Origin of the sequence: Halomonas lysinitropha (assembly GCF_902500215.1) — a bacterium.
Classification (GTDB): Bacteria; Pseudomonadota; Gammaproteobacteria; order Pseudomonadales; family Halomonadaceae; genus Halomonas; species Halomonas lysinitropha.
The window spans coordinates 178,108-234,358 of sequence record NZ_CABVOU010000046.1; the positions used below are offsets into that span (position 1 = coordinate 178,108).

Annotated in this window: 52 protein-coding genes and 1 pseudogene (2 of these 53 running past the window's edge); 28 read left to right on the forward strand and 25 right to left on the reverse strand. The window is 64.4% G+C overall.

All coding sequences use genetic code 11. The annotated features are described in order from the left end of the window. The 3 genes in view from pheS to ihfA are tightly spaced (at most 50 nt apart) and all read left to right on the forward strand, a layout consistent with a single transcriptional unit that may run on beyond the window. Positions 1-77 carry the 3' portion of a phenylalanine--tRNA ligase subunit alpha gene (gene pheS / locus HALO32_RS16745; RefSeq protein ID WP_151445028.1) on the forward strand. The gene continues 943 nt to the left of window position 1, outside the view, so only the last 77 of its 1,020 coding nucleotides appear in the window; its start codon lies beyond the left edge, outside the window; it ends in the stop codon at positions 75-77. 40 nt (positions 78-117) lie between these two features. Continuing rightward, a complete protein-coding gene (pheT, locus tag HALO32_RS16750; protein ID WP_151445029.1) occupies positions 118-2,496 on the forward strand; it encodes a phenylalanine--tRNA ligase subunit beta in 2,379 nt (792 codons plus the stop codon). A gap of 50 nt (positions 2,497-2,546) precedes the next feature. Further along, positions 2,547-2,849, forward strand: coding sequence for an integration host factor subunit alpha (gene ihfA, locus HALO32_RS16755; protein ID WP_151445030.1), 303 nt, complete (start codon positions 2,547-2,549; stop codon positions 2,847-2,849). Between the two features lie 90 nt (positions 2,850-2,939). Here ihfA and HALO32_RS16760 read toward each other — a convergent pair whose 3' ends face one another. Continuing rightward, positions 2,940-3,149: a DUF2788 domain-containing protein gene (locus HALO32_RS16760; protein ID WP_151445031.1), complete on the reverse strand. Its 210-nt coding sequence runs from the start codon at positions 3,147-3,149 to the stop codon at positions 2,940-2,942. 134 nt (positions 3,150-3,283) lie between these two features. Between HALO32_RS16760 and HALO32_RS16765 the strand changes: the two genes are divergently transcribed. Together HALO32_RS16765 and HALO32_RS16770 are read left to right on the forward strand one after the other, a co-directional pair. Continuing rightward, complete coding sequence (locus tag HALO32_RS16765) at positions 3,284-3,748, forward strand: flavodoxin (RefSeq protein WP_151445032.1); 465 nt, start codon at positions 3,284-3,286, stop codon at positions 3,746-3,748. A gap of 1 nt (position 3,749) precedes the next feature. After that, the gene (locus HALO32_RS16770) at positions 3,750-4,115 is read left to right on the forward strand and encodes a hypothetical protein (RefSeq protein ID WP_151445033.1); all 366 of its coding nucleotides are present in this window, start codon (positions 3,750-3,752) and stop codon (positions 4,113-4,115) included. Positions 4,116-4,226: 111 nt separating this feature from the next. On the opposite strand, the gene ppnN is transcribed toward HALO32_RS16770, so the two are convergent. Continuing rightward, positions 4,227-5,588, reverse strand: coding sequence for a nucleotide 5'-monophosphate nucleosidase PpnN (gene ppnN, locus HALO32_RS16775; protein ID WP_151445034.1), 1,362 nt, complete (start codon positions 5,586-5,588; stop codon positions 4,227-4,229). A 143-nt stretch (positions 5,589-5,731) separates the two neighbouring features. Here ppnN and HALO32_RS16780 point away from each other — a divergent pair, with 143 nt between their 5' ends. Then, positions 5,732-6,649 (forward strand): LysR family transcriptional regulator, encoded by a 918-nt coding sequence (locus tag HALO32_RS16780; RefSeq protein WP_151445035.1) that lies wholly within the window; start codon positions 5,732-5,734, stop codon positions 6,647-6,649. A gap of 15 nt (positions 6,650-6,664) precedes the next feature. Here HALO32_RS16780 and gcvP read toward each other — a convergent pair whose 3' ends face one another. Continuing rightward, entirely contained in the window at positions 6,665-9,559 is a 2,895-nt protein-coding gene (gene gcvP / locus HALO32_RS16785; protein ID WP_151445036.1) for an aminomethyl-transferring glycine dehydrogenase, read from the reverse strand. A gap of 137 nt (positions 9,560-9,696) precedes the next feature. After that, entirely contained in the window at positions 9,697-10,086 is a 390-nt protein-coding gene (gene gcvH, locus HALO32_RS16790) for a glycine cleavage system protein GcvH (RefSeq protein ID WP_151445037.1), read from the reverse strand. Between the two features lie 441 nt (positions 10,087-10,527). Between gcvH and HALO32_RS16795 the strand changes: the two genes are divergently transcribed. Next, entirely contained in the window at positions 10,528-11,922 is a 1,395-nt protein-coding gene (locus HALO32_RS16795; protein ID WP_407646894.1) for an alanine/glycine:cation symporter family protein, read from the forward strand. A 75-nt stretch (positions 11,923-11,997) separates the two neighbouring features. Continuing rightward, a complete protein-coding gene (gcvT, locus tag HALO32_RS16800) occupies positions 11,998-13,107 on the forward strand; it encodes a glycine cleavage system aminomethyltransferase GcvT (RefSeq protein WP_151445039.1) in 1,110 nt (369 codons plus the stop codon). A gap of 105 nt (positions 13,108-13,212) precedes the next feature. Here the strand turns inward: gcvT and HALO32_RS16805 are convergent, their stop codons facing one another. The 6 genes from HALO32_RS16805 to HALO32_RS16830 form a co-directional block, all read right to left on the reverse strand. Beyond that, positions 13,213-13,842 carry an alpha-ketoglutarate-dependent dioxygenase AlkB family protein gene (locus HALO32_RS16805; RefSeq protein ID WP_151445040.1) on the reverse strand — a complete coding sequence of 210 codons (630 nt, stop codon included), beginning with the start codon at positions 13,840-13,842 and terminating at the stop codon, positions 13,213-13,215. Positions 13,843-13,888: 46 nt separating this feature from the next. Then, positions 13,889-14,431 (reverse strand): phosphatase PAP2 family protein, encoded by a 543-nt coding sequence (locus HALO32_RS16810; protein ID WP_151445041.1) that lies wholly within the window; start codon positions 14,429-14,431, stop codon positions 13,889-13,891. After that, positions 14,403-15,563, reverse strand: a complete 1,161-nt coding sequence (locus HALO32_RS16815) for a glycosyltransferase family 4 protein (protein ID WP_151445042.1) — start codon at positions 15,561-15,563, stop codon at positions 14,403-14,405. The genes HALO32_RS16810 and HALO32_RS16815 overlap by 29 nt, the downstream gene beginning before the upstream one ends. A 136-nt stretch (positions 15,564-15,699) precedes the next feature. Then, positions 15,700-16,644, reverse strand: a complete 945-nt coding sequence (locus HALO32_RS16820; RefSeq protein WP_151445043.1) for a LysM peptidoglycan-binding domain-containing M23 family metallopeptidase — start codon at positions 16,642-16,644, stop codon at positions 15,700-15,702. Then, positions 16,590-17,462, reverse strand: a complete 873-nt coding sequence (locus HALO32_RS16825) for an acyltransferase (protein ID WP_151445044.1) — start codon at positions 17,460-17,462, stop codon at positions 16,590-16,592. The genes HALO32_RS16820 and HALO32_RS16825 overlap by 55 nt, the downstream gene beginning before the upstream one ends. A 71-nt stretch (positions 17,463-17,533) precedes the next feature. Next, positions 17,534-18,439, reverse strand: coding sequence for a LysR family transcriptional regulator (locus HALO32_RS16830; RefSeq protein WP_151445045.1), 906 nt, complete (start codon positions 18,437-18,439; stop codon positions 17,534-17,536). 181 nt (positions 18,440-18,620) lie between these two features. On the opposite strand from HALO32_RS16830, the gene HALO32_RS16835 reads away from it, so the two are divergent. Both HALO32_RS16835 and HALO32_RS16840 read left to right on the forward strand, forming a co-directional pair. After that, positions 18,621-19,322 (forward strand): CoA transferase subunit A, encoded by a 702-nt coding sequence (locus HALO32_RS16835; protein ID WP_151445046.1) that lies wholly within the window; start codon positions 18,621-18,623, stop codon positions 19,320-19,322. Between the two features lie 55 nt (positions 19,323-19,377). Beyond that, a complete protein-coding gene (locus tag HALO32_RS16840) occupies positions 19,378-20,040 on the forward strand; it encodes a CoA transferase subunit B (RefSeq protein ID WP_151445047.1) in 663 nt (220 codons plus the stop codon). Positions 20,041-20,147: 107 nt separating this feature from the next. On the opposite strand, the gene HALO32_RS16845 is transcribed toward HALO32_RS16840, so the two are convergent. From HALO32_RS16845 to HALO32_RS16855, 3 genes are all read right to left on the reverse strand, one after another. Then, on the reverse strand, positions 20,148-20,915 hold the full coding sequence (locus HALO32_RS16845) for a VOC family protein (protein ID WP_151445048.1): 768 nt from the start codon (positions 20,913-20,915) through the stop codon (positions 20,148-20,150). A gap of 180 nt (positions 20,916-21,095) precedes the next feature. Next, positions 21,096-21,365, reverse strand: coding sequence for a GrxA family glutaredoxin (locus HALO32_RS16850; RefSeq protein ID WP_151445049.1), 270 nt, complete (start codon positions 21,363-21,365; stop codon positions 21,096-21,098). A 131-nt stretch (positions 21,366-21,496) separates the two neighbouring features. Beyond that, positions 21,497-22,315 (reverse strand): inositol monophosphatase family protein, encoded by an 819-nt coding sequence (locus HALO32_RS16855; RefSeq protein WP_151445050.1) that lies wholly within the window; start codon positions 22,313-22,315, stop codon positions 21,497-21,499. A gap of 112 nt (positions 22,316-22,427) precedes the next feature. Here HALO32_RS16855 and hybE point away from each other — a divergent pair, with 112 nt between their 5' ends. Then, positions 22,428-22,862, forward strand: coding sequence for a [NiFe]-hydrogenase assembly chaperone HybE (gene hybE, locus HALO32_RS16860; RefSeq protein ID WP_151445051.1), 435 nt, complete (start codon positions 22,428-22,430; stop codon positions 22,860-22,862). A gap of 118 nt (positions 22,863-22,980) precedes the next feature. Further along, positions 22,981-23,751: a 3-hydroxybutyrate dehydrogenase gene (locus tag HALO32_RS16865; RefSeq protein WP_151445052.1), complete on the forward strand. Its 771-nt coding sequence runs from the start codon at positions 22,981-22,983 to the stop codon at positions 23,749-23,751. A 150-nt stretch (positions 23,752-23,901) separates the two neighbouring features. Here HALO32_RS16865 and HALO32_RS16870 read toward each other — a convergent pair whose 3' ends face one another. Both HALO32_RS16870 and HALO32_RS16875 read right to left on the reverse strand, forming a co-directional pair. Next, positions 23,902-24,441: a response regulator transcription factor gene (locus tag HALO32_RS16870; protein ID WP_151445053.1), complete on the reverse strand. Its 540-nt coding sequence runs from the start codon at positions 24,439-24,441 to the stop codon at positions 23,902-23,904. A gap of 43 nt (positions 24,442-24,484) precedes the next feature. Continuing rightward, positions 24,485-25,756, reverse strand: coding sequence for an ATP-binding protein (locus HALO32_RS16875; protein ID WP_151445054.1), 1,272 nt, complete (start codon positions 25,754-25,756; stop codon positions 24,485-24,487). Positions 25,757-25,920: 164 nt separating this feature from the next. Here HALO32_RS16875 and HALO32_RS16880 point away from each other — a divergent pair, with 164 nt between their 5' ends. Next, the gene (locus HALO32_RS16880) at positions 25,921-27,159 is read left to right on the forward strand and encodes an efflux RND transporter periplasmic adaptor subunit (protein WP_151445055.1); all 1,239 of its coding nucleotides are present in this window, start codon (positions 25,921-25,923) and stop codon (positions 27,157-27,159) included. Then, positions 27,156-30,245 (forward strand): efflux RND transporter permease subunit, encoded by a 3,090-nt coding sequence (locus HALO32_RS16885; protein WP_151445056.1) that lies wholly within the window; start codon positions 27,156-27,158, stop codon positions 30,243-30,245. Before HALO32_RS16880 ends, HALO32_RS16885 begins: the two co-directional genes overlap by 4 nt. Positions 30,246-30,298: 53 nt before the next feature. On the opposite strand, the gene HALO32_RS16890 is transcribed toward HALO32_RS16885, so the two are convergent. Continuing rightward, positions 30,299-32,050 carry a PHA/PHB synthase family protein gene (locus HALO32_RS16890; protein ID WP_225810121.1) on the reverse strand — a complete coding sequence of 584 codons (1,752 nt, stop codon included), beginning with the start codon at positions 32,048-32,050 and terminating at the stop codon, positions 30,299-30,301. A gap of 315 nt (positions 32,051-32,365) precedes the next feature. Here HALO32_RS16890 and dkgB point away from each other — a divergent pair, with 315 nt between their 5' ends. The 3 genes from dkgB (at position 32,366) to HALO32_RS16905 (ending at position 35,894) form a co-directional block, all read left to right on the forward strand. Beyond that, a complete protein-coding gene (dkgB, locus tag HALO32_RS16895; RefSeq protein ID WP_151445058.1) occupies positions 32,366-33,175 on the forward strand; it encodes a 2,5-didehydrogluconate reductase DkgB in 810 nt (269 codons plus the stop codon). A 162-nt stretch (positions 33,176-33,337) separates the two neighbouring features. Beyond that, positions 33,338-34,927, forward strand: a complete 1,590-nt coding sequence (locus tag HALO32_RS16900) for a peptide chain release factor 3 (RefSeq protein WP_151445059.1) — start codon at positions 33,338-33,340, stop codon at positions 34,925-34,927. A gap of 202 nt (positions 34,928-35,129) precedes the next feature. Next, entirely contained in the window at positions 35,130-35,894 is a 765-nt protein-coding gene (locus HALO32_RS16905; protein WP_151445172.1) for a TatD family hydrolase, read from the forward strand. On the opposite strand, the gene HALO32_RS16910 is transcribed toward HALO32_RS16905, so the two are convergent. The 4 genes and pseudogenes from HALO32_RS16910 to HALO32_RS16920 form a co-directional block, all read right to left on the reverse strand. After that, on the reverse strand, positions 35,883-37,733 hold the full coding sequence (locus HALO32_RS16910; protein WP_233279925.1) for a WG repeat-containing protein: 1,851 nt from the start codon (positions 37,731-37,733) through the stop codon (positions 35,883-35,885). The two genes, HALO32_RS16905 and HALO32_RS16910, sit on opposite strands and share 12 nt — an antisense overlap. A 6-nt stretch (positions 37,734-37,739) precedes the next feature. Then, positions 37,740-37,946, reverse strand: a pseudogene (locus tag HALO32_RS18340) (WG repeat-containing protein); the annotation flags it as partial. Between the two features lie 34 nt (positions 37,947-37,980). Further along, positions 37,981-39,555 (reverse strand): Calx-beta domain-containing protein, encoded by a 1,575-nt coding sequence (locus HALO32_RS16915; protein ID WP_192576540.1) that lies wholly within the window; start codon positions 39,553-39,555, stop codon positions 37,981-37,983. A 59-nt stretch (positions 39,556-39,614) separates the two neighbouring features. Then, positions 39,615-40,934 carry a vWA domain-containing protein gene (locus tag HALO32_RS16920; protein ID WP_192576541.1) on the reverse strand — a complete coding sequence of 440 codons (1,320 nt, stop codon included), beginning with the start codon at positions 40,932-40,934 and terminating at the stop codon, positions 39,615-39,617. Between the two features lie 115 nt (positions 40,935-41,049). Here HALO32_RS16920 and HALO32_RS16925 point away from each other — a divergent pair, with 115 nt between their 5' ends. Beyond that, positions 41,050-42,021: a response regulator transcription factor gene (locus HALO32_RS16925; RefSeq protein ID WP_192576542.1), complete on the forward strand. Its 972-nt coding sequence runs from the start codon at positions 41,050-41,052 to the stop codon at positions 42,019-42,021. Here the strand turns inward: HALO32_RS16925 and ygfZ are convergent. Further along, positions 42,018-43,055, reverse strand: coding sequence for a CAF17-like 4Fe-4S cluster assembly/insertion protein YgfZ (ygfZ, locus tag HALO32_RS16930; RefSeq protein ID WP_151445064.1), 1,038 nt, complete (start codon positions 43,053-43,055; stop codon positions 42,018-42,020). The two genes, HALO32_RS16925 and ygfZ, sit on opposite strands and share 4 nt — an antisense overlap. A gap of 147 nt (positions 43,056-43,202) precedes the next feature. On the opposite strand from ygfZ, the gene HALO32_RS16935 reads away from it, so the two are divergent. From HALO32_RS16935 to HALO32_RS16960, 6 genes are all read left to right on the forward strand, one after another. After that, positions 43,203-43,400, forward strand: coding sequence for a hypothetical protein (locus tag HALO32_RS16935; RefSeq protein ID WP_151445065.1), 198 nt, complete (start codon positions 43,203-43,205; stop codon positions 43,398-43,400). After that, the gene (locus HALO32_RS16940) at positions 43,400-43,825 is read left to right on the forward strand and encodes an OsmC family protein (protein WP_151445066.1); all 426 of its coding nucleotides are present in this window, start codon (positions 43,400-43,402) and stop codon (positions 43,823-43,825) included. The genes HALO32_RS16935 and HALO32_RS16940 overlap by 1 nt, the downstream gene beginning before the upstream one ends. Before the next feature lie 67 nt (positions 43,826-43,892). Then, positions 43,893-45,917 (forward strand): excinuclease ABC subunit UvrB, encoded by a 2,025-nt coding sequence (gene uvrB, locus HALO32_RS16945; RefSeq protein WP_151445067.1) that lies wholly within the window; start codon positions 43,893-43,895, stop codon positions 45,915-45,917. Positions 45,918-46,188: 271 nt separating this feature from the next. After that, complete coding sequence (locus HALO32_RS16950) at positions 46,189-47,694, forward strand: fumarate hydratase (RefSeq protein ID WP_151445068.1); 1,506 nt, start codon at positions 46,189-46,191, stop codon at positions 47,692-47,694. Between the two features lie 115 nt (positions 47,695-47,809). After that, the gene (gene cls, locus HALO32_RS16955; protein WP_151445069.1) at positions 47,810-49,228 is read left to right on the forward strand and encodes a cardiolipin synthase; all 1,419 of its coding nucleotides are present in this window, start codon (positions 47,810-47,812) and stop codon (positions 49,226-49,228) included. 93 nt (positions 49,229-49,321) lie between these two features. Continuing rightward, positions 49,322-50,239 (forward strand): LysR substrate-binding domain-containing protein, encoded by a 918-nt coding sequence (locus HALO32_RS16960; protein ID WP_151445070.1) that lies wholly within the window; start codon positions 49,322-49,324, stop codon positions 50,237-50,239. A 14-nt stretch (positions 50,240-50,253) separates the two neighbouring features. Here the strand turns inward: HALO32_RS16960 and HALO32_RS16965 are convergent, their stop codons facing one another. After that, positions 50,254-51,345: a bifunctional nicotinamide-nucleotide adenylyltransferase/Nudix hydroxylase gene (locus HALO32_RS16965; RefSeq protein WP_151445071.1), complete on the reverse strand. Its 1,092-nt coding sequence runs from the start codon at positions 51,343-51,345 to the stop codon at positions 50,254-50,256. A 138-nt stretch (positions 51,346-51,483) separates the two neighbouring features. Between HALO32_RS16965 and HALO32_RS16970 the strand changes: the two genes are divergently transcribed. After that, complete coding sequence (locus tag HALO32_RS16970; RefSeq protein WP_151445072.1) at positions 51,484-52,410, forward strand: YihY/virulence factor BrkB family protein; 927 nt, start codon at positions 51,484-51,486, stop codon at positions 52,408-52,410. An 80-nt stretch (positions 52,411-52,490) separates the two neighbouring features. On the opposite strand, the gene HALO32_RS16975 is transcribed toward HALO32_RS16970, so the two are convergent. After that, positions 52,491-53,537 (reverse strand): Glu/Leu/Phe/Val family dehydrogenase, encoded by a 1,047-nt coding sequence (locus tag HALO32_RS16975; RefSeq protein ID WP_151445073.1) that lies wholly within the window; start codon positions 53,535-53,537, stop codon positions 52,491-52,493. A 216-nt stretch (positions 53,538-53,753) separates the two neighbouring features. On the opposite strand from HALO32_RS16975, the gene HALO32_RS16980 reads away from it, so the two are divergent. Continuing rightward, positions 53,754-54,026 carry an acylphosphatase gene (locus HALO32_RS16980; RefSeq protein WP_151445074.1) on the forward strand — a complete coding sequence of 91 codons (273 nt, stop codon included), beginning with the start codon at positions 53,754-53,756 and terminating at the stop codon, positions 54,024-54,026. 59 nt (positions 54,027-54,085) lie between these two features. Here HALO32_RS16980 and HALO32_RS16985 read toward each other — a convergent pair whose 3' ends face one another. Next, the gene (locus HALO32_RS16985) at positions 54,086-54,373 is read right to left on the reverse strand and encodes a PfkB family carbohydrate kinase (RefSeq protein WP_225810122.1); all 288 of its coding nucleotides are present in this window, start codon (positions 54,371-54,373) and stop codon (positions 54,086-54,088) included. 14 nt (positions 54,374-54,387) lie between these two features. Further along, positions 54,388-55,323 (reverse strand): D-2-hydroxyacid dehydrogenase, encoded by a 936-nt coding sequence (locus HALO32_RS16990; protein ID WP_151445075.1) that lies wholly within the window; start codon positions 55,321-55,323, stop codon positions 54,388-54,390. Between the two features lie 219 nt (positions 55,324-55,542). Here HALO32_RS16990 and HALO32_RS16995 point away from each other — a divergent pair, with 219 nt between their 5' ends. Together HALO32_RS16995 and aspS are read left to right on the forward strand one after the other, a co-directional pair. Then, entirely contained in the window at positions 55,543-55,800 is a 258-nt protein-coding gene (locus HALO32_RS16995; protein WP_151445076.1) for an FmdB family zinc ribbon protein, read from the forward strand. Between the two features lie 50 nt (positions 55,801-55,850). Next, a protein-coding gene (gene aspS / locus HALO32_RS17000) for an aspartate--tRNA ligase (RefSeq protein ID WP_151445077.1) crosses the window boundary here: on the forward strand, positions 55,851-56,251 show its beginning. 1,381 nt of this gene lie beyond the right edge of the window; the window shows 401 of its 1,782 coding nt (coding positions 1-401); the start codon lies at positions 55,851-55,853; the stop codon falls past the right edge of the window.

Consider the following 56,251-nt stretch of genomic DNA (forward strand, 5'->3'; position numbering starts at 1 on the left):
CCATGCTGCGTTATGGCGTCAACGACCTGCGGCTGTTCTTCGACAACGACCTGCGCTTTCTTAGGCAGTTCGCCTGATCGACCACCGGATGAGCAGAACACAGCGATAGGATCTGACATGAAATTTTCCGAACAGTGGCTGCGTGACTGGGTCTCACCGGCACTCTCCACCCAGGCACTGGCCGACCAGATCACCATGGCCGGCCTGGAAGTCGATGCCGTGGAGCCGGTGGCTGCCACCTTCAGCGAGGTCGTGGTAGCGGAAGTGATCGGCAAGGCGCCCCATCCCGATGCCGACAAGCTCAACGTCTGCCGGGTCGACGACGGCAGTGGCGAGATCGTCCAGGTGGTGTGTGGAGCGCCCAATGTGGCCGCGGGACAGAAGGTGCCCTTCGCCCGTGTCGGGGCGGTACTGCCGGGCGACTTCACCATCAAGCAGGCCAGACTGCGTGGCGTCGAGTCTCGCGGCATGATCTGCTCGGCGTCCGAGCTTGGCCTCGAGGAGGAGGCCTCTGCCGGGATTCTGGTGCTGCCTGCCAGCGCACCGGTGGGCGAGGGGGTCCGTACCTTCATGGGCCTGGATGACCACACCATCGAGGTGGATCTGACCCCGAACCGTGGTGACTGCCTGAGCGTCAAGGGGCTGGCCCGCGAGGTCGGGGTGCTCAATCGTCTTGCCGTCGAGGGACCCGATTTGGCTCCCGTGAGCCCGGCTCACGAGGAAGCCTTTCCGGTGCGCGTCGAGGACGCAGAGCGCTGTCCGCGCTACATCGGTCGCTTGATCAAGGGCATCGATGTCACCGCCGAGACGCCGCTGTGGATGGTCGAGCGACTGCGCCGCAGCGGCATCCGCGCCATTGATCCGGTAGTGGATGTTACCAACTACGTGATGCTGGAACTCGGCCAGCCGCTGCACGCCTTCGATCGCGCCAACCTGCACGGTAGCGTGGTCGTGCGGCTGGCCCGGGAAGGCGAGCAGCTGGTGCTGCTCGACGGCCAGGAGATTACCCTGGACGCGGCTACCCTGGTGATCGCCGACGAACGTGCTCCGCTGGCCATTGCCGGCGTCATGGGCGGTGAGCACTCGGGTGTGAGCCCTGACACCCGCGACGTCTTCCTCGAGTCGGCCTTCTTCTCGCCGCTGGCGGTTGCCGCCCAGGCGCGTGCCTATGGCCTGCATACCGACGCCTCGCACCGCTTCGAGCGCGGTGTCGATCCCTGCCTGGCTCGTGAAGCCGCCGAGCGGGCCACCGCCCTGCTGCTGGCGATCACCGGTGGCGCGCCAGGGCCGCTGGTCGAGGTCGCAAGTGAGCCACACCTTCCTGACGGCCGTCGGACCAGCCTGCGGGCCTCGCGCCTGGAGCAGGCGCTGGGCAAGTCGCTGCCCCATGAGGAGGTCACCGAGATTCTCGAGCGCCTGGGCCTGGTGGTCGAGGACTCCGGTCAGGTCTGGACCGTGCAGGTTCCCAGCTGGCGCTTCGATATCACCATCGAGGAAGATCTGATTGAGGAGGTGGCGCGCATTCACGGCTACAATCGTCTGCCGGTGCGCCGTCCTCTGGTTCGCCTGGCCTTGCGCTCGGCCCACGAAGCACACACGCCGTTGGCACGGTTGCGTCGCCAGATGGTTGCGCGCGGCTACCAGGAGGCCGTGACCTACAGCTTCGTCGCCCCCGAGCTGCAGCAGGTGCTGCATCCCGAGGCGGTGTCGCCGACGCTGGCCAATCCCATCTCCAGCGACCTGTCGGTGATGCGAGCGAGCCTCTTTCCGGGGCTGGTGCGGGCCCTGCAGCATAATCTCAATCGCCAGCAGAGCCGGGTGCGCCTGTTCGAGACGGGACTCACCTTCCGTGGTGACCTCGACAATCTGCACCAGACCCCGATGCTTGGCGCGCTGGTCTGCGGCCCCCGCGAGCCGGAAGGCTGGGCCGGCGGCCGGGAGCCCGTCGATTTCTTCGATCTCAAGGGCGACCTGGAGAGCCTGCTGGCGCTCGGTGAGCCCCAGGCCTGGCGCTTCGAACCCGGCAAGCATCCGGCGCTGCATCCCGGTCAGTGCGCTCGCATCCTGCATCATGGCGAAGAGGCCGGCTGGATCGGTACCCTTCATCCGGCAGTGCGCGCGACACTGGGTCTCAAGGTTGACGCCCTGCTCTTCGAGGTGCGCCTGGATGCCCTGACTCAGGGTCGGGTGCCGGCCTTCACGCCATTGTCGCGCCATCCCGAAGTGCGTCGCGACCTGGCCTTCCTGGTTGACGAGGAGCTGCCGGTGCAGTCGCTGCTCGACACCATCCGGGCCGAGGCCGGCGAGTGGCTCGTGGAATCCCACCTGTTCGATGTCTATCAGGGCAAGGGAGTGCCGGATGGCCTCAAGAGCGTGGCGCTGGGCTTGACCTGGCAGCATCCATCGCGCACGCTCAATGACGAGGAAATCAATCAGTTGGTTGATGTCATCGTCGCGGAATCACGGCAGCACCTGGGAGCGGAATTGCGTGCCTGAACGTCGTGCTTCTCGTCGATCGACAGGACCAGCGCCATGAGGATGACAACATGGGTGCGTTGACCAAGGCGGAACTGGCCGAACATCTGCACGCCGAACTTGGCCTCTCCAAGCGCGAGGCCAAGTCCATGGTGGAGGCCTTCTTCGAGGAGATACGCGGCTGCCTTCGCGAGAACGAGCAGGTCAAGCTCTCGGGTTTCGGCAACTTCGATCTGCGCGACAAGCGCGAACGCCCCGGGCGAAATCCCAAGACCGGCGAGGAGATTCCGATCTCGGCACGGCGTGTGGTCACCTTTCGCCCTGGGCAGAAGCTCAAGAGTCAGGTCGAGGAGTATCGTGGCGAGGTCCACTGACTTTCCTGCTGACCACGCGTGACGCCACTCCAAGGAGTGGCGTCATTTATCGTTTCGTAGACGCCCTCATGGTCAGACGCCGTCGGGTGCTCAGACGCCGTTGCCACTCTCCAATACCCAGGTAATGACCACCTTCAGGATATAGCCCAGCATCCCGGCGCCCAGCACCACGAACAGCATGATGGTGCCGAAGCGGCCGGCCTGGGATTTCTTCGCCAGGTCCCAGATGATGAAGCCCATGAAGAGGATCAGGCCACCGATCATGATCGGGGTGATCCAGGTCTCGAAGGTCTGCTGCATGATGCCTCCGTGCACGTCCGGGGGAAAGCCGACCATTATACTCGGGCTTTGACGACACTGCAGGCGGCCAGGCGTGGCCCCATGCCACACCCCCATGCTAATATCCGACCGAAATTCTCAGGTAATTCCACGACATGCCCATGCTCAAGATCTTTGTAGGTACCATGTACGGCGGTGCCCTGGATGTCGCCGAGCAGGTCAAGCCGCTGTTCGAGGAGGCCGGTTACGAGGTGGCCATCTTCGATCAGCCGACCCTCGACGACCTTGTCGGCTCGCCCACCGACCTGGCACTGTTCTGCACCTCGACCACTGGCAGCGGCGACCTGCCCGGCAACATCGTGCCCTTCGCCCGCGACCTCGAGGCGCAGAGTCCCGGCCTCGACGGGCTGCGCTATGGGCTCATCGCCCTGGGTGACAGTTCTTACGGTGAGACCTTCTGCGGTGCCGGACGGCATCTCGATGCGCTGCTCGAGGGGCAGGGTGCCAAGCGGCTGGGCGAACGCCTCGAAGTGGATGCCATGGAGACCTTCATGGCCGACGACGAGGCCCTGCCCTGGGTCGAACAGTGGATCGCTGACCAGCAGCTGAAGGTGGCCTGACGTGGGCGCGACGCCGACGCCTGAGCGCTTCAGTCTGCTGCTGGGGCTCGTGGTGCTGTTACTGGCGACCCTGCCTCGCTATCTGGCCGGTGGGTACGAGACACACCTGTCGCTGATGCTGATGGTCCTGGCGGTGGTGGCCGTGGTGTGCCTGCTACAGTGGCGGCTGCTCCCCGCGGAGGCACGCTCGCGCCTTCCCGCGCTGATGCGTCGTCTGGGACTTTGTCTGGGCCTGGGCCTGGTCGTGATGGCGGCCTGGCACACCCTGATCAGCGACTTCTTCGGCTGGGAGCTGCTGGTCTCCCATGGCGCCACCCTGGGGCTGCTGCTGCATGCCCTGGGGCTGTGGGTCAGGGTGCCTCGCTGAACTCGGCCCCAGCAACAAGGTTCAAGGAGCACGTCACAAGGAAACCCTACAAAGACAGCCTTGTTGCCTGTCAGAGTGTGTGCGCACAGTACTTGCCCTTGCCCCTTGTTCCTACCCCAGCGTATAGCAGGGCACATAGTCACCGGCGAGCTTCATGCGGCCCTGGATGACGAAGGAGGCCAGCAGCTCGTCGAGACGGGCCATCAGCTCGGGCTCGGCGTGCAGACGGAAGGGGCCATGGGCTTCGATCGCGCGGATGCCTTGCTCCTTGACGTTGCCGGCAACAATCCCCGAGAAGGCGCGGCGCAGATTGGCGGCCAACTCGTGTACCGGCTGGTCACGGTGTAGCGCCAGGCCGGCCATGGCCTCATGGGTGGGCTCGAAGGGCTCCTGAAAGTCTCTGGCCACGGTCAGGCGCCAGTTGTAGTAGAAGGCGTCCTGGCGGGTGCGGCGATACTCGGCCACCGTATCGATGTTCTTGCGCATGGTGCGGGCCACCTCGACGGCGTCATCGACGATGATGCGGTAGAACCGACGCACCTCCTTTCCCAGGGTATAGACAAGGAACTCGTCGATGCGCTTGAAGTAGTCGGCAGAATCGGCGGGACCGGTAAGGATCAGCGGCAGCTCCATGTCGGCATTGTCGGGATGCAGCAGAATGCCCAGCAGGTAGAGGATTTCCTCGGCGGTGCCCACACCGCCCGGGAACACCAGGATGCCATGCCCCAATCGCACGAAGGCTTCGAGGCGCTTTTCGATGTCGGGCATCACCACCAGTTCGTTGACGATGGGGTTGGGCGCTTCGGCCGCGATGATACCGGGCTCCGAGACCCCCAGGTAGCGCCCCTGGGTGCGACGCTGCTTGGCATGGGCCACGTTGGCACCCTTCATGGGTCCCTTCATGGCACCGGGCCCGCAGCCGGTGCAGATGTCCAGTTCGCGAAGTCCCAGGTGATAGCCCACTGACTTGGTGTAGTCGTACTCCTCACGGGAGATCGAATGGCCGCCCCAGCAGACGACCAGGCTGGGGTCGCGTCCCGGCTTGAGGGTCCCGGCCTTGCGCAGGATATGAAAGACCGCATTGGTGGTGCCCTCGGCGGTCTCCAGGTCGAAACGATGCCGGGTCTGGATCTCGTTATAGACATAGACGATGTCCCGTAGCACCGCCGAGAGGTGCTCGCGGATGCCGCGAATCATCTTGCCGTCGACGAAGGCTTCGGCGGGGGCGTTGGTGATCTTGAGGCGCACGCCGCGGTCCTGTTGCAGCACTTCGATGTCGAAGTCCCGGTAGGTCTCGAGCAGGGCAAGGCCATCATCGGTCAGATTGCCGCAATTGAGTACCGCCAGCGAGCAGTTGCGCAGCAGATCGTGCAGGCCGCTCTTCGAGGTGTCGTGGAGGCGCTCGACCTCCTGCTGCGAGAGGATCTCGAGGCTGCCTTCCGGCGAGATGGTGGTGGAAATAGTGTCGGGCATCCTTGGCGTTTCCTGATCGTCATCACGGCGTTGTGCGTTCCCGGATGCTACCACGCCGGGCCACCGGCCGGCATCGCTGCGGCCCCGACGGCGAACTGGTAGAATCCTTGCCTGCCAGGCCCTTGCCCGCGACGTGACGTCCCATGTTCAATGCCCGCTATTTCCGCACCTTCATCACTCTGGTCGAGACCGGCAGCTTCACGCGAACCGCTCGCCGTCTGGAGATGACCCAGCCCGGGGTCAGTCAGCATATACGCAAGCTCGAGGAGTATCTCGGCAAGCCGCTGCTGGATCGCCAGGGGCGGCGCTTCGTCCTTACCGAGAGTGGACGGCGTGCCTACGATTACGCCCTCAAGCTGTTCGCCGAGCACGAGCAGTTCCGCCACTCCCTGGACAACGACAGCCTGGACAGTGGCGAGTGCCGCCTTGCTTCCCCGGGTAGTGTCGGCCTGATGCTCTATCCTTTCATCCTCGGCCAGCAGCAGATGCAGCCCGGTCTCACGGTAAGTTACAGCTTCGCCTTCAATGCCGAGATCGTCTCAGGCGTACTGAGCGGTCGTCATGACCTGGGGATCGTCACCGAGGTCGTACGCCATCCCGACCTCGACTGCGAGGCCTGGCATCAGGAACCGCTCTGTCTGGTGGTGCCGGCGGACTTCGCCGGCAACGGCCTGGCCGACCTGATGGGGATCGGCTTCATCAGCTACTCGGGCGGGGAGGATCACGCCGGTGCCCTGCTGAAGACCAACTTTCCCGACTTCCGCTCGATGAGCCACTTCCCACGCCAGGGCTTTACCAACGAGGTGAGCATGGTGCTGGATGCCGTGGCTCGCGGGCTGGGGTTCACCGTGGTCTCGCGAGTGGTGCTGGAGACCTCGCCCTGGCAGCGCCAGGTCAAGGAGCTCTCCCTGTCCCAGCCGGTCCACGAGACCCTGCACCTGGTCATTCGCGACGGCGAGCAGATGCCGCGGCGCTACGTGCGGCTGCTCGAGGGCTATCGCGAGCAGCGCCATCATGAGCGCTTCGGTTTCAGCGAGGGAGCCGAGCGCCAGGAGGCCTGAACGCAGCAGGCCAGGTCATTCCCGATATTCGTCGATGCTCGGGCAGGAGCAGATCAGTTGCCGGTCACCGAAGACGTTGTCGACCCGGTTCACCGCCGGCCAGACCTTGGCGGCCTTGACCGCATCGGAGGGGAAGGCACCGAGCTCGCGGCTATAGGGGCGTTCCCAGCCGTCATCCATCAGGTCAGCCATGGTGTGCGGCGCTTTGACCAGGGGATTGTCATCTGCCGGCCAGTCGCCGGCCTCGACTCGACCGATCTCCTCGCGAATGGCGATCATGGCGTCGCAGAAGCGGTCGATCTCGTAGCGCGACTCCGACTCGGTGGGTTCGATCATCAGCGTGCCGGGTACCGGAAAGGACATGGTCGGGGCATGGAAACCGTAGTCCATCAGGCGCTTGGCGATGTCCTCCTCGCTGATGCCGGACTCGGCCTTGAGCGGGCGGATGTCGATGATGCACTCGTGGGCCACGGTATCGTTGCGACCCTTGTAGAGCACGGGGTAGTGCCCCTCGAGTCGCCGGGCGATGTAGTTGGCGTTGAGGATCGCCAACTCGGTGGCTTCACGCAGGCCGCGTGCGCCCATCATCTTGATGTAGGCCCAGGAGATCGGCAGGATCGAGGCCGAGCCGAAGGGCGCCGCCGAGACTGCACCGCAGCTCGCCTCGACCCCCTCCAGCGGCGTCACCACGTGATTGGCGACGAAGGGGGCCAGGTGGGCCTTGACCCCGATCGGCCCCATGCCCGGACCGCCGCCGCCGTGGGGAATGCAGAAGGTCTTGTGCAGGTTGAGGTGGGATACATCGCCACCGAAATCGCCGGGACGCGTCAGGCCCACCTGGGCATTCATGTTGGCGCCGTCGATGTACACCTGGCCGCCATGGTCATGCACGATGTCGCATACCCGGCTCACGCTCTCTTCGAACACGCCATGGGTGGAGGGATAGGTGATCATGATCGCCGAGAGGGCGTCGCGGTGCTGCTCGGCCTTGGCACGCAGGTCCTCGAGGTCGATGTTGCCGTCGCTATCGCACTCCACCACCACCACCTTCATCCGCGCCATGGCCGCAGAAGCGGGATTGGTGCCGTGGGCGGAGCTCGGGATCAGGCAGACGTCGCGGTGCCCCTCGCCCTCGGCGGCCTGGTAGCGTCGGATGGCCACCAGGCCGGCGTATTCGCCCTGGGCGCCGGAGTTGGGCTGCATGGAGATGTGGTCATAGCCGGTAATTTCCACCAGGAAGGCGGCCAGTTCGTCGATCATCTGCCGGTAGCCTGCTACCTGGTTGCGGGGCGCGAAGGGGTGGATGCGCGCAAACTCCGGCCAGGTGATCGGGACCATCTCGCTGGTGGCATTGAGCTTCATGGTGCAGGAGCCCAGCGGGATCATGGCATGGGCCAGCGACAGGTCCTTGTTTTCCAGACGCTTGAGATAGCGCAGCATCTCCGTCTCGCTGTGGTAGCGGCGGAAGGTCGGGTGGGTCAGGAAGTCCGACTCGCGCTGGCACGCCGAGGGGATGCCGCTGGTGCCGGCCGCGACCACGCGGTCGTCGAGTTCACGCACCGAGAGGCCGTGCTCCTCGCCGAGGAGCACATCGAACAAGGTATCCACATCGTGGGCGGTGGTGGTCTCATCGAGGCTCAGGCCCACGTCGCCGCCCGCGAAGTAGCGCAGGTTGAGGTCGTGGGTCATGGCCCGCCCATGGAGCTTGCCGGCATCCAGGCCGGTCAGGCGCAGGGTGTCGAACCAGCTGTCGTGGGCCAGGGTGACGCCCTTGGTCTTGAGGCCTTCGGCGAGGATCGTCGTCAGGCGGTGGATACGCGAGGCGATGGTACGCAGCCCTTCGGCGCCGTGGTAGACGGCGTAGAAGCCGGCGATGTTGGCCAGCAGCGCCTGGGCGGTGCAGATGTTGGAGGTCGCCTTCTCGCGGCGTATGTGCTGCTCGCGGGTCTGCATGGCCATGCGCAGCGCCGTGTTGCCGCGGCTGTCCCGGGAGACGCCGATAATGCGGCCCGGAATCGAGCGCTTGAGCTTGTCGGTGGTGGCGAAGAAGGCGGCGTGGGGGCCTCCATAGCCCATGGGCACGCCGAAGCGCTGCGAGGAGCCCACCACCATGTCGGCGCCGATAGCCCCCGGCTCCTTGAGCAGCACCAGACCCATGATATCGGCGACCACGCAGGTCATTACGCCGCGCTCGCGGGCCGCCTTGATCAGCGGTGCCAGGTCGCGAACCTGCCCGCTGTCGCCCGGGTACTGCAGCAGGGCACCGAAGACCTCATGCTCGGCGAGCTCCTCGGCCGGGGCCACCACCAGCTCGAAGCCGAACCAGGCGGCGCGGGTGCGCACCACGTCGAGGGTCTGGGGGAAGACGTCCTCGGCGACGAAGAAGGCGTCGCTTTTCGCCTTCTTGTTGGCCCGCTTGCATAGCGCCATGGCCTCGGCGGCAGCGGTCGCCTCGTCGAGCAGCGACGCATTGGCCAGCTCCATGCCGGTCAGGTCCATGACCATCTGCTGGAAGTTGAGCAGGCCTTCCAGGCGACCCTGCGAGATCTCTGGCTGGTAGGGGGTGTAGGCGGTGTACCAGCCGGGATTCTCCAGCACGTTGCGCTGGATCACGGTCGGCAGGTGGGTGTCGTAGTAACCTTGGCCGATATAGCTCTTGACGACCCGATTCTGGCGGGCCAGGCGCTGCAGGTAGTCCAGGGCCTCGGCCTCGCTCCTGGGCGGGTCCAGGTCCAGCTCACGCCCCAACCTGATGCCCGCGGGGACGGTCGCCTCGATCAGCGCAGGCAGGCTCTCCATGCCGAGGGTGGAGAGCATGCCATCCACGTCGGCACCGTCCGGTCCGTTGTGGCGCTGGAGGAAAGCATCGTGAGCGGCCAGTTCGGCCAGGCGGCGGTTGTCGAAAGCCATGGAATACCCTGTGTGCGTGACGGGGCCTTGCCCCTGGGGTCATCGAAACGGGCCGGCCCCGTCAGGGACGAGGCCGGATCGGGCGCCTCTCTTCGTTGGCCGGCGCGGGTTGGCCGGTGCCAGGAGGGGGGCGAGGATCACTCCTCGGCGGCGACGGCCTGGTAGGCGTCGGCATCGAGCAGGTCGTCGAGGCCGCCGGCGTCCTCGAGACGTACCTTCATGAGCCAGCCATCCTCGTAGGGGGACTCGTTGACGGTCTCGGGACTATCCTCGAGGGCCTCGTTGACCTCGAGGATCTCACCGGCGATCGGTGCGAAGAGGTCGGAGGCAGCCTTGACCGACTCGATGACGCCGAACTCGTCGCCCACGGCCAGGGTGCGGCCCACCTCGGGAAGCTCGACGAAGACCACGTCGCCCAGCGCTTCCTGGGCATGGTCGGTGATGCCGATGGTCACGGTGCCGTCGCCATTGTCGAGGACCCATTCATGGCTTTCGGCATAGCGCAGGTTGGCGGGGATAGAGCTCATCGTGATTTCCTATACGAAAAAGGTTTTCGGATTCGCGAATGCTAACGCCATTGGCGGCATTTGGCGAGTCCTCCCGGCGGGCCGACTCGGCGCATGGTGGTCTTCGACCCGTTCAAAGGGTGGTCCGCCAGTGCCGATTCGTCCAGTGCCGGAGCCGCCGAGTGTTTCCCTCTCTTGCTCCATGGCATTACCCCCAGTAGGCTTCCGCGTTTCCGATAGGAAACAGAAGATGTCACCGTCCACGCCACCTGTGTCTTCTGCACAGCGTCGGGCTGGTGCACTAGTGGCAGGATCCGCTATCGTGAAGGTGTTAGTCCTGTCGATCTTTCGTCGAAGCTTGGCCTGTCCATACGATTTCGTCTTCTCCGTTGGGGAAAGTTCGGTGTTCGTGACGGGTCACAACAACAAGCGTGAACAAGGGAGACTCCCGTGGAAGCATTAATGGCATTCTTGAGCTCGGTGGAAGGTATCGTATGGGGCGTTCCCATGCTGATCCTCCTGCTGGGTGTCGGCATTTATCTGCAGGCTGGTCTGAGGCTGATACCGATTCGCAAGCTTGGCACCGGCTTCAAGCTGATGTGGCAGGGGCGCGATCGCAAGCTGGCGCCGGGCGAGAAGAAGACCAAGCAGGAAGAGGGTGAGATCTCGCCCTTCAATGCCTTGATGACGGCGTTGTCCGCCACCATTGGCACCGGCAACATCGCCGGCGTGGCCACCGCCATCTTTCTGGGTGGTCCGGGGGCGGTGTTCTGGATGTGGATCACGGCGCTGGTGGGCATGGCGACGAAGTTCGCTGAAGCCGTATTGGCGGTGCGCTACCGCGAGACCGACAGCACCGGCTACCACGTGGGTGGGCCGATGTTCTACATCAAGAACGGCCTGGGCAGGAAGTGGCTATGGCTGGGCGGTGCCTTCGCCTTCTTCGGTGCCGTGGCGGCTTTCGGCATCGGCAACACCGTGCAGTCCAACTCGGTGGCCGAGGGGTTGAGTGAGTCGCTGGGCATGCCTCACTGGCTGACGGGCCTGATCCTGATGGTATTGGCCGGGGCCGTGATTCTGGGCGGCATCAAGCGTATCGCCAGGGTGGCGGGCAAGCTGGTGCCGATCATGGGGATTGCCTATGTGCTGGCAGGTATCCTGGTGTTGATTCTCAATGCCAGCCAGATCGGCGAGGCCTTCAGCCTGATCTTCTATCATGCCTTCAATCCCATCGCCGCGGCAGGTGGCTTCGCCGGTGCCGGTGTGGCCATGGCGATTCAGTTTGGCGTGGCGCGCGGCATCTTCTCCAACGAGGCCGGCCTGGGCAGCGCGCCCATCGCTCATGCGGCGGCGCAGACCAAGAACCCGATCCGGCAGGGCCTGATCGCCATGCTGGGGACCTTCATCGATACGATCATTGTCTGTTCCATTACTGCCTTGGTCATCCTGACCAGCGTCGAGTGGAGCGGAGGTGAGACCGGCGCGCGCTTGACGGCGGTTTCCTTCGATCTGGCGCTGCCGGGTATCGGCGAGTACGTGGTGACCTTTGCCCTGGCGGTCTTTGCCTTTACCACCATCCTGGGCTGGTCCTTCTACGGCGAGAAGTGCTTCCAGTTCCTCTTCGGCACCCGCTCGATCACGCTCTACCGCGTGCTGTTCATCGTTGCGATCCCGATCGGGGCCATGGCTAACCTGGACCTGGTGTGGGTGCTGGCCAGTGTCTTCAATGCCATGATGGCCATTCCCAACCTGATCGCCCTGGCGCTGTTGTCGCCGGTGGTCTTCAAGCTGGCCCGTGACTACTTCGATGGCAAGGACATCCTGCCGGGTGAGGAACTGGACCACGACAAATCCTGAAGGTGATTCACGCTGGAGAGGTGTCCCGAGGGGCACCTCTCTTGCGTTGGCGCCCAATTCATGAGCGATGATGCAATGAGTAAACTCAAGTACACCCCTCTGCACGCCTTGCACGTGGAGCTGGGGGCCAAGATGGTGCCCTTTGCCGGCTATGACATGCCGGTGCAGTACCCGCTGGGGGTCAAGCGCGAGCACGAGCATACCCGTCGCGCCTGCGGGCTCTTCGATGTCTCCCATATGGGGCAGATCCTCGTTCGCGGCCCGCGGCCGGCCGAAGCATTGGAGACCCTGGTGCCGGCGGACATCGTCGGCCTTCCTGAAGGCATGCAGCGTTATGCGCTGTTCACCAGCGAGGAGGGCGGTATCTTGGACGACCTGATGGTGGTCAATGCGGGGGATCACCTCTACCTGGTGGTCAACGCCGCCTGTCGGGAACAGGATTTCGCCCACCTGCATCGTGGCCTGCTCGGCCATGAGATCGAGATGGTCGACCGAGGCCTGCTGGCGTTGCAGGGGCCGGCGGCGGCCGAGGTGATGCAGCGGCTCAGCCCCGAGGCCTGCGAGATGGTCTTTATGCAGCATGGCCACTTCACCATCGCGGGCATCGATGTCTGGGTCAGCCGCAGCGGCTATACCGGCGAGGACGGCTTCGAAATCTCGGTGGCTGCCGAGGAGTGCGAGGCGTTGGCGCGCCGCCTGCTGGAGGAGGAAGAGGTCGAGGCGATCGGCCTGGGCGCTCGTGATTCGTTGCGCCTCGAGGCAGGGCTTTGCCTCTATGGTCACGATATCGATACTGGGACGACGCCGGTGGAGGCCGGGCTGATCTGGGCCATCGGCAAGCCACGACGTCGCGGCGGCGAACGCGCCGGTGGTTTCCCCGGCGCCGACCTGATCCTGCATCAGGTGGCCGAGAAGGACCATCGCCGCAAGCGGGTGGGACTGCTCGGCGAGCGGCGCGCCCCGGTGCGCGAGGGGGCCGACCTCTATGATGGCGAAGATCACCATGTGGGTCGCGTGACCTCCGGCGGCTTCGGCCCCAGCGTTGGCCAGCCGGTGGCGATGGGCTATGTGGCCATCGAGGCCAGCGAGGTCGGCACCACAGTGTACGCCGAGGTGCGCGGCAAGCGTCTGCCGATGACGGTGACCAAGATGCCCTTCGTCACGCCCGGTTACCATCGGGGCTGACGCCTCTCCATTTATACCGTTATCTATCTGGATCTTCAATAGCGGCGATCCCGACCCGGGGTGGCCGTTTTGTCATGAAGGGAGTCCAACGAGGATTGCAGCGTGTCAGGCAGGCGACACCGTAGGGTTCACCAGGCGGAAGGTCAGGCTGATACGCAGGCCGGGCAGTTGGCGTGGCAGCAGGGCATGCTGCAGCCTGCTCTGCACGCCGGCCCCCATCACCAGCAGGCTGTCATGGGGTAGCCAGACATTGAAGGCCTCATGGGAACGATCCTGCCAGCGGAAGCGCATCGGGCGCTTTGTCCCCAGGCTCACCGCGGCGATCAGCGGGTCCGGGCCGAGTTCCGGCTCGTTGTCGCTGTGCCATCCCATGCGCTCCTGGCCATCGGCGTAGCGATTGAGGAGTACGCTGTTGAATCGCGCCGGGAGGCCGGCATTGGCCAGGCGCTGGATGACGGTGCCGAGAAGGCTCGATACTGCGGGATGCCAGGGCTCGGGTGAGAAGTCACGACCCGAGTAGCAGTAGCGAGCCTCGGGATCGCCCATCCACAATTGTCGCCGCGGTATCGGATGCTCCCGTCCGTAAAGGCGGAGAGTCGGTCGTTGCCAGGCCAGCGCCTGGTCGAGTTGCGCCAGAAGCCGGGTCGCGGTGGGCTCGCCGAGCAGGCCGGTGAACAGTGTCAGGGGAGGCGAATCGAGCAGGGGTTCGCCCTTCTGGGTATATCCGGAACGCATGAGGTCAGGATGCCAGCCCGATCCGGTAGCGGCCAGGGGGTTTCGGTCAGCCGGTTAGCTGCAGACTGATCAGAGCAAAGACCAGCCCGAGCAGTGCGCCGGCCGCGACATCGCTGATGTAGTGCAGCCCCAGGCCCACACGTGACACGGCAATCAGCAACGCGACAGGAATCAGCCAGGGCAGCAGCCAGGGGGCATGGGCGGCGGTCAGGGTGCAGAACAATACGGCATGCATGGTATGGCCACTGGGGAAGCTGTAGCGGTCCCGAGCTGGCTCGTTGCAGTGGATGATACCCCTGAAGGTGATGAAGGGCCGCTCGCGACAGAGGCGAGTCTTGAGGAGCCGGTAAATGCCGATGGCCACCAGCGCCGTGACGCTGTACTGGACCATCTTCTGACCGCTACCGGCGGGTTGGAGCAGCGGCTGGGCGATGATCAGTCCGACCCATAGTGGCCAATCCCCCAGCTTGCTGGAAAGACGCAGCAGGGCCAGCCAGGGTGGGTGGACGTTGAAGCCGGCCAGGCGCCGGCAGAGCTGCCACTCGATGAGGTCGAGGCGTTCAAACACGGCAGGTGGATGCAGCTTCATCATGAGTCTCCCGTGGCTGGGCCAGGGTGGCGAGGAAGGTGTCGGCAATCGCCGACCAACGGTACGTCAAGGCACCCTCTCTGGCGGCGCGACCCAGGCGGGCATAACGGGCAGGCTCTTGGCAGAGGGCAGCGGCAGCCTCCCGGAAGCCGGCTTCGTCACCCACTGCCAGGCTGACACCGTTGAGATCGTCGTCGATCAGTTCGGCGCCGGCGGCATGGCGGAAGGCCACCACGGCCAGGCCACTGGCCATGGCCTCAAGCACCACATTGCCCCAGGTCTCGGAGATCGAAGGGAAGACGAAGAGGTCGGCACTGGCGTAGTGGCGGACCAGGCTTTCGCGATCGATGAAACCGGCAAAGTGGGCGTCAGGCAGAGCCCGCTCCAGTGCGGCTCGCCCCGGGCCGTCACCGACCACCACCAGGGTGATATCCGGACGGGCAGCGAGCATCGCCGTGAAGGTGTCGCGCAGCAGGTCGAGGTTCTTCTCGGCGGCGAGACGTCCAACATGAAGCGCTACCGGACGATGAGCATCGCTGCCCCAGGCGGCGCGCAGGGCCGGGTCGCGATGGACTGGCGAGAAGCGTTCGCCGTCGATGCCACGTGCCATGACCCGCAGGTTGGCGAAGCCGCGGTCGGCCAGCGCCTCGGCCTGGTCTCGGGTCGGCACCAGGGTGGCGGTCGTGCGGTTGTGGAAGTGACGCAGGCGGCGCAGCACCAGCGGCGCCAGCCAGGGCAAGCCATAGTCGCGGCAGTAGTGATCGAAGTTGGTGTGCCAGCCGCTGACCACCGGGATACCTAGCCGCTTGGCGGCGCGCATGGCCGACCAGCCCAGCGGCCCCTGGGTGGCCAGGTAGACGGCCGACGGTCGCTGCTGCCGCCACAGGCGTTGGATGGCCGCCGTGGCAGGCAGACCGATGCGGACCTGGCGGTAGCCCGGCAGGCCCAGCCCCGGCACCCGGAGTTCCGCTTCCATTCCATCGGCCCGTGGCGTAGCCCCGTCAGCCGGCCGGGGTCGGATCAGCTGAAGGGCCACGCCACGCTGGCGTAGCTCTGAACTGAGGTGTCCGAGGGTATGAGCGACCCCATTGATGTCGGGGGACCAGGTTTCACTGACCAGGCAGATGCGCATGGAGCTCCTCTCGCGGTGGCAGGCCCGAAAGGGCTGACACCGCCGAGGATGCCGGGTGGGCATGACAACAGCGCGTCACGGCGATGAAGAAGGCATGACGGCGGGCCGGCGCGAAAGCACGGGCACCGTCGGTCCGTCAGCGGAGTACTCGGGCCGGGTCGATGGGCTTGCCACCATGGCGCATGTCGAAGAGCAGCCGTGGGCTGCCGTCCTGCTGGCCGATTTCGCAGACCGGGGCTCCACGCTTGACCGAGTCCCCGCTGGCGACCAGGGGCTTTGCGCAGAGGGCATAGACACTCTGGAGGTTGTCGGCATGGTGCACGATGACCACCTGGCCCAGCTGCCGCATGCTGTCGGCAAAGCGCACCTCGCCGTCGGCTACGGCCTGCGCGCGACTGCCCCGGCGAGTGCTGAGCAGCATGGGTTGCAGGGTGCCGCGGCTGTCGGCACCAAAGGGACGCTCGACTCGGTAGTCGTCCAGCGGCCAGGGCCAGCCGTGCGCGGAAGCGGGCAGGTTTCCCGGGTCAGGCAGGCGCTTGCTTGCCGGCCGACTAGCCTGTCGCGTGCTGGACGCCTTGCCCGCGGTGCTGCCCCCGCTGGTGCCCGTGGAGGTCGCCTGTCGGCCCCCCAGCGGTACCTGGATCAGCTGGCCAACCTTGAGGTTGGTGGGGGCGATACCGGGGTTGGCCGCCTGAATCCGCTCGGCGCGGCTGCCGAAGCGCTGAGCGATAGCGCTGTAGGTGTCTCCGGGCCTCACGCGGTAGCGGTAGGGCCCGCCGGAGGGGGCCCGCTCATCGCGCCCCGGGACCAGCACGCGCTGGCCGATGGCTAGATGCCGGGCATCGATACCGGGGTTGAAGCGCTCCAGGCGCACCAGGGGCACGTCGGCGCGGTTGGCGATCTCGCCCAGGGTGTCGCCCCGCTGGATGGTGATCCACTGGCCGGCGTTCTGCCTGTCCGGGCGACTATCTCCGGCGCCTCCGGCGCAGCCGACCAATAACAGTGCCAGGCTGACCAGCAACAGGGTCAGCGCGATGAGTCGAGCTGGCGATCCTTGTCCTGCCACAGGGCATTGAGCCATGACTGGAAGCGTTCCTTGTAGTCTTTGTCATCGTGATAGTCACCTTCAAGCATCCAGGTAGGGACTTCCAGTCGCCGGGCTACCAGCCGTACCGGTCCCTCACGGCCACAGAGGAAGCCCCAGAAACTGGGGGCAGGATTCTCGTAGTCCAGGGTGACATCGAGGATGCCGCCCAGGCGATCGCCGAGCAGGTTCATCACCTGGGCGATGCCCCCGGCGCGGGGCCTCAGCAGGTGGCGATAGGGGGCACCCTGGGCGGCCTGCTTGGCAGGGGTGAAGCGAGTGCCCTCGACGAAGTTGTAGATGGCGATGGGTCGCTCCCGGGCGTGGCGGCACATGCGCTCGGTGGCTTCCCGGTCGCGACGCGCCAGCTTTGGATTGCGCTGGCGCTGCTCGCGGCTCAGGCGACGCAGCATGGGGAACTCCATGGCCCAGAAGGCCAGTCCGACGATGGGGATCCAGATCAGCTGACGCTTGACGAAGAAGTGGGGCATGGGAAGGCGCCGATGCAGGGCAAAGAACAGCAGGAAGATGTCGGTCCAGCTGCGGTGGTTCGAGAGCACCAGCCACCATTGCTCGCGTGAAAGACCGTCGGGCACTACCATCTCCAGCCGCGGCTTCAGCCAGCGACGCATCCACCAGAGATTGCTGCCCACCCAGTTGAGGGCGACCCCGTTGAGCGCCGTCAGCACTTGGCGACGCAGCTGACGCCCCGGGGTCACCAGCTTGACCAGGGTGAGCAGGATAAGCGGGATGCCCCAGGCGAGGGTAGTGAGAATCAGCAGCAGGACGCTGACGAGCCCCCGGAGGGTTGGCATGCCTGTCTCCTTGGCCGGGTTTACAAGTTTGCCATGCTAATGGATCGACCGCGGGCTGCCCAGCTGCCGGGTCAATGTCCTGCTGCCAGACCAGGGGCGCGAATGGTTTCGGCGAGGACTTCCTGCAACGCCAGGGCGGCCACCGAGAGTTCATGGTTGTTCCAGGTCAACACCCCGACGTCGCGTTCGATCACTGGATCATCGAGGGGCACGCAGATGGCGCCGAGCTCCTGCATCTGGGCGATGCATAGCGACGGGACAGCGCTGACGCCCAGGCCGCTGGCGACCATGCGTCCCACGGTAGTCAGCTGGTGGCATTCGAAGGCAGCGGGCAGGGTGAAGCCCCGATTTTCCAGCTGCTGTTCCAGCAGCCGGCGCACCATGGATGGGCGTTGCAGGGCAATGAAGTCACGGGTCATCAGCGTCGGCCAGCCGAGTCGTGAACGCTCGGCCAGGCGCGAGTCGGGCGGCACCACGGCGACGAAGCGGTCGCGAAACAGGGGGGAGAAGGAGAGGCTGCCGGTGGCCTCGGGCTCGAACACCAGCCCCAGCTCGACCTGGCGAGCGCGGACCATCTCGATCACCTGCTCGTTGATGACGTCATGGACCGTGACGTTGACCCGTGGATGGCGCTGGCGGAAAACGCGCAGGGCAGGGGGCAACAGGTTGCTGGCAAAGGAGGGCATGGTGGCCACCGCCAGTCGGCCCAGCTGGAGGGTGAAGCGTTGACGCAGCAGCTCCTCGGTATTATCCCACTCGGCAATCAGGCGCTTGGCCAGGGGCACGAGCGTCTCGCCCTCCGGGGTAAGCCGCACGCTGCGGGTGCTGCGTATCAGCAGGCGGCCGCCCAGGCTCTCCTCGAGCCCCTTGATCGCCAGGCTCAGGGCCGGCTGGGAGAGATGCAGGTGTTCACAGGCCTGAGTAAAGCTCAGGGTCCGGGCCACGGCGAGGAAGGCGCGCAGTTGCTTGACGGTCACGGCATGCTACCAAGGTCAAATATATTAAAGTATCGGATCAATCAATAAATAAAACAAACTTAACAAATATATTGGCAACAGCAACACTGGGCTGACATTCTTCCCATTCGCTTCACTCCCTTTTCACTTCACGACGATTCATTCGACAACGATTCATTCGACAACAACGCGAGGCGCCACTATGGCCGGATTCGACAAGCGTGTGTATTCCTACGAAGAGGCAATGGACGGTATCGAGAGTGGCATGACCGTGATTGCCGGCGGCTTCGGTCTCTGCGGTATCCCCGAGAACCTGATCGCCGAGATCAAGCGTCGCGGTGTCAAGGACTTGACGATATGGTCCAACAACTGCGGCGTAGACGGCTTCGGCCTGGGTCTACTGCTCGAGGACAAGCAGATCAGTCGTATCCATGCATCCTACGTCGGCGAGAATGCGCTCTTCGAGAAACAGATGCTCAACGACGAGATCGAGGTGATCCTCACCCCCCAAGGGACGCTGGCAGAGAAGATGCGTGCCGGTGGTGCCGGCATCCCGGCCTTCTATACCGCCACCGGCTATGGCACGCCCATCGGCGAGGGCAAGGAGGTACGTGAGTTCAACGGTCGCCACTGTATCCTCGAGGAGTCGGTGGTGGGGGATTTCGCCATCGTCAAGGGCTGGAAGGCCGATCGCTACGGCAACGTCGTCTACCGCGACACCGCCCAGAACTTCAACCCGATGGCCGCCACCGCCGGCAAGATCACCGTGGTCGAGGTCGAAGAGATCGTCGAACCCGGCGAGCTCAAGCCCGACCAGATCCACACTCCGGGCATCTATGTCGACCGCCTGATCCAGGGCACCTTCGAGAAGCGCATCGAGAAGCGCACCGTACGCGAGGGTTGAGCCCGACGCTCTTTCTCCAACGACCGCTTCTCCACCGAACACAAGAGGCAAGAAGATGGCACTGACTCGCGAACAGATGGCAATGCGCGTGGCGCGCGAACTCGAGGACGGCTTCTACGTCAACCTGGGCATCGGCATCCCGACCCTGGTGGCCAACTATATCCCTGACGGCATCGACGTCATGCTGCAGTCCGAGAATGGCCTGCTCGGCATGGGGCGCTATCCCACCGAGGCCGAGGTCGACCCGGACATGATCAATGCCGGCAAGGAGACGGTGACGGCGCGCCCGGGGGCGGCGATCTTCTCCTCCGGCGAATCCTTCGCCATGATCCGCGGCGGGCACGTGGATCTGACCGTGCTGGGCGCCTTCGAGGTCGACCAGAACGGCAACATCGCTTCGTGGATGATCCCCGGCAAGCTGATCAAGGGCATGGGTGGCGCCATGGATCTGGTAGCCGGTGCCGAGAACATCATCTGTACCATGACCCACGCCTCCAAGCATGGGGAGTCCAAGCTGCTCGAGTCCTGCAACCTGCCGCTGACCGGCGCGGGCTGCATCAACCGGGTGCTGACCGACCTCGCCTACCTGGAGATCAAGGATGGTGCCTTCCACCTCAAGGAGCGGGCGCCGGGCGTCTCCGTGGAGGAGATCAAGTCGCTCACCGCCGGCAAGCTGGTGGTGCCGGATCACGTTCCGGAGATGACCTTCGAGGCCTGATCTCCCCGACGGTGACAAGGAAGGCATGCGCCCCGGACCAGTGTCCGGGGCGCTCTTTTGCGCGCACGATGCACGGCGTTACCCAGAGATTCGTGCAGGCTCAGAAATCAGGAGATTTCGCAGCGGGTATGGTGCGGCAACAGGAGCTCGGCCGCACGCTCCTGATTGGCGCTGACCTGTTTCTGGACGAGAGAGAGTCCGCCGAGGCCGACACGGTGCTCGTCGCCTTCGGCGAAAACCAGGCGACGGGAGCTGGTGGCATAGAAGCGGTAGTCGAGCAGTGGCGAGACGGGGAAGAGACCGTGATGGTGGTCGCTGGTGCCGGTGAGACCCGTTTGCTGCAGTTGAACGTCGAGCTCTGTGATGTCGTGTCCCAGGCGCTGGCAGTCGAATCCGGCGTGATGCACCCTTGGCCCCATCACCGCAAGCCAGCCGGCTAAAGGGTGGGCCTGGTGGAGGGCCTGGTAGGTGCTCCAGTCGGGCATCGGCCAAGGACGGCCATGGCAGAGCAGGGCTTGACTGCGAGCCTCACGGGGGTCGGCGCTACCGACCAGCTGGTGGAGGTGTTCACGGGGGCGGCGTGACAGGGTGCCCAGCTGGAGCTCGGCGAGTAGTACCCAGGCCCCATCGTCCGGTGCGGTGAGCAAGGTGACAAGCAAGCCGCGATCGGCCATGGCGTAGCGCTGGTGCGGGCGATAGCCGAATCGTCCCAGGGTCGGTAGCAGGGCCTCCATGGCCCAGGGGCCATGGTTCAGTGTCAGGATCGCCAGGTATTCTGCCGGCGCCTCTACGGGCCATAGCCGTAGACTGCCGACGTCCGGATGCTGGTGGATATAGTCCAGCCAAAGCTGCTGAACGAACTCTTCCCGTTGCATCGTGCCTTGTCCCTCTGTCCGTGATGCCCTGTGCGCGCCTGCACGCCGCCAGTATAGGCAGCGGGTCGGGAGTGGCATTCAACGCGGGGAAGACGTTCGCCGTGACGGGGTTAGCTGGATTAGAAGCAAGCTGATCCAGTTCCGTGCCTCGGGGGCGAGGACGGCTTAGGGCCGGTCGGTTCAGCTAGCGACCGTCAGCAGTGCCTGGTCACGCACATAGCGGTCGAATTCGGTGAATCCGCCGACATGGGTCTGGTCGATGAAGATCTGCGGTACGGTGTGCACCGGCTTGCCGATGGTCTTCTCCAGGTCAGCCTTGGTGATGCCTTCGGCATGGATATCGATGTAGCGGTGGCTCTCGATGGCACCGGCACTCTCGAGCCGGGCGGCGAGCGCCTTGGCCCGGTCGCAGAAGGGACAGGCGGGGCGACCGAAGATAACGACGAACATTCAGTGACTCCTTGCAAGGCAGGGTGCGTGAAGTGGGGTCAAGTTAAAAGGCTAGCCATTGTGACGGTGTAGGCAACGTTTCGCCAATAGCCGCCTCCTTGCAGGCTAATGACAACCCGCTATCGCGCTGTTCACAGGTCAATTTCCCCGGCATCGGCCCGTCGCAGCAAGTCACCGAGCTCGATATGCAGGTTGGGGCTGGTCACCAGCAGGTTTTCGCCGTAGAGGTCGTCGGGAATCCCCGTCGGACCCGGATAGAGGTGGCCGGTACGAGCGCCTGCCTCTCGGGCGATCAGCCAGCCGGCGGCACAATCCCAGGGCGAGACGCTCTCGTAGTAGGCATCCAGTCGGCCGCAGGCCACATCACACAGATCCAGGGCCGCCGAGCCGTTACGTCGCACGTCCTGACAGTGGGACAGCACGGCGGAGAGGCGACGCATCAGCGGCATGCGACTGTCGCGACGATAGGGAAAGCCGGTGCCCACCAGGGCGTGGGCCAGGTTGCCGGTGCGGCTGGCATGAATCGCCTGGCCATTGCACCAGGCCCCCTGACCGTAAAGCGCAGTGAAGGTTTCGCCCAGGAAAGGAGCATGCACCACCCCCAGGCGGGTGTGACCCTCGTTTGCCCAGCCGATGGAGACGGCCACATGACGCAGGCCATGGGCAAAATTGACCGTACCGTCGATGGGGTCCACCACCCACAGGGCCTGTGGGCTGTTCAGCACCTGTCGATCGGGGGTCAGCTCCTCGCTGAGGCGTGCCTCACCGTGAAAGTGCTGCTCGATACGCTCGCTGATGTACGTATCCACCTCGACGTCGGTGTCCGTGACCAGCTCCTGGCCATGCTTGTAGCGTTGTCCGAATACCTGATGTTCACGGGCCTCGACGATCATTCGGCCGGCTTCGTGGACGATGTCGACGGCGATCTCCAGTCGCTGAGTGGGTGTCATACAGGCTCCTCGGCAGGGGGAAAGCGGCATTTCATGCTAGCAGCTCGCCCTCCCCCTGCCGAATGTTCGACACGACGGCTATAATGACCCCTCTACCGCGCCGGAGGATCTCATGCAGGCACTGACCGGTGAACAGTATGCCCGGCTGCGTCAGCTGTCCGAGGCTTGGAGCCGCTGCCATCTGAAGGACGCCAAGCGTGATCCTCGTTTCAACCCCCGACTGGGGGTGGATGCCATCTGCTTCCAGCCACACCGGCTTGATGATGGTCGCCTAGGGCTGCTGGGCGCTCTGGTCACGCCCGTCTCGCTCTCGCTGGCGCTCGTCATCGATCAACCAAGTACGCCACGGCCGGTGACAGAACACCTGATGCTGTCGCTGCCCACCGGCCATTACCCTTTCATGTTCGAATCCTTGGGGGAGGCAGAGGGCTGGTGGCGTTGCGAGCTTCTCGATGACCTTTCCGATGTCGGCTCACTACAGCAGGGCAGTCGCCTCGCCCAGCAGCTGATGGAGCGGGTCATGACATCGGCTGCGTCGAATACATGAGCGGATGACGCGCTGCGTCATTCGCCTTATGCTGGTGGCCGACATCGATACCACCACCTCGGGCCCGTGAGGGCCCTGCTCGGGTTCCGGCCCGAGACACAGGACAGAGGAGTCACGCATGACCGCCAATGCTTCCACACCCCGCGTCGCCCTGATTACCGGCACCAGCAGCGGCATCGGGGAGGCCGTGGTACGCCACTTCTGCGAAAAGGGTCATCAGGTCCTGGCCGTGGACTTCAATCCGGCGGGCAAGGAGATCGCCGAGCAGGCGGGTGCCGCCTTCTTCCAGGCCGACCTGACCGACGGCGAAGCCTGCAAGGCCGCGGTGGCCGACGCGATCAAGCGTTTCGGACGTGTCGATATCCTGGTCAACAACGCCGGCATTCAACATGTCTCGCCCATCGAGGAGTTCCCGGAAGCGAAGTGGCGCCAGATCATCGACCTGATGCTCACGGCTCCTTTTCTGCTCGCCCAAGCCGCCTGGCCCTCCATGCGCGAGAATGGCTGGGGGCGCATCATCAACATCGCCTCGGTTCATGCTCAGGTGGCCTCCCCGGGCAAATCGGCCTATATCAGCGCCAAGCATGGCATGATCGGCCTCACCAAGACCGCGGCACTGGAGGGCGGCAGCCAGGGCATTACCGCCAATGCCATCTGTCCCGCCTACGTCAAGACACCGCTGGTCGACAATCAGATCGCCGACCAGGCGAAGATGCATGGCATGAAGGAGCAGGAGGTTATCGAGAACATCATGCTCAAGAATGCGGCGGTGAAGCGCCTTATCGAGCCTGTTGAGGTGGCCGAGCTGGTCGGCTACCTGGCCTCTGATCTCGCCGGGGCCGTTACCGGGTCCAGCTGGAACATCGACCTGGGGTGGACGGCGCAATAAGCGCCGAGCCACAAGCCCCAAGGAATCCCGTTGCGATTTTTTCTTGAAGCTTGAGCCTCGGCTTGGCCGCTTGGCCGCTTGGCCGCTTGGCCGCTTGGCCGCTTGGCCGCTTGGCCGCTTGGCCGCTTGGCCGCTTGGCCGCTTGTAACGTTAGCGTCTCACCGGCCGCTTCTGCAGCTTGCGCTGCAGGGTGCGGCGGTGCATGCCCAGCGCCCGGGCGGTCGCCGAGATGTTGCCGTCGTGCTCCTGCAGCACCTTCTGGATATGCTCCCAGGTGATGCGGTTGATTGAGGGTGGATTGTCGGCCACCTCGGTTTCCGGGTCGCCCTCCGCTCGCGACAGGGCCAAGAGGACGTCGTCGGCATCCGCGGGCTTGCATAGGTAGTTCACCGCGCCCAGCTTGATCGCCTCCACCGCGGTAGCGATGCTCGAATAGCCTGTCAGTACCACCACTCGGCAGTTCGGCACGATCTCGAGTAGTTCCGGTAATAACTTCAGCCCTGATTCCTGCTCAAGCTTGAGATCCAGCGTGGCCAGCTGGGGCTGGTGGCGGCGTGCCAGGAATAGGGCCTGGGCGGCGTCATGGGCGACCAGCACCTCAAAGCCGCGGCGACTCAGGGCGCGGTCGAGCACGTGGCAGAACATCTCGTCGTCATCGATGATCAGCAGGCGTTCGGCGGTCTCTTGCATCTTGTCCTCGCAGACGGGCACGGGTGCGCGCAGTCGTCGGGTTTCAGGGGTGGGACTGACTGCGTGGCAGTGTCACCTCGGTCAGGGTGCCGCCCTCGGGGTGATTGTACAGGCTTACGCCGCCCCCGAAGCGGTTGATGGTGGCGTGGGTCAGGAAGAGGCCGATACCCAGCCCCTTGCTCTTGGTGGAGACGAAGGTCTCACCCAGCTGGTCGGCGATGGACATCGCCACCCCGGGACCATGATCGCGGATGTCGATGATCACCTCGTCATCGTTCCAGTCGAGGCGGATGGAGATATCGTCCGGATTGGCATCGGCAGCGTTGTTCAGCAGGTTGGTCAGTGCCTGGTCGAGGGTGGCATCCACCGCCAGCCAGGGGCGGCCGCGTCGTTCGGTGACGTTCAGATGGTGGCTGACATCGGGACGCAGCACCAGCCAGCGCTGTACCACCCAGGCCAACCATAGCCGGGCGTCATGGACCTCGGGCTCGGCCATGCGTCGGCGGTCGGCGCTCTCCACCAGGTGGCGCAACCGCGACTTGCAGGTATCCACCTGTTGGCGGAGCAGTTCGATGTCCCGGGACAGTGCCGGCTGGTCCCTGACCTCTTCGCGCATCTCGCCGAGCAGCACCGCCATGGTGGAGAGCGGGGTGCCCAGCTCATGGGCGGTCCCAGCCGCCTGGGTGGCCACGGCCAGTACCTGCTCGTTGCGCAGGGCGGCCTCACGGGTGCGTGACAGGGCCTGGTCGCGACTGCGCAGGGCGTGGGCCATCTTGTAGATGAAGAAGGTGACCAGTCCCGCCGAAAGTCCGAAGTTGAGCCACATGCCCAGCACGTGAAGGCTGAGAGTCCCCCCGTCTTGGCCCTGGGCGAATTGCGGTACCGGCTGATAGGCCATCATCAGGAAGCTGTAGGCCGCCATGGAGGCGGCGGCTACCACCCAGGCATGCCGCCAGGGAAGCGTCGCCGCGGCGATGGTGACCGGCACCAGGTAATAGTTGATGAAAGGGTTGTGAGAGCCGCCGGTGAAGTAGAACAGCAGCGTCAGGCCAGAGACATCGAGCAGCAGGTGGAGCAGATACTCGCCGTGGGTTACCGCCCGCGGGCGCCCCATGCGCCACCAGGTGGCGATGTTGATCACCCCCATGGCGATGATCACCCCAATCACTGCAGGCACCTCCAGGGAGAAGCCCAACAGTTCGATGCCGATGATGATCGCGGCCAGGAAACCGGTCCAGGTGATGCCACGCACGATCGTCAGCCGCACCAGGTTGCGGTTCGGCGTGGAGAGCGGCAGGGGCAGGGTGGCTGGCATGGCGGCTCCATGAGATGGTCAGGCCGAATGATACCCGATCCGGGCGACACTGTGCCTTCGCGAGCCTCTGAGGCACAGTGTCGCCCGGTGGGCACAGGCCCCGACAATCCTCTGTCGAAGGCGTATATTTGAGGCCTATCGATATTACCAGTGGAACTTAGACGATGCTTAGACGCCTGCTTCCCCTGCTGATTCTGGCCCTTGGCGTGGCGGTCTTCCTGTGGCTGCGGGCCACCCGGCCTGAAAGCGCCAGCGTCACCCCGGAAGAGCGCAGTTGGCGGGTCGAGACCCTGAGGGCCGTTCCCGGGCGTCATGCTCCGGCTCTGCCGCTCTATGGCGAGGTGACGGCCCCCGATACGCTCAGGGTCACTGCCCCACTGGCCGGTCGTATCGCCGAGCGACCGGTTCGTGAAGGCCAGCGAGTCGCCCGCGGAGAGTTGCTTGTGGCCCTGGACGAGGCCGATATCCGTCCGCCGCTGGAGCAAGCCGAGGCCGAGGTGGCCGATCTCCGGGCGCAGATGGAAAACGAGCGGGTGCGCCATGAAAGTGATCGCGACACCCTGGTACGCGAACGTGAACTTCTGGATAACGCCAGCCGCCAGCTGGAACGTACCCGCTCTCTGGTAGAGCGCAACCTGGCCTCCCAGTCCGATCTGGACGCGGCACGCAACGAGCTGGCGCGGGCTCGGGTGACGGTGGTGGCCAGGGAGCGGGCCATCGCTGAGCATCCCGCGCGCCTTCAGTCCCTCCAGGCGGGCCTGACCCGTGCTCGGGCTGCCCTGGCCGCCGCGCGTCGTGATGCAGCGCGCAGCCGCGTCGAGGCGCCCTTCGATGGCATTGTTACGCGCATCCGAGTGGCACCAGGCGATCAGGTAGCCGCCCGCAGCGAACTGCTCAGCGTCTATCCCGAAGTGGGCCTTGAGTTGAGGGCGCGCATTCCCGGGCGTTACCAGGCCGAGCTGCGCCACGCTCTGGCTGAGGAGAGGCGGCTCGAGGCCACCGGTGACGAGGATGCCCGCTTCGTGCTGGTCGGGCTGGCCGGCGAGAGCGACCCCGCCGGTATCGAGGCCATCTTTCGTCTCGAGGCCGGCGGGGCGGGATTGCGACCCGGCAGCCTGTTGGCCGTGTCACTGGTGCGGCCAGCCATCCCCGGCAGCCTCCCGGTTCCAGAGAGTGCCCTTTATGGCAACGATGGCCTCTACCTGATGAACGACGAAGGCCGAATGCAGCGCCTGATGGTGACCCGTCATGGCGAGGTGGTCCGTGACGATGGCGAGCGCTGGGCCCTGGTCAGCGGCGAATCGCTGGACGAGGATGACCGAGTGATCATCACTCATCTGCCCAATGCCATCCAGGGGCTGAAGGTCGAGTCGACTGCATCCGGTGAGGAGACCCCGCCATGAGCCGACGGCGCGGTGTGATCGGCTTCTTCGTTCACCACCGGGTCGCTGCCAACCTGATCATGCTGATGATGCTGCTGGGTGGGGTGCTGGGTCTGTCACGCATGAACATCCAGTTCTTCCCCTCGTTCGCTCTCGACGTTGTCAGCGTGCGAACGGTCTGGAGTGGTGCCTCCGCGGAGGACGTCGAGAAGGGCATCACCGTGCCTCTCGAACAGCGCCTGCGCAGCCTCGATGGCCTCAAGCGGATGACGTCCACCTCGGCCCTGGGGGTGTCCAACATCACCCTGGAGTTCACGGAGGGTAGCGACCCGATTCTGGCGCTGGATGACGCCCGTCAGCGGGTTGATGAGTTCACCAGCCTGCCCGCCGATGCCGAGGAACCCAGGGTCACTCGGACCACCCGCTACGAGCCGGTGGCCCGGCTACTGGTGCATGGTGAGGTGAGCCAGGAGGCCCTGCGTCACCTGGCCAATCGCTATGAGGATGAACTGCTCCAGCGGGGCATCGATCGGGTAGAAATCAGCGGTCTGCCCGAACAGCAGATCAGCATCGAGGTGCCCGCGGAGCGTCTGCAGGGACTACAGATGAGTCTTGCGGAGATTGCCGAGCGGGTCGAGGGCATGTCCCGGGACCTGCCTGCAGGGTTGCTTGGCCAGCAGGACAGCACCCGCGAACTACGGGCTGTGGAACAGCGCCGCGACGAGCAAGCCTTCGCCGACCTGCCGGTGATCAGTGGCGAGCGGGTGCAAGTGCGACTGGGCGATATTGCCACCATCCGCCAGGAGTCCCGCGAGCAGCAGGTGACCTTGAGCCGTGGCGGTCATCCTGCGGTGGAGCTGATGCTGCAGCGAAGCGAGGACGGCAACTCCCTGGCCGCCGCGGACGTGCTCGAGAGCTGGCTGGCAGAGACTCGTCCTCAGCTGCCACCCAGCGTAGTGCTCGAGGTTCACGACCAGACCTGGCAACTGATTGCCGAGCGAATCTGGCTGCTGATCAGCAACGGTCTGGGTGGCCTGGCGCTGGTCCTGCTGCTGCTCTATTTCTTCCTGCCCGCGAGGGTGGCGCTGTGGGTGGCCATCGGCATTCCCACCGCCTTCATGGCGGCCATGGCGGTATTCTGGGGCATCGGCGGCTCGATCAACATGATATCGCTCTTCGCGCTGATCATGGCCCTGGGGGTGATCGTCGATGACGCCATCGTGGTAGGCGAGGACGCCGACGCCCACTTCCGCATGGGCGAGCCTGCCCGTCACGCTTCAGAGGGGGCGGCCCGGCGCATGATCTGGCCGGTGCTGGCCTCGTCGCTGACCACGGTGGCCGCCTTCATGCCGCTGCTCCTGGTGGGTGGCGTGATCGGCAACATCCTCGGCGATATTCCGGTGATCATGATCTGCGTGCTGGTTGCCTCCCTGCTGGAGTGTTTCGTGGTGCTGCCTGCCCATCTGCGCAATGCGTTCGTGCCGGGCCGTACAATCCGGCGCCACCCGCTGTCGCGACCGCGTGAGCGCTTCGAGGTGGCCTTCGAGCGTTTCCGCGAGGGACCCTTCCGGCGCTTCTCGGCACTGACCCTGCGCCATCGCGCCGCCACTTTGGCCTCGGCCGCTGCGGTGGTGCTCTTCACCCTTGGCCTGCTGGTCGGGGGGCGCCTGGAATTCAACTTCTTTCCCACGCCCGAGCCCAACGTCCTCTATGCCAATGCCAGCTTCGTGGCAGGCACCGACAGCGAGCGTGTCGATGATTTATTGGCGCACATGCAGGCGGCGCTGAACGAGTCCGAGCAGGCTCTGGGGGGAGATCTGGTCCAGCACGCCGTGACGCGGCACGGGGCGACGCTCGCCAGCGGCATGCAGGCCCGCAGCGGCGACAACGTCGGCTCGATCATGGTGGAGCTCACCGCCTCCGACGACCGCGACGTGCGCAATGCCGAGTTCATCCGCGCCTGGCGATCGCGCATCGTCGAACCGGCGGGGCTGGAGAATCTGACCATCAACGAGCGTACCGCGGGCCCGCCGGGCAAGGACGTCAATATCCGCCTGACCGGAGAGGAGGCGGGTGATCTCAAGGCCGCCGCCGAGTCGCTCTCCCGTTCGCTGCGCGAACTGCCCGGCGTGCTCGACACCGAGGACGACATGCCTTGGGGGCGTGAGCAGCTGATCTACCGGGTCAACGCCCAGGGTCAGGCCCTGGGACTGACCACCGCCGATCTCGGTCGCCAGCTCAGGGATGCCTTCGACGGCCGGCTGGTGCAGATCTATCAGGATGGCGCCGACGAGATCGAAGTACGGGTGCTGCTGCCACGGGCGCAGCGCGAGCGGCTCTCGACCCTGTCGCGTCTCGCCCTGCGCGTTCCTGACGGGCGCTTCGTGCCCCTCGACCAGGTCGTGGCCCTGGACTATCGCCAGGGCTTCGAGGCGTTGCGCCATGCCGATGGCCGACTGGCCGTGGAGGTGACCGCGGAGCTCGATACCGAGACGACCTCTGCAGAGCGCGTGCTCGATGCCGTATCCGCGGAGGTATTGCCGACCCTTGCCACCACGCACCGCCTGCGCTACAGCTTCGAAGGCCGCGCTGCCGACCAGCGCGAGACCTTCGCCGACATGCGTACCGGGCTGCTGATCGGTCTGGGACTGATGTACGTGGTGCTGGCCTGGGTCTTCGCCTCGTGGAGCCTGCCATTGATCGTCATGGCGATCATCCCGCTGGCACTGGTCGGGGCTCTGCTGGGACACTGGATGCTGGGTCTCAACCTGACCATGCTCTCGCTATTCGGGCTCTTCGGCCTCTCGGGCATCGTGGTGAACAACGCCATCATCCTGGTGGCGTTCTACCGCCACCAGCGTCATCAGGGGCTGGACATCGAGGCGGCGCTCAACGAGGCGGTGGTGCAGCGCATGCGCGCCGTACTGCTCACCTCGTTGACCACCATCGGCGGGCTCATGCCGCTACTCTTCGAGACCTCGCTGCAGGCGCAGTTCCTGATCCCCATGGCAGTCTCCATCGCCTTCGGCCTGGCCTTCTCAACCCTGCTGGTGCTCGCGGTGACCCCGGTGCTGCTGAGCTTCCTGGAGCACCTGCGAGAGCGATGAGCCTGTTACCGGCCACCCTCCGCCATCGTCCTCTTCGGCCTGGTGCCTCTGGTCTACTGCTGGAGCACATAGTGGCCCGGTGCGTCCTCCAGGGGGGTATGGCCGGTTTCGGCAGCACCCATCGGCGGCGGGGGTGTTTCGCCGCTGGAGTGTTCGAGAAGCCAGCGATGCCATTCCGGCCACCAGGAACCCTGCCGTTCGGGTACCTTCTCGTGCCAGGTCTCGGGCGCTACATAGGAGGCATCGGCGTGCTTGTCGGCGATCTGATAGACATGCTTGCGCTTGCCAGGCTCGCTGATGACGCCGGCGTTGTGGCCGCCGCTGGTCAGCGTGAAGGTGACGTTCGTGTCGGTCAGCAGATGAATCTTGTAGACGGACTTCCAGGGGGCGATGTGATCGGTGCGCGTGCCGACGGCGAAGATCGGCACCTTGATATCGCTCAGCACTACCGAGAAGTCGTCCACGAAATAGTCCCCCTTGGCCAGGGCGTTCTCGAGGTAGAGCCGTTCCAGGTATTCCGAGTGCATCCGGTAGGTCATTCGAGTGGAGTCGGTACTCCACGCCATCAGGTCGAACATGGGTAGCGTTTCTCCCATCAGGTAGGACTTCACGAAGGCCGACCACAGGAGATCATTGGAGCGCAGAAAAACGAAGGTGCCGCGCATCTGCCACTTGTCCAGATAGCCCTGGTGCCACATCAGGTCCTGGAGAAAGCTCACCTGGCTCTCGTCGATGAACAGTTCCAGTTCACCAGCCTCCTCGAAATCTGTCTCGGAAGCGAAGAGGGTCAGCGAGGCAAGGCGCTCGTCACCATCGCGTGCCATGGCGGCTGCCGCAATCGACAGCAGCGTGCCTCCCAGACAGTAGCCGACACCGTGAATCTTGCGGTCGGGAACCACCGCATTGACGACCTCGAGGGCTTCCATGATGCCCAGCTTGCGATAGTCCTCCATTCCCAGGTCGCGATCCTCGGCGTCCGGGTTCTTCCATGACACCATTAAGACGGTATACCCCTGCGCCACCAGCCAGCGCACCAGGGAGTTGTGTGGCGAGAGATCCAGGATGTAGTACTTCATGATCCAGGCGGGAATGACCAGCAGGGGTTCGCTTTTCACAGTGTCCGTTGTCGGGGAATACTGAATGAGTTCCATCAGGCGGTTGCGATAGATGACCTTGCCGGGCGTCACCGCCACCGTCTCGCCGGGTCGAAACGTCTCGGCTCCCACCGGCGGCTCATGCATCATCATGCGACGCGCGTCTTCGAGGAAGTGCATGTAGCCGTCGATGAAGTTCCTGCCGCCGGTCTCGAGGGTACGTCTAGCGACGTTGGGATTGGTCAGGGGCGAGTTGGTCGGCGCGAAACCATCGAGAAGCTGGCGTATCGTGAATTTCACGATGTCTTCGTGGTGGGGGTCCACGCCATCCACGCCCGTCGAGGCCCTGTTCCACCACTGTTGGGTCAGCAAAAAGGACTGGGAAAAGACGTTATAAGGCCATTTCTGCCACTCCTCCCCCGCAAAGCGGTCGTCATGGGGGAGCGGTTCGACACAGGGTTTGCATTCCTCTTCGTTCATCGAATGCGGCAGGAAACCCCACAGGCGGCTCATCTCGTGTCCCATCTCCTCGATGAGTTGGGCCTGCTTGCCCGGCGAAATGCTCAGATGCCAGGTCCAGTCGCTGAAGGCCTGCATGATGGCAATCGGTGACACCCCGCCGGTCAGCCTGCCCAGGCTGGCATGAGCCATGCGGTCGGTAGTGGCATGGAGGTCACCCTTCCCTTCGGCTTCCCGTTCTCCGCCGCTCAAGGCGTGTCGGTGTCGCCACTGGGGAGGGGTCCATTTATCCGGTTGTGGTGCCAGAGGACGTTCGGGAGGAGTTGATCCATCCCGTGGGATGTCGTCGCTTTGGTCGATGTCCTGCATACTTTTCCTCCTCGATCGAGTGATATCGGCAGAGGTGCTTCCGGCTGGCTACCCAGGTGATGGCCCTTAGTGTAGGTCACGCCTGGCAGGCATGGCCCCGAGAAATGGGGGCCCTTGAAGTCGGGGGCACCCGACGCCACTAGAGAGTGTCATGTAGTAGGGTGTCATACCGACCCCTTGGCACGACAAGGAGATTTCATGAGCATCCCGACATTGCCCAACCCCGGCCTCGGTACCTTCCGCCTTCAAGGGGACACCTTGAAGCGTGTGATCCACGATGCCCTGGCGTTGGGATTTCGCCACATCGACACCGCCCAGATGTACGACAATGAGCAGGACGTCGGCGCGGCCATCGCCGAAAGCCAGGTGCCGCGCGAGGCGCTCTTCGTCACTACCAAGGTGTGGCATGATCGGCTGGAGCCCGCCTCCTTCAAGGCCAGCGTTGAGGAGAGCCTGGAGAAGCTCGGTACCGACTACGTCGACCTGCTGTTGATCCACTGGCCCTCGCCGGATGACGCCGTGCCCATGGCCGACTACCTGACGGCCCTGCGCGAGGTGCAGCAGGCGGGGAAGGCACGCCACATCGGAGTCTCCAATTTCACCATCGCTCAGGTCGATCGGGCCCTCGAGATCCTCGGCCCGGAGACGCTGCTGACCAATCAGATCGAGGTGCACCCCTTCCTGCAGAATCGTGCCGTGGTCGAACATTGCCAGGCACGCGGCCTGACCGTGACCGGCTACATGCCGCTGGCTGTGGGCAAGGTGCTGAAGGACGAGACGCTGAAGGCTATTGCCGAGGCCCATGGTGTCACCTCCGCCCAGGTCGTTCTAGCCTGGACCCGGTCGCGTGGCGTGGTGGCCATCCCGTCGTCCACTCGGCGCGAGCATCTGGCGGCCAACCTGGCGGCTGACGACCTCACCCTAGGCGATGACGAGATCGAGGCGATCGCCAGGTTGGACCGCGACGAGCGTATCGCCGATCCCGACTTTGCTCCTGACTGGGATTGAGCTTTGCCCATCGCCTGAAGAAGTCGGCCTCGTCACCACGGGGCCTGGGGTGGATTGCCATGATCGTGCCGGGTCTGGGGCAGGGTGCAGAGCCACGGCCTGTCGCGGTATCATGGACATCTTTTCGAGTTCCCATTCGAGTCCTGACCAGGCACCGCATTGATGTCAAACCCCACCCTGGCCCGTGAAGTCGGGCTGCGTAGAACCTTCGCGATCATCTCGCACCCTGACGCCGGCAAGACCACCATCACCGAGAAGATGCTGCTGTTCGGCAACGCCATCCAGATGGCCGGCTCGGTGAAGAGCAAGCGCAACGACCGCCATGCCACCTCCGACTGGATGAAGATGGAGCAGGAGCGTGGCATCTCGGTGACGACCTCGGTGATGCAGTTCCCCTATGGCGGGCGCATCGTCAACCTGCTCGACACGCCCGGCCACGAGGACTTCTCCGAGGATACCTACCGCACCCTGACCGCGGTGGATTCGGCGCTGATGGTGATCGACGGCGCCAAGGGCGTCGAGGCGCGGACCATCAAGCTGATGGACGTGTGTCGTCTGCGCACCACGCCGATCCTTACCTTCATCAACAAGATGGATCGCGACGTCCGCGATCCCGTCGAGGTGATGGACGAGGTCGAGGAGGTTCTTAACATCCAGTGTGCTCCGATGACCTGGCCGATCGGCATGGGCCGTCACTTCAAGGGTGTCTATCACCTCCACAACGATGTCATCCATCTCTACACCCAAGGGCAGGGCAGTCAGATTCCCGACGACCGGCGCATCGAGGGACTCGACAATCCCGAAGTGGACGCCGTGCTCGGCGAGGAGCAGGCCGAGGAGCTGCGCATGGAGGTGGAACTGGTGCGCGGTGCTTCCCACGAATTCGACCATGAAGCCTATCTGCGGGGCGAGCTGTCGCCGGTCTACTTCGGCACCGCCATGGGCAATTTCGGGGTACGCGAGATGATGGACGGCTTCGTCGAGTACGCGCCGCCACCCCAGCCGCGAGAGACCGACACTCGTATCGTGGAACCCGAGGACGAGCGGCTTACCGGCTTCGTGTTCAAGATCCAGGCCAACATGGATCCCAATCACCGTGACCGTATCGCCTTCCTTCGTGTCTGTTCGGGCAAGTACGAGAAGAACATGAAGATGCGCCATGTGCGTATCGGCAAGGACGTCAAGATCGCTGACGCGCTGACCTTCATGGCCTCGGACCGCTCCCAGGTCGAGGAAGCCTGGCCCGGCGACATCATCGGCCTGCATAATCACGGCACCATCCAGATCGGCGATACCTTCACCCAGGGTGAGGACATGCGCTTCACCGGCATTCCGCACTTCGCCCCGGAACTCTTCAAGCGCGTGCGCCTCAAGGATCCGCTGAAGATGAAGGCGCTGCAGAAGGGCCTGCAGCAGCTTTCCGAGGAGGGGGCCACCCAGGTCTTCATGCCGCTGGACAACAACGACCTGATTCTCGGTGCCGTGGGTACGCTGCAGTTCGATGTGGTCGCCCATCGCCTCAAGGAGGAGTACAAGGTTGACTGTGTCTACGAAGGCGTAAACGTCAACACCGCCCGCTGGATCTACAGCACCGATGCCAAGAAGCTCGATGAGTTCAAGCGCAAGGCCAGTGCCAACCTGGCCATCGACGGCGGCGGCTACCTGACCTACATTGCGCCGACCCGGGTCAACCTGCAGATGACCCAGGAGCGCTGGCCGGAAATTCGCTTCCAGCCGACCCGTGAACACTGAGACATTGCCAACAAGTCGTCGGATCGCTCGGGGCTGATCCGGCGGCGGGCCTTCGAGGAGGCGCTGTGAACCCTTCCCTGGGCGCTACCGATGCCATCCTTGGCATAGGACCTCCTCTTCGACCCGCCCCCGGCGCCCCCTCGCTTCAAGCACTCAGCAAAGGTGACTTTGCCTTGCTTCTTGTTCCTTGCTCCTCGTTACTATGCTGATCGATGCCCACTGCCATCTGGACTTCCCCGACTTCGATGCCGACCGCGAGGCGGTGATCGCGCGTGCGAGGGCAGAGGGTGTGGGTCATTTCGTGGTGCCGGGTACCACGCGGAAGCGCTGGCCGGATGTGCTGGCGCTGGGCGAGCGCGACGACGTCAGCGTCTGTCTGGGGCTGCACCCCTACTTCATGGATGAGCATCACGACGCGGATCTCGAGGCACTGGAGGAAGCGCTGGACGCCAATCCCGGAGTCGTAGCGGTGGGGGAGTGTGGCATCGATGCACGTATAGAGAAGAGCTGGAACGCCCAATGGCACACTTTCGATGCCCAGCTGCGAATCGCCAAGGCGCGCCAACTGCCCGTGGTGATCCACTGCGTGCAGGCCAACGACAAGGTAGCCAAGCGCCTGCGCCAGCTCGACCTTCCCGTTGGCGGGCTGATCCATGCCTTCGCCGGCTCACCGGAGCAGGCACAGAAGTTCCTCGACCTTGGCTTCGTGCTGGGGCTCGGCGGAGCGGTCACCCATGATCGGGCGAAGCGGCTTCACCGGGCGGTGAAGTCGTTGCCCGACGACGGCTATGTGCTGGAGACCGACAGTCCCGACATGCCGCTGGCTGGCCACCAGGGCCAGCGCAACGAGCCGGTGAACGTCGCCGAGGTATGCAGGGTGGTGGCTGAAATCCGCGACCAGTCGTCGGAGCGGGTGGCGGCGGACAGCACCGCCACCGCTCGTCGACTGTTCCCGTTACTCGTCTGACGACGTTGCCATCGGCACATGGGCGAAACGAAGCGACATCCCCGCATCCCCGTCGAATCGCGGGTGGTCCAGGATCTGGACATCAATATCGCCGGCGAGAACATCGTCGGCGCGCGAGAGGGTTCCCTCTGCACTGACCGGCATCTCCGAGAGGCTGGCCGAAACCGGTTCATCGGGTCCGGCGTTGAAGGGGCCAGAATGATCGCCGGGGAAGACCAGTTCGAGGTTGGGTCCCCGTGTGCCGAACACCACGGAAAGTCGTCCGTCTGCCTCTGTTACCTCGATGGGGGTGAAGAAGTTCACCAGAGGGTCGTCGGGCATCTGCTCCTGCATCTCGGCGAGGGCGCCGGTGAGTCGGGTAATCTCGATTTCCGGGGCGAAGGTGTAGGGGATCTCCCGGAAGCGGGCGGATAGGTTGATCGTCCGCTCAGGCGCATCGCGTGGTGCCAGCGTGACCTCCAGGCGCCCGGTTGCCGACGTCTGGTCGAATTTCGAGAGCGTGAGCGTCCCGCCCAGCGAGCGGTAAGTAGCGGGCCGCTTCGAATCTGACGCCCGGCCTTGCTGAAGGGAGAGCCAGAGCAGGCCATTCACCGCCGTGTCGTCGCCGAACTCACCCACTTCATGGGTGCCTGCGGAGAGTCCTTCAGGCAGGTTGAGGCTCAGGTTCGTGTTGACGGGATGATCCTGCCAGCGTGCCTCGCCCCTGAAACTGAACCGCCACGGCCCGACATCATTGGTCCCTTCGTTTTCGGCGAGCGTGTATTCGGAACGGTTGCAGGGCGCATCGGCGCGGGCAGGGCCGAACTGGCCCTCGGCGGCGCCAGACACTTCCATACGATAGGCGCCTGCGGCCAGCACACCAGCATAGGCTTCGACGGGTAACGGTTCCATGCCAGCGGGTCGACGGCATGCGCTAGAGTCGATCATCTCGTGGCCGTCCCGGTCGAGCCAGACCAGCTTGTCGCGCGCCCAGGGCAGTGCCCAGAGCATCTGTTGTGGTCCACTGCGTGGGTCGCCGAGCCCCTCATGGGAGATCTCGGGCGTGTTGCCGCAAATATTGGTGCCATCGCCTACGACAAGTGGCAGCAGACCGTCATGATAGCGAGACAGACGCCTTTTATTGCAGATCGTCAGGCGACTGTCTGACTCAGGGTCGATGATGACCTCGCCATCCTGGTCGATCCAGACTGGAGCCGGGTTGTAAGCCTGGGCCGCCCGAACGGGGGCGAGGCCATCGGCGAAGGGGCCTGCCGCCGCCATCGCCTGGCGACTGCCATCGGCGAAGCGAATCTCGCGGATAGCCCAGTCCTCGGCGTCCATGTAGCCGACGTCGTCGCCAAGTTTCACCGGGGCAAGGCCATCGGCGTAAGGGTCCGCCTCACTCAGAACGAACTTGCGTGGGAAAACTAGTGCACCGTTTCTGTCGATATAGCCCCAGTTAGTGTCCGACATCGCAGCCGGCGCCCGGCCAGCGGCGAAGTCGCCACCATCGTGATATTCGGGTTCGATCGCCCAGGCGCCATCGGTGTCGATCCAGCCTATTTCGTTGCCGTCATTCCTTGCGGTACGCACCCACGCCAGGCCTTCGGAGAAGGCGCCGATATCGAGGACGTCGTGCTCGGTGAACACGGGGGGATCCCAGCGGGTGCCGTCACGGGTGATGAAATGCGGCGATCCTTCCTCCGGGGTCACCGCGCTGCAGCCCTGGGAAAACGGCTTGTAAGGTGAAAGGTGGTAGGGTGTCTCGTCGATGATCACTGCATCGGCATCCCGCGCCCCTGGTGGCACGACGTAGGCGCCACTGCTGTCGATAAGGCCCCATCCCTCTTCGGTTTCCACCGCGGCGCGACCTTCCGAGAAGGGGCGCACCTGTCGCCATTGCGGTGCGAGGCGCCATTCACCGTCGGCGCCGACATAACCCCATTGCTCCTCGTCGGGAAGGGGATAGAGCGGGGAATGTTGAGATTCATACTCCGTGCCGCAGGGACCCGCGTGGGCTGAGGCGGCGAACAGGCAGGTAGTGGCGATCAGACTCGCGCGTAGCAAAGGCACAACGAAGCTCCTCTGAGATGTCTCGCGCCGACCCTCAGTCGGTCGGCGCGGCAATGTCGGGTGAAAGTCCCTCGTGGGCGCGCGTCACGGCCTCGTCCAGTGCGTTCGACGCGGTGTCGAAATCTTCCATGTAGGCGCGCTCGTAACGGCCAGTCTCGATATCCTGGGTCTTGGACTGGACGATGAAACGATCTTCGAAGGCATGAACGGTATAGATCACGCGGCTTACCGCCGGCACCATCTCGCCGTAGCCCGGGTCACAGGGATCCAGGTCGTCGCGGCCGGGCTGGACCAGTTGGCCGTCCGGGCCCAGCCACAGGGCTACCTTGACCGAGTCGGTGCCGGATCCCAGCGAGGTCGTCAGGTAAGGTGTCAAGGCGTCTGCCGAAACCCCCATGTCGTCCGCGATGGCACGTGCGACGGCATCGCGTGCCGCCGTCGGCGGCAAGACCGGATCCCTCTCGGGGGGCAGGCGGGGGACCTCGGCCGTCTCGGGGTCTTCCGGTGCAACGGGGGTGACGATATAAGAGAAATACTGCTCGTGGGCCATCCCGTCCGTGGAATAGTTCGAGGTGGCATAGCCAACCAGCTTTTCCGCCGGATCGCCGGCCACCACATAGGTGAACGGCACGCCATCGACCTGGTAGGCCGCACGCCACAGTTCCTCGCCCGCCTCGCGCATATCGTCGACCGACATCCCCTGAATCGAGGCCATGGCCGTACTGGCATCGACGTCGTTGCGGCAGACACGTGCGAAGGTCAAGGAGGTTCCCTGCTGACGCAGGGTGAAACGCGAACCGCCGATATGCACGCGCATCTCGATATCAAAGGTCTGGGGCGGGAAAGGGCGCTCCATCACGAGATCGCCTGCATAGTAGATATAGCCGGTGCCCGGGCCATATTGCAGCCTGGCGGGTTCGAACTCGGACGGCTCGCCTCGAATCATGACCGTAAGAGTTTCAGGCTCCGTGGTAACTTGGCCTTCTGCGTTACCGCCGACCTCGAAGACGACCGTCCTGTCCTCCTCGGACATGCCCTCGAAGGTCTCGAAGCCCAGTGTCTGTTCGGTCTTTCCCGCACGCAGAAAACCGCTGCGGCGTGGCGGTGCGATATCGACGCCGAGCCTTGCGGTACCGCCTGTGATGCGCACATAGGTGCCGACGGTATCCTGAGAATCGAAACGCTGGTTGATATTCACCAGCACGGGTTCGCCCGCCTTGACGTCGGCGGCATCGGTCGAAAGCGTGTGATCGTTGTCCTCGATGGTGAAATGAAGAAACGGCAACGCCACTACCACGGGCGGCAGCGGATTGTCGCCCAGGGGAATGACATCGCCGAGGGTCAACTGGAACATCTCGTCAACCGGCTCATCCTCGGGGTCGTCAATGATGGCGACCTCCACCTGCTTGTAGATGTCTCCCGGGAGGAAGGTCACGGGCTCGGCCACGGGGACATAGTCGATGCCGCTCTTGGCGGTCAAGTCGGAGGTCGTGACCATCACGATGAAGGGCTCCTCGGCCGGAGCGCTGAGCATCAGGTTCACCAGGGCGCTGGTGGGCCCGCTCTCGCTGAGGCGGGTCAGCGGCGCCATGGCGGTAAGAGTCGGCATGGCTGCTGCCTGAGAGGCAAGCCCGGTGGCGAGCAATGCGATGAGGACAAGACGATGTATCATGGCGCTCCCCGGATCTCGACGCGATGGAATTCCGCGACGGTCTGCTCCGATCCCAGGGTGCCGGCGAAGAGTGCTGGATCGCCCGTGGTTCTCAGTACCTGAAGTGGATCGGTGTCGATCGCCTCGGGACCCCCTTCCTGCATTGCCCAGCCGTTCATTTCCAGTCGGCCGACATAGTCACGGCCGCGCTTGATGATGGCGAGCGTCGCCCCCTTTTCCTCGAAGTCGCGCAAGATGCGGGCCAGATCATAGCCACGGGTGTCGCCGGCGATCTCCACTTCGGCCACCGAGGCGTTTCCACCCGAGACCGAGCGCAGCCTGAGCCACATGTCATCGTTGGAATTGCCCTGGCGAACGATGTAGGCAGAGAGGTAATGGTCGACATCCTGGTAACGTCCGACCTGAACGATGGCGCGACGCCCTCCCAGGCTCTTGACCTCTCCAAGCCTGGCGGTGAAGTCGGCACTGAGAGTCCAGTCACCCTCGGGAAGCGTCGCGCCCGTCCAGCGGAAGACGTTGGGCTGCTCCGCGGCATCACCCATGTAACCGGGACGCACCGTCATGGTGACCAGCTTGCCGTCGTCCAGGATGAAACCCGCGGGCTCGGGGTGATCGATCGTCCAGTCCTCCCCCAGCTCGGCGCGTTCGAATTCGTCGACAAAGAGGGGGCTGGCCGGCGGGGGAGATGGCTCGGGCTCGCTGACCACCTGAAGGGCCTCGGTAAGCTCCGAGGCATCCCTGGCGGCCAGGTAGCGTCCCCCGGTCGATTCGGCGAGACAGGCGAGTTGGCCGTCCTCGTCGACGATGTCGAAGCCGATCACATGGGCGGTGAACGCCGTTCCCGATGCCTCGAGGCGTGCACCCAGTTCACATAGATCGGCACCGCAGGTTTCCAGCCCATCGGTGACGATGATCACCGAGGCGGCTCGGTCCTCATGGGACAAGGCCTCGGCGGCCCTTTCCACCGAGCGGCCGATGGGTGTCTTGCCGCGCGGGGTGACGTTCTCCATGGCTTGACGGAAGGCAGCTCGATCCAGGGGGCCGGGTTCGATCAGGGTCTCGATATCGCCACACTGGCCCTCCTGGCGATGCCCGTAGGCCATTAGCCCGATGGGACTGTTTGCCGGCCATTCCCCCATCATGGTATCGATCGCCTCCCGGGCAATGGTGATCTTGGGCGTGCCGTCGATCTGGCCCCACATGCTCCCCGAGCCGTCCAGAATGAGCATCGACGCTCCTACTGTCGGTTGTGCGTGCAGGTTGAATGGCAACGCCAGCAGCGCGATGGACAGCCCGATCATGATCGGATGCTTCATGGTTCCCTCCTCGATACCGCGCGGATGAATGTTGGCAATTTCTAGCCTAGACAGACGTATGCGCCCTCCGCATGGTGCAGTTGCACTATGCCGGCCGATCGACAAGGCTAGGGGCATGGACCTATCGAGCAGGGAACTTCGACAGATCACGCGGCTTCAGGAAGCGCTTCTCAATATCCGCCTCGATCGGGGCCGGATCGGGGATCTGCTGGCCAAGGTGGCGACGCTGGTGCAGGCGAAGGCTGCGATGGGGGCCTGGCTCGATGGTGGGGTGCCGATCATTGTTACCCATCGGGCCGGCCCGGAAATCGAAGCCTATTTCGCACGTGTCTTCGACGGCGTGGACGTCGAAGGGAACCTCAGGGCCACGGACCCCGACCTGGACAGGATCAATCTCTCACGGCGACGCCTGGGCTCGGGGGTCTATCACGAGAATGTGCTGGCGGAGCGCGAAAGCGTCACGCGAGCCGCCTATTTTCAGGAGGCGTTCGCACCGGCCGGCATGCATCACGTTATCGGCATGACCACACGGCTGGCCGTTGGCGAGTCGTTGTTCGCCTTCGGCTTCGAGGGGGATGACGATCCCGGCTTCGTCAGTGGCAGAACGGAGACACTGCTGAGATTGTTGCTCCCGGCGTTCAGCTTCGGCTTCAGTGCCATCGACCGAGCCCATCGACACCAGGAGCGGCTCGACAAGGCCATCGCCGAGGCCAGGGTGTCTGCCACCGTGAACAAGCTTGCTATCAATGGATCGAACAATGGCGGTGACGGGGCAGGCAAGCCTTTGATCCAGCTGCCCTTACCCGAACTTTCCGGGGAGGAGGGCGGCCAACTGCAGATTTCGCTGGGCGCACTGGAACTGGAGGATCTGGCAGCCGCTCTGGCTCAGCGCTTTGCGTTGAGCCCAAGGCAAAGAGAGACTGCCGAGTTGATGCTGAGAGGACTCACGTCCCGGGAAATCGCCCGGCAGCTAGGGGTTCGCATGAACACCGCCCGCCGACACTGTGAAGCGGTGTTGCACAAGGCGGGCGTGGGGCGCCGTGATCAGCTGGCCTTGCTTTCACTGAGTGAATTGGTAGAGCACTAATCTTTCGCTGCCATACTTTCCGGATCGACTCGTTCGATCGGATAGGGCTGCTTGAGAAGTTTGAGGTGCTGGCCCTCGAGGCTCAGCGGCTCAGCCGGTTCTTTCGTGCTCATCACCGCCAGTATCTCGACCTGACCGTAGGCGTCGAGTTCGGCATGGAGCACCTCGCCCAGCCGCTTGCCCTCGGCGTCCTCGATGGCACTGCCCGGTTCGGGAAGGGTGTCGCCATCTAGTTGGCCACGCATCAGGCGCTTCTTCACCTGGCCGCGAAAGTGTGCACGGGCCACCACTTCCTGGCCGGTATAGCAGCCCTTCTTGAAGCTGATGCCGCCAAGCGCTTCCCAGTTGATCATCTGGGGCAGGTAGGTATCTCGCTGGTCGGCGTCGAGCCACGCAAGCCCGGCCTGGATGTCCTGGAGCCGCCACACGCTGTTGTCGACCGGTGTGGCGTGCTCCTTGAGCCAGTGCCAGTCCGCCTCGGCACGCCCGTCTGGCAGGCAGACCAGCAGGCGCGGCCGGGGCCCCGGATGTGCCAACACCTGAAGTTCGTCATTGCCGGCCTGGTGCCATGGCCCGGAGGGTAGGGCATCGAAGCGTACCTCGGCGAGCGCGGCCGCCTCGTGACCGATCAGTCCCAATAGCGCCAGGTCGTCTCGCTCGTGCAGTTCGACCTTGTAGAAGGGGGCGAACTTCTTCAGGTGCTCGGCCAGCGGAGTCACCAGACTGGTGTGCATTATGAGGCGATAGTGGGCCGGGCCGACCCGCATCAGCTGTGCATTGGCCAGCATGCGCCCCTTGGGCGTGCAGAAGCAGGTCAGCGGAGCAAGATTGCCATCCGCCAGCGATACCTGGGCGCTGGTCTGGCCCTGCAGGAAGGACTCGGCATCGGGGCCCTCGACGTCGAGCACCCCGAGATGGGCAAGAGGCGTCATCACGGTGGTATCCAGAGCCAGTCGCGGCGCATCGGGTGTGTCGAACGTCACCCGATAGTCGGCTTCCTGCCGACCGCCTGTGGCGGTGATCCAATCCTTCATCTCCGGGCTCCTTGCTGGTTCGGCTTTGAGCATGAACTTACCTTCTTGATGAGGGCGGATGGGCACTTTTGCAAGCGCTGCCCGGCGCTCGGGTGGCATGCTAGACTCGGGCCTTCCCGCTTGTTCACGCCGTCTTAGGAGCCGCCCATGGTCCATCAGTCATTGCACTTTCAGGGCGTCGAGAACGCTGACCAGGTCAACCGCATCACCACTGCCCTGATGATGCTGGACGGCGTCGACAGTGTCGAGGTCGGCCGCCACGGGGCCGAGGTGGAGGGTCGAGCCAGGCGTGAGTTGCTGATCGAGGCGGTGCAATCTCTCAATCTGGGTATCGAGGTCAAGTGATGAAGAAGACCATTGAAGTCGTCAGTGAGCGCAACCATATCTATCGCCAGCGGGTCGAACTGGATGGCTTCGACGACCTTTTCGTCGACGTGCCCGAGGCCTACGGCGGCGAAGGGACTGCGCCGGATCCCCATGACTACTTCGACCTCTCGCTGGGTGCCTGCAAGGCGATCACCTCGCAGATGTATGCTCGGCGCAAGAAGTGGCCGCTGACGGGCATCAGCGTCACGGTCAATCGGGACGACAGCCAGGAGCGCCACGGGACCTATCGGCTGGACGTGGCGATGATCTTCCATGGCATCGACGATACCGAGCAGCGGGCCCGCCTGGAGGAGATCAGCCACAAGTGCCCGATTCACCGGCTGATGACCACGTCCACCGTGGAGGTGACCACCCGCACCGTCGACAGCAACGCAGAGGCCTGAGTCCGGGTCGCGCAACCTTTCACTCCCTGGGCGCCGCGTAGGTGCCCATTCTGTTATCGGAGCCGCCATGAGCAAGTCCTTTCGTCTGCAGTCCAGATTCCAGCCTGCTGGCGATCAGCCCGCCGCCATCCGGGAGCTGGTCAGTGGGCTGGAATCAGGGCTGGCGCACCAGACGCTGCTCGGCGTCACCGGCTCCGGCAAGACCTTCACCATGGCCAATGTGGTCGAGAACCAGCAGCGTCCGACCATTGTCATGGCGCCCAACAAGACGCTGGCGGCGCAGCTCTATGGCGAGTTCAAGGCATTCTTTCCCGACAACGCCGTGGAATACTTCGTCTCCTACTACGACTACTACCAGCCCGAGGCCTATGTGCCGTCGTCAGACACCTTTATCGAGAAGGACGCCTCGATCAACGACCACATCGAGCAGATGCGCCTCTCGGCCACCAAGGCCTTGCTGGAGCGCCGCGACGCCATCATCGTGGTCTCGGTGTCGGCCATCTATGGCCTCGGGGATCCCGACCAGTACCTGAAGATGCGTCTGCACTTCACTCGCGGTGAACTGATCGACCAGCGCAAGTTCCTGCGACGCCTGGCGGAGCTGCAGTACACGCGCAATGACATGGACTTCAAGCGTGGCACCTATCGGGTGCGTGGTGATGTCATCGACATCTTCCCGGCCGATGCCGAGGACGAGGCGGTGCGTGTCGAGCTCTTCGATGACGAGATCGACACCATCAGCCTCTTCGACCCGCTTACCGGCGAGGTGCGAGGCCGGGTGCCGCGCATGACCATCTATCCCAAGTCACACTATGTCACGCCCCGGGAAACCATCCTCGGCGCCATCGACGATATCAAGGCGGAGCTGGTTGCGCGCCTTGACTGGCTGCGCAGGCACGACCGTCTGGTCGAGGCCCAGCGCCTGGAGCAGCGTACCCTCTACGACATCGAGATGATGCTCGAACTCGGCTACTGCAACGGCATCGAGAACTACTCCCGCTACCTCTCCGGGCGCAACCCCGGTGAGCCGCCGCCGACCTTCTTCGATTACCTGCCCAGTGACGCGTTGCTGTTCATCGACGAGAGCCACGTCAGCGTTCCCCAGGTGGGGGGTATGTACAAGGGCGACCGCTCACGCAAGGAGACCCTGGTGGAGTATGGCTTCCGGCTGCCCTCGGCGCTGGACAACCGCCCGATGACGTTCCAGGAATGGGAATCGATCTGTCCGCAGACCATCTTCGTCTCCGCCACCCCGGGGCCCTACGAGGCCGAGCATGCCGGCCAGGTCGTCGAGCAGGTGGTTCGTCCTACCGGCCTTCTGGACCCCGAGATCGAGGTGCGCCCGGCCTCCACTCAGGTGGACGACCTGCTCTCGGAGATCCGCCTGCGCAGCGAGGTAGGGGAGCGGGTGCTGGTGACCACCCTGACCAAACGCATGGCCGAGGATCTCACCGAGTACCTGGACGAACACGGCGTGCGGGTGCGCTATCTGCACTCCGATATCGACACCGTGGAGCGAGTGGAGATCATCCGCGACCTGCGTCTCGGCAAGTTCGACGTCCTGGTGGGGATCAACCTGCTGCGCGAAGGGCTCGACATTCCCGAGGTGTCCCTGGTGGCGATACTCGATGCCGACAAGGAGGGCTTCCTGCGCAACGAGCGTTCCTTGATCCAGACCATGGGACGCGCGGCGCGCAACGCCAACGGCAAGGCGATTCTCTACGGTGACCGGATCACTGATTCCATGCGCCGCGCCATGGACGAGACACAGCGGCGCCGCGACAAGCAGATTGCCCATAACGCGGCCCAGGGCATCACGCCAACCACGGTGACGCGTTCGGTGGCGGACATCATGGAGGCGGCCCAGACGCCCGGGAAGAAGAAAGGGCGCAAGGGCGAGCGCAAGGTGGCCGAGCGCGAGGCGCTCTATGATCCCGCTGAACTATCACCAAGCGAGCTGTTTAAGGAGATCTCGCGGACCGAGGACGGGATGCACGAGGCGGCTCAGAACCTGGAGTTCGAGGAAGCCGCCCGATTGCGTGATCGCCTGCACGAACTCAAGGAGCGCCAGCTGCTCCTGGGTTCTGCCTGATCGAGGTTCGTCATGCCGGCAGGTCCCGAGATTCGTCACGCCGCTGGCCGCGGACATCGTCAAATCGCTGGCTGGCGGCCCGTGTGTTAGCTGATTATCGGGCAAGTTTTATACCGTTATCTTTCCTATCATTCATTTACGTGCACATACAACTTAGGTTGCAAGAATGTCGACAAGCCAAAGGCTGGGGTATAATGCCCGCCGTTCAAGCCCGCCGCTGCGACCCCACCTCGACGCGGGCATGCCGATAACGCCAAGGAGTCCCTTGCCCATGACCGTGATTCGCCAGGACGACCTGATCCAGAGCGTCGCCGATGCCCTGCAGTACATCTCCTATTACCATCCCAAGGACTTCATCGACGCCATGGCGGCGGCTTACGAACGTGAAGAAAATCCGGCTGCCAAGGACGCCATCGCCCAGATCCTGATCAACTCGCGGATGTGTGCCTTCGGCAAGCGCCCGATCTGCCAGGACACCGGTATCGTTACCGTCTTCGTGCACGTGGGCATGAATGTCCGTTTCGAGGCTGACATGAGCCTCGACGACATGATCAACGAGGGCGTCCGCCGTGCTTATCAGCTGCCCGACAATGTGCTGCGGGCCTCGGTGCTGGCCGACCCGGACGGCGCCCGCAAGAACACCGGCGACAATACCCCGGCCGTCATTCACCACAAGCTGGTGCCCGGTGACAGCGTCGAGGTGCATGTCGCCGCCAAGGGCGGCGGTAGCGAAGCGAAGTCAAAGTTCGCCATGCTCAATCCCTCCGACAGCGTGGTCGACTGGGTGATGGAGCAGCTGCCCAAGATGGGCGCCGGGTGGTGCCCGCCGGGCATGCTCGGCATCGGTATCGGCGGCACCGCCGAGAAGGCCATGGAGATCGCCAAGGAGGCGCTGCTCGATCCTATCGATATCCAGGAGCTCCAGGCGCGTGGCCCGACCAATCGCGCCGAAGAGCTTCGTCTGGAACTCTTCGACAAGGTCAACCGGAGCGGCATCGGCGCCCAGGGTCTGGGCGGTCTGACCACGGTCCTCGATATCAAGGTCAAGGATTTCCCGACCCATGCCGCCAACAAGCCGGTGGCGATCATTCCCAACTGTGCCGCCACCCGTCATGCTCACTTCACCCTGGATGGCTCCGGGCCCGCTTCGCTTCCGGTGCCGAAGCTCGAGGACTGGCCGGAAGTCACCCGCGAGAGCGGCGACAACGTCAAGCGCGTCGATCTCGATAGCGTAACCCCGGAAGAGGTGCGGTCCTGGCAACCTGGTGACACCCTGCTGCTCAACGGCAAGCTGCTCACCGGCCGCGACGCCGCGCACAAGCGCATGGTCGACATGATTGCCAGGGGCGAGCCGCTGCCCGTGGACATGAAAGGGCGCTTCATCTACTACGTGGGCCCGGTGGATCCGGTGCGTGATGAGGTAGTGGGCCCGGCCGGTCCGACCACGGCGACCCGCATGGACAAGTTTACCCGTACCATGCTCGAGGAGACCGGCCTGCTGGGCATGGTCGGCAAGGCGGAGCGTGGCGAAGCGGCTATCGAAGCAATCCGTGACAACCAGGCGGTCTACCTGATGGCCGTGGGCGGTTCCGCCTACCTGGTCGCCCAAGCGATCAAGAAATCTCGCGTAGTCGGCTTCGAGGACCTGGGCATGGAAGCCATCTACGAATTCGAGGTGGAGGACATGCCGGTGACCGTGGCCGTGGACAGCCAGGGCACCTCCGTTCACCAGACTGGTCCCGCCAAGTGGAAGGAGATCATCGCCGAGCGCGCCTGATCCTCCCGAGAAGGTGTCGGCCCTGCCATCTGGTGGGGCCGACGTCGTTGGGAGTATGCTGCAGGTAACTGTATTCCGACGGCGGTGTCGTCCTCCTACGGAAGGGGAACCGACCATGACCTCCTGGCTGATCGGCCTGGCTATTTTCCTGACCTACCTGCTGGGCTTCGTTTCGGCGGTGCTGGCCCTGATGTCCAGCCGTACCTCCCAGGGGGCCATCGCCTGGATCATCTCGCTGATCACCATGCCCTATGTGGCGGTACCGGCCTACTGGGTCTTCGGCCGACCGCGCTTCTACGGCTATGTTTCGGCCCGGGGCGAGCGCGATACCGTGCTGCGCCGCCTGCTGGCTCGTTACCGTGACCGCTTCGACCCCTACCTGCCCGACACCGGTGATACGGATATCCGCGCCGTGGAACAGCTGGCGATGATGCCTTTGACTCGTGGCAATCACGCGGAACTGCTCATCGACGGCGAGGCGACCTTCGACAGCCTCTTTGCCGGCATCGAGGCGGCAGAAGAATATGTGCTCATCCAGTTCTTCATCGTCCGCGACGATGCCCTCGGCATCGAGCTCAAGCACCGCCTGCAGCAGGCCGCCGAGCGCGACGTGCGCATCTACTTTCTCTACGACGAGATCGGCAGTCGCGGGCTCGGCGACCGCTTCCTCCGCGACCTCGCCGAGGCCGGCGTTGAGGTCAGCGCCTTCCGCTCCTCCCGTGGTTTCAAGCATCGCTTCCAGCTCAACTTCCGCAACCATCGCAAGGTGCTGGTGGTCGACGGCCGGGAAGGCTGGCTGGGGGGCTTCAACGTCGGCACCGAATATCTCGGGCAGCACCCCCGACATGGCCACTGGCGCGACACCCATCTCAAGCTCACCGGCCCCAGCGTGCTGGGCCTGCAGGAGGCCTTCTGGGAGGATTGGCACTGGGCCACCGGCGAGATGATCTCCCTGACCTGGACGCCCCGGCCAAGCCCGGATGCCAACCAGAACGTGGTGATCGTGCCCTCCGGACCGGCAGACACTCAGGAGACGGCGAGCCTGCTGGTTCAGCTCGCGATCCACAGTGCCCACGAACGCTTCTGGGTGACCAGCCCCTATTTCGTGCCTGATCAGGGCGTGCAGGATGCCTTGCGCCTGGCGGCGATGCGCGGGGTCGACGTGCGCATCATGATGCCTGAACGTCCCGATCACCTGCTGGTCTTCCTCTCGGCCTTCTCCTTCCTGCCCGACATGTTGCGCGCCGGGGTCCGAGTCTACCGTTACCAGCCTGGGTTCCTGCATCAGAAGGTGATGCTGGTCGACGATGCTGCTGCCAGTGTCGGCACGGTCAATCTGGACAACCGCTCCTTTCGGCTCAATTTCGAGATCACCGCCGTGGTGCCCGACCGTCAGTTCGCCGCCGAGGTACGCCTGATGCTCGAGCGCGACTTCACCGACTGCCGTCGCGTGACCCTCGAGGAGCTGACTCGTCGCACGCTATGGCGCAAGCTGCTGTCCCGGGCAGCCTACCTGCTCTCGCCGATCCAGTGAGTCGGCTTGGGTCCTGAGTGCCGCTGGGGTACATTAGCGGCTTCGAAGGCTCCCTGGCAGGAGTCGTGCAGGCAGATACCCAGGGGAGAGCGGGTGAATCTCGAGACCAAGTGGCTGGAAGACTTCGTTGCCCTGGCCAGTACGCGCAGCTTTTCCGCCTCGGCCCGTCAGCGACATGTCACCCAGCCGGCTTTCAGCCGGCGCATCCGCTCCCTGGAGCAGGCCGTCGGCGTCACCCTGGTCGACCGCTCGACCACCCCGGTGGACCTGACCCCCGAAGGGCAGCTGTTCCTGGTCACCGCCCGCAACATCGTCGAGCAGCTCAACGAGAGCCTCGGCCACCTGCGTGGCCTGGCCATGGCCAACGAGGCGCTGGATATCGTCGCCGCCCACTCCCTCGCGCTGAGCTTCTATCCCCAGTGGATCTCCCGTCTTCAACAGGGCCTGGGCGAGCTACCTACCCGCCTGGTGGCCATGAACGTGGGGGATGCGATCCATGTATTACGCGAGGGCAATTGTGACCTCATGCTCGCCTACTACGATCCCTATGCCAGCATGCAGCTCGATGCCGAGGTCTTTCCCTCCTTCTACATCGGCCAGGTCAAGATGCTGCCGGTCTGCCTGCCCGACGAGCAGGGCAGACCGCGCTTCCCGCTGGAGGGCCAGGAGTCGATTCCCTACCTGGCCTACACCCAGGGGGCCTTTCTGGGGCGCAGTGTGCGCATGCTGCTGAAGAACGACCCCTTGCGCATGCGCCTGAGAACCGTCTACGAGACGGCCATGGCCGAGGGACTCAAGGGCATGGTGATGCAGGGTATGGGCACGGCCTGGATCCCCGACTTCTGCATTCGCCAGGAGCTCAGAGAGGGGCGTGTGGTCAGGGCCGGCGACGAACATTGGGACGTGCCGCTGGAGATCCGTCTATACCGCTGTTCGCTGGTGCACAAGCCGGGCGTCGAAAAGCTGTGGCGGCAAATGATGAAGTTGCCCCGCGACTTCCTGCAAGCCTAATCCTGAAGGCCGACTCACGACCCACCAAAGTCAGCGGGCAGTCCCAGAAAGTCCTGAATGATGAAGAAGTGATCCTCGAAGAGGCTTTCGGGATCGAGATCGGCCAGGGCAACCCAGCGCGCATGATCGCCGCCCTTGACCGGCTTGAGCTGAGGCAGCTGCTGCTCGGGGCGCAGGGCGAAGTAGAAGGCTTCTGCCAGGGTGCGCCCCCGCCAGCTGCGGTGGGGTTCATCAAAGAGCCGCTGGCCGCGTAGCGAGCCCTTGAGTACGGCCTCGGGTACCTTGAGGCGAACCCGCTCGCGCAACTCCCTCAGACAGGCGTCCATCAGCCGTTCATGGGGGCTGATGAAGCCGCCGGGCAGGGCGTAGAGACCCTTGCCGGGCGCGGCGGTGCGCCTGACCAGCAGCACATGTCCGGACTGCACCACCACGGCATTCACGGTGACGAAGATCGGCGGGTAGGGGGCCTGGGACCACGCCTGGCGGTACTGGTCCAGAAGCTGCTGCTCCTCGACCAGCTGCCCGTAGGGTGCCTCCTCCAGGAAGTCGCATATCCGCGCCACCACTCCGGGAGGCAGGTCGTGGGTGGCATGGGTACTCAGGTAATCATTCGCCGAGGAGGGGGAGCGGAACAGCCGCTCGCGGATCCGGCTGGCCGAGATGCCCTCCACCAGGGGCACGCTGACCGACTCCCACTGCGGGAAGAGCGCCAGGTAGTAGCTGGACTGGCCGCGACTGGCACCGATCAGGCCGATGCGCGGCAGCCTGGCGTGCGTCGGGCTGGCGATGTCGCGTACCTTGCGCTGGACATCGCGCACCCAGACATCATTGTTGTAGAGGGCATCGAGCAGCGGCACTATTTCCAGCCGAGTATTCTCCTCCTCCTCGAAGGCACTGCGCAGCATTCGCAGGCGCTCCTCGTAGCGCCATGGGTTGCGCAGCGAGCGGGCCTGCCAGGCCGAACCCACCAGCACGATGACCTGGCGCGCATGGCGCAGGGCCTCACGGATCACCGCCAGGTGCCCCAGATGGGGAGGCTGGAAACGACCGATGAACACCAGGCAATCGAAGTCGGCAGGGTTCTCGGTGCCCGGTCGTGAGGTCATGGGGCCTCCTGGGAAAAGCGGGAAAACGAGCGGAGCCCATTATGGTCAGGCCTGCGATCCGCTGCAATTGGCAGCGGTCTCGGCTGGCCGGCTACATTCGGGTATCCTGAAGGAAATGACGAGGACGCGGGGAGCGGGATGATCAAGGCGAGCGTGGCGACCATCAGGGAAGCGTGGCTGTTCTGGGCGAAGGTGGTGCAGGGGGCCGCGAAGCTGTGGCTGGAACGCAACGCCTTCAGCTATGCCGGTTCGCTGGCCTTCTATACGCTCTTCTCCCTGGCACCCACCATGATCATCGCCGTTACGGTGATCGGCGTGGTACTCGGCGAGGAGGCCGCCCATGGTCAGATTGTTGCCCAGCTACAGGGTACCATGGGCCATGACGCCGCCGCGGCCATCGAGCAGGCGGTCGCCCAATCACGTATCGAGGAGTCGGGCCTGTTGCCGTCCATTCTAGGTGTGGGCGCTCTGCTGGTCGGTGCTACCACCGTCTTTGCCCAGATGCAGTTCTCGCTGAATACCCTCTGGGGCGTGACGGCCAGGCCCAGCAGCAACAGTGCCTTCAAGTTCCTGAAGAACCGATTGCTGTCGCTGACTGTGGTGCTCTCCATCGGCTTTATTCTCTTGGTATCGCTGGTGCTTGGCGTGGTGATACGGGCGATGCTACAGGCGGCCGATGATCTGCTGCCCTTCGTCGGTTTCCTGACCACGGGTGCCGAATTCCTGGTCTCGCTGGCGGTGATCGCCGCGCTCTTCGCTACCATCTTCAAGGTGCTGCCGGACGTGGTGCTGCGCTGGCAGGATGTGCTGGTCGGCGCCGTGGTCACCGCCGTACTGTTCGCCATCGGACGCTCGGCCATTGCCGTCTATCTGGCCTACACGGCCACGGCCTCGACTTACGGCGCCGCCGGGTCAGTAGTGATGATCCTCCTCTGGGTCTATTATTCGTCCCTTATCCTCCTGTTCGGTGCCGCCTTCACCAAGTGCCACCTGATGGCGTCCGGCAAGCCGGTGGTACCGCGCAACTCCGCGGTGCTGGTCCGCCATGAGCTGCTTGATAAGTGAGTGAAATGCCGGGAGCTCAACACCCCTGAAGGCCGGCCATCGCCGGCCTTCAGGGGGGCATCATGATTCGCAAGTGCGCCTCAACTGACAGCGCGGAAACGCTCCCGGGCCAGGTCGTCGGCCACGATGGCAGGACTGACTCCCTCGCGTTCGGCACGAGTGAAGATTTCGTCCAGCGTGGCTCCTATCCCCTCGATGTGTTCCATCACGGCATCGCGGCGGTAGTCGTCTCGACGTTGCCAGGCGATCTCGATGACCCCGCCGGCATTGGCCACATAGTCCGGCGTATAGAGGATGCCGCGTGCCATCAGTCGCTCGGCGATCCCCGCAGCGGCCAACTGATTGTTGGCGGCGCCGCAGATCACCCTGGCCTTCAGGCGGTCGACCACTGCTTCCGAGAGGGCGGCGCCCAGCGCACAGGGAGCGAATACATCGACCTCGGCATCGGTGATCGCTGCCGGCGCCACCGCCTCGGCATCGAGCTCCTCGGCGAGGCGGACAAGGGCGGGGTCATCGACGTCGGTCAATACCAGTCGGGCTCCGGCGGCATGAAGGTAGCGTGCCAGATGGGCCCCGACGTTCCCGACCCCTTGCACCGCTACCCTGATGTCTGTCAGGTCGTTGCGACCCAGGCCATGACGAACGGCGCTCTTCAGCGCGCAGAACACTCCCCAGGCCGTGAAGGGCGATGGATCACCCGAGGTAGCGCCGTGGCGGGGCAGGCCGCCGACATGCTCGGTTGCCTCGGCGATGAGCCGCATGTCAGCCTCGCTGCTGCCGGAGTCCTCGGCGGTGATATAGGCCCCGCCCAGGCCGTCGACCAGTCGGCCCATGGCGCGAAGCAGTTCGGGCGTCTTGTCGCGGCGCGGATCGGCGATGATCACCGCCTTGCCGCCACCCAGCGGCAGGTCGGCGAGGGCCGACTTGTAGGTCATGCCGCGTGAGAGGCGCAGCACGTCGGTCAGTGCCTCGGCATCACTGGCATAGGGAAAGATGCGCAGGCCGCCCAGGGCGGGGCCGCGGGTGGTGTCGTGGATGGCAATGATGGCGCGCAGGCCGCTTGCCTGGTCGCTGCCGAAGACGATCTGCTGATGGTGGTCGAACTCGGGGTGGTCGAAGACTGACATGCTGGAAGTCCCTCGTGAGGATGATCATTGTGGTTGTGTCGTCCCGGGTAGGGCGATCCTCGGCCGCGAAGGGCTTGTGGCCGTCTAGCGTCCGGGGATAGTGACAAGACTAGGGCATTGGCCCTCGAACAGGAAGGTCGGGAGGCTGGCCGAGGTCGGACCCGGCTGGTAGAAAGGAACCAAACGCCACCGATCGCGACGACAGAGGAGATGGCCATGGACAAGTGCTGCGCGAAAGCGCTGGTGACGGGCAAGGTTCAGGGTGTCTGGTACCGCGGGGCGACCCGGGAGCGGGCCCTCAGGGCCGGGATCACCGGCCATGCGATCAACCTGCCGGACGGGCGCGTCGAGGTGCTGATGTGTGGCGAGCGCGAGGCGGTCAAGCGGCTCGCCGAGTGGCTGTGGGAGGGGCCGGAAAATGCCCGGGTCACCCATGTGGAATTCGAGGTGATCGATACCCACGAGCCGGACGATTTCCGCACCGGCTGACCCCGCCAGGAACCGGTGCGATGCTTCTCGCGCGTGTCGCACCGGTCGATTGCCCGTCCTCAGGCCAGGGTATCGGCATTCCCGTCGCTGATGGCATCGCCATCCGCGCCCAGACAGACCTCCATCCCGGTGTGTTGCAGCATGTCGCGGGCCCATGAATCCTGGCGCCCCAGGCGTCCCCAGTGGCGGATCCGCCCGCCGGCGCGTGCCATGGCCAGCGACTGGTTGGCCCCCTTGCCGCCCAGGCCTATCCGGTAATCGCGGCCGGCCAGGGTTTCCCCGGGACGCACCAGATGGGGAACGCGATAGAAATGATCGAGATTGATGGAGCCGAAGTTGTGCAGCATGCGAGCTTCCGTGCTCAACCTTCCTGCCAGTCGCGCAGATTGTCGGCGGTGAGGGCCACGATACGCTGGCGGGCCTCGGGGGTGATCCAGGCGTTGTGCGGCGTGACGATCAGGTTGAGCGGCTCATCCAGAGCATCGAGGAGCGGGTGGCCTTGGCGAGGTGGTTCCACCGGCAGCACGTCGACGCCAAGCCCTCCCAGACGTCCCTGACGCAGCGCCTCGAGGGCGGCCTCCTCGTCGATGATCCCGCCCCGGGCGCAGTTGATCAGCAGGACGCCTGGCTTGAGGGTGGCCAGCAGGGCGGCGTCGACCAGATGGCGGGTGGCCTCGGTGAGGGGGCAGTGCAGGCTGATCACGTCCGCCTCGGGGGCCAGCTCACGCAGCCCCGGGCGGCTGTCATGGGCCTCGTTGCCGGGGCGGGCGGCGAAATCGACATGCATGCCGAAGGCCTGCGCCAGACGTGCCACCTTCGAACCCAGTTCGCCCTGGCCGACGATCACCAGTCGCTTGTCCTCCAGCTGCAGGGTCGTGTGATCCATCAAGCAGAAGAAAGGGCTTTCATTCCAGCGGTTCTCCGCCACATCGCGCTGATAAAGGGGCAGCCGGGTGGCGAGGGCCAGCATCAGCATCAGCGTGTGCTGAGCCACGCTGGCCGTGCCGTAGGCCGTGACATTCTTCACGGTGATGCCCAGGCGTTCGGCCGCGGCCATGTCGATATTGTTGGTACCGGTGGCCAGCACGCAGATCAGCTTGAGCGAGGTCAGGGCGTCGAGGATGTCGGCGTCGAGCACCACCTTGTTGACGATGGCCACCTCGGCACCGGCAAGCCGCTCGGCGGCCTGGTCGCGAGTACTCTGTTCATGCACGTCCAGGCTGGCGAGGTGCTGGCGGATCGGGGCCAGGTCGATATCGGGCCCCAGGCTGGCGGCGTCGAGAATGACGGCTTTCATGCGAAGTTCCTTGTCGATGCAGGCGAGTCGGGCAACAGGCCGCAGCAGGGGTGGGCCTTGCCCGGCGCGACAGGCTATAATAGCCCGCCTTCGAGGCAGGCTTGGATTATCGGCGGGCCGGCCTTATATCATCATCGCACAATGCTAGCGCGAGGCGGTGAGAGCCCCTGCCCGTGCTTGACCCATGGGTAATGTCATTACATCGGGAGTGATCAAACCATGCCCATCTACGAATACGAGTGCAAGGCCTGCGGCCACCGCCTGGAAAAGCTTCAGAAGATCAGCGCCGAGCCGCTGAGAGACTGTCCGGCCTGCAAGGCGGCCGAGCTCAACCGCCTGATCTCCGCCGCCGGATTCCGACTGGCCGGTGGCGGCTGGTACGAGACCGATTTCAAGACCGGCAGCAAGAAGAACCTGGCCGGCGACAAGGGCGGCCAGGTCGACAAGACGCCAAGCAAGGACGGGGCGGCGGCCTGAGCCGCCCGACGCCGCCTCTCACTATTTCATGCAACAGAACAGGATTTGACATGCGCAGCCATTATTGCGGCCAGCTGAACGAGATCCTCGTGGATCAGACGGTCACCCTGTGCGGCTGGGTCCATCGCCGCCGTGACCATGGGGGCGTGATCTTCCTCGATATGCGCGATCGCGATGGCATCGCTCAGGTCGTGGTCGACCCCGATACCGCCGAGGCCTTCGCCAACGCGGACAGCGCCCGCAACGAGTACGTGCTGCGCATCGTCGGTCGCGTCAGGCTGCGTCCGGAGGGCACCCAGAATGCCAAGATGCCCACCGGCCTGATCGAGGTGCTGGCCAGCAAAGTCGAGGTGCTCAACACCGCCGCCACGCCGCCCTTTCAGCTCGACGAGCACGGCAAGGTGGGTGAAGAGGTGCGCCTCAAGCATCGCTACATCGATCTACGTCGCCC

Excerpts from the sequence above, each read along its gene's own strand:
- pheT (WP_151445029.1), top strand. The coding sequence starts at position 118 with ATGAAATTTTCCGAACAGTGGCTGCGTGACTGGGTCTCACCGGCACTC.
- ihfA (WP_151445030.1), top strand. The coding sequence starts at position 2,547 with ATGGGTGCGTTGACCAAGGCGGAACTGGCCGAACATCTGCACGCCGAA.
- HALO32_RS16760 (WP_151445031.1), bottom strand. The coding sequence starts at position 3,149 with ATGCAGCAGACCTTCGAGACCTGGATCACCCCGATCATGATCGGTGGC.
- HALO32_RS16765 (WP_151445032.1), top strand. The coding sequence starts at position 3,284 with ATGCCCATGCTCAAGATCTTTGTAGGTACCATGTACGGCGGTGCCCTG.
- ppnN (WP_151445034.1), bottom strand. The coding sequence starts at position 5,588 with ATGCCCGACACTATTTCCACCACCATCTCGCCGGAAGGCAGCCTCGAG.
- HALO32_RS16780 (WP_151445035.1), top strand. The coding sequence starts at position 5,732 with ATGTTCAATGCCCGCTATTTCCGCACCTTCATCACTCTGGTCGAGACC.
- gcvP (WP_151445036.1), bottom strand. The coding sequence starts at position 9,559 with ATGGCTTTCGACAACCGCCGCCTGGCCGAACTGGCCGCTCACGATGCT.
- gcvH (WP_151445037.1), bottom strand. The coding sequence starts at position 10,086 with ATGAGCTCTATCCCCGCCAACCTGCGCTATGCCGAAAGCCATGAATGG.
- HALO32_RS16795 (WP_407646894.1), top strand. The coding sequence starts at position 10,528 with ATGGCATTCTTGAGCTCGGTGGAAGGTATCGTATGGGGCGTTCCCATG.
- gcvT (WP_151445039.1), top strand. The coding sequence starts at position 11,998 with ATGAGTAAACTCAAGTACACCCCTCTGCACGCCTTGCACGTGGAGCTG.
- HALO32_RS16805 (WP_151445040.1), bottom strand. The coding sequence starts at position 13,842 with ATGCGTTCCGGATATACCCAGAAGGGCGAACCCCTGCTCGATTCGCCT.
- HALO32_RS16810 (WP_151445041.1), bottom strand. The coding sequence starts at position 14,431 with ATGAAGCTGCATCCACCTGCCGTGTTTGAACGCCTCGACCTCATCGAG.
- HALO32_RS16815 (WP_151445042.1), bottom strand. The coding sequence starts at position 15,563 with ATGCGCATCTGCCTGGTCAGTGAAACCTGGTCCCCCGACATCAATGGG.
- HALO32_RS16820 (WP_151445043.1), bottom strand. The coding sequence starts at position 16,644 with ATGGCTCAATGCCCTGTGGCAGGACAAGGATCGCCAGCTCGACTCATC.
- HALO32_RS16825 (WP_151445044.1), bottom strand. The coding sequence starts at position 17,462 with ATGCCAACCCTCCGGGGGCTCGTCAGCGTCCTGCTGCTGATTCTCACT.
- HALO32_RS16835 (WP_151445046.1), top strand. The coding sequence starts at position 18,621 with ATGGCCGGATTCGACAAGCGTGTGTATTCCTACGAAGAGGCAATGGAC.
- HALO32_RS16840 (WP_151445047.1), top strand. The coding sequence starts at position 19,378 with ATGGCACTGACTCGCGAACAGATGGCAATGCGCGTGGCGCGCGAACTC.
- HALO32_RS16845 (WP_151445048.1), bottom strand. The coding sequence starts at position 20,915 with ATGCAACGGGAAGAGTTCGTTCAGCAGCTTTGGCTGGACTATATCCAC.
- HALO32_RS16850 (WP_151445049.1), bottom strand. The coding sequence starts at position 21,365 with ATGTTCGTCGTTATCTTCGGTCGCCCCGCCTGTCCCTTCTGCGACCGG.
- HALO32_RS16855 (WP_151445050.1), bottom strand. The coding sequence starts at position 22,315 with ATGACACCCACTCAGCGACTGGAGATCGCCGTCGACATCGTCCACGAA.
- hybE (WP_151445051.1), top strand. The coding sequence starts at position 22,428 with ATGCAGGCACTGACCGGTGAACAGTATGCCCGGCTGCGTCAGCTGTCC.
- HALO32_RS16865 (WP_151445052.1), top strand. The coding sequence starts at position 22,981 with ATGACCGCCAATGCTTCCACACCCCGCGTCGCCCTGATTACCGGCACC.
- HALO32_RS16870 (WP_151445053.1), bottom strand. The coding sequence starts at position 24,441 with ATGCAAGAGACCGCCGAACGCCTGCTGATCATCGATGACGACGAGATG.
- HALO32_RS16875 (WP_151445054.1), bottom strand. The coding sequence starts at position 25,756 with ATGCCAGCCACCCTGCCCCTGCCGCTCTCCACGCCGAACCGCAACCTG.
- HALO32_RS16880 (WP_151445055.1), top strand. The coding sequence starts at position 25,921 with ATGCTTAGACGCCTGCTTCCCCTGCTGATTCTGGCCCTTGGCGTGGCG.
- HALO32_RS16885 (WP_151445056.1), top strand. The coding sequence starts at position 27,156 with ATGAGCCGACGGCGCGGTGTGATCGGCTTCTTCGTTCACCACCGGGTC.
- dkgB (WP_151445058.1), top strand. The coding sequence starts at position 32,366 with ATGAGCATCCCGACATTGCCCAACCCCGGCCTCGGTACCTTCCGCCTT.
- HALO32_RS16900 (WP_151445059.1), top strand. The coding sequence starts at position 33,338 with ATGTCAAACCCCACCCTGGCCCGTGAAGTCGGGCTGCGTAGAACCTTC.
- HALO32_RS16905 (WP_151445172.1), top strand. The coding sequence starts at position 35,130 with ATGCTGATCGATGCCCACTGCCATCTGGACTTCCCCGACTTCGATGCC.
- HALO32_RS16915 (WP_192576540.1), bottom strand. The coding sequence starts at position 39,555 with ATGCCGACTCTTACCGCCATGGCGCCGCTGACCCGCCTCAGCGAGAGC.
- HALO32_RS16920 (WP_192576541.1), bottom strand. The coding sequence starts at position 40,934 with ATGAAGCATCCGATCATGATCGGGCTGTCCATCGCGCTGCTGGCGTTG.
- HALO32_RS16925 (WP_192576542.1), top strand. The coding sequence starts at position 41,050 with ATGGACCTATCGAGCAGGGAACTTCGACAGATCACGCGGCTTCAGGAA.
- ygfZ (WP_151445064.1), bottom strand. The coding sequence starts at position 43,055 with ATGAAGGATTGGATCACCGCCACAGGCGGTCGGCAGGAAGCCGACTAT.
- HALO32_RS16935 (WP_151445065.1), top strand. The coding sequence starts at position 43,203 with ATGGTCCATCAGTCATTGCACTTTCAGGGCGTCGAGAACGCTGACCAG.
- HALO32_RS16940 (WP_151445066.1), top strand. The coding sequence starts at position 43,400 with ATGAAGAAGACCATTGAAGTCGTCAGTGAGCGCAACCATATCTATCGC.
- uvrB (WP_151445067.1), top strand. The coding sequence starts at position 43,893 with ATGAGCAAGTCCTTTCGTCTGCAGTCCAGATTCCAGCCTGCTGGCGAT.
- HALO32_RS16950 (WP_151445068.1), top strand. The coding sequence starts at position 46,189 with ATGACCGTGATTCGCCAGGACGACCTGATCCAGAGCGTCGCCGATGCC.
- cls (WP_151445069.1), top strand. The coding sequence starts at position 47,810 with ATGACCTCCTGGCTGATCGGCCTGGCTATTTTCCTGACCTACCTGCTG.
- HALO32_RS16965 (WP_151445071.1), bottom strand. The coding sequence starts at position 51,345 with ATGACCTCACGACCGGGCACCGAGAACCCTGCCGACTTCGATTGCCTG.
- HALO32_RS16970 (WP_151445072.1), top strand. The coding sequence starts at position 51,484 with ATGATCAAGGCGAGCGTGGCGACCATCAGGGAAGCGTGGCTGTTCTGG.
- HALO32_RS16975 (WP_151445073.1), bottom strand. The coding sequence starts at position 53,537 with ATGTCAGTCTTCGACCACCCCGAGTTCGACCACCATCAGCAGATCGTC.
- HALO32_RS16980 (WP_151445074.1), top strand. The coding sequence starts at position 53,754 with ATGGACAAGTGCTGCGCGAAAGCGCTGGTGACGGGCAAGGTTCAGGGT.
- HALO32_RS16985 (WP_225810122.1), bottom strand. The coding sequence starts at position 54,373 with ATGCTGCACAACTTCGGCTCCATCAATCTCGATCATTTCTATCGCGTT.
- HALO32_RS16990 (WP_151445075.1), bottom strand. The coding sequence starts at position 55,323 with ATGAAAGCCGTCATTCTCGACGCCGCCAGCCTGGGGCCCGATATCGAC.
- HALO32_RS16995 (WP_151445076.1), top strand. The coding sequence starts at position 55,543 with ATGCCCATCTACGAATACGAGTGCAAGGCCTGCGGCCACCGCCTGGAA.